This is a genomic window from Shewanella sp. SR44-3, assembly GCF_014163735.1.
Lineage (GTDB): Bacteria > Pseudomonadota > Gammaproteobacteria > Enterobacterales > Shewanellaceae > Shewanella.
On the sequence record NZ_JACJDV010000019.1, the window covers coordinates 1 to 57,671 of the forward strand.

General features: G+C 43.4%; 44 protein-coding genes, 2 tRNA genes and 1 riboswitch (1 of these 47 running past the window's edge). Of the genes, 21 read left to right on the forward strand and 25 right to left on the reverse strand.

The features are described 5' to 3' along the window. Positions 1-243 precede the first annotated feature (243 nt). A complete protein-coding gene (yiaY, locus tag H5073_RS10870) occupies positions 244-1,392 on the reverse strand; it encodes an L-threonine dehydrogenase (protein WP_182679610.1) in 1,149 nt (382 codons plus the stop codon). A gap of 477 nt (positions 1,393-1,869) precedes the next feature. Here yiaY and H5073_RS10875 point away from each other — a divergent pair, with 477 nt between their 5' ends. From H5073_RS10875 to H5073_RS10885, 3 genes are all read left to right on the forward strand, one after another. After that, positions 1,870-5,025, forward strand: coding sequence for a bifunctional diguanylate cyclase/phosphodiesterase (locus tag H5073_RS10875; RefSeq protein ID WP_182679611.1), 3,156 nt, complete (start codon positions 1,870-1,872; stop codon positions 5,023-5,025). Positions 5,026-5,166: 141 nt separating this feature from the next. After that, positions 5,167-6,435, forward strand: coding sequence for a DEAD/DEAH box helicase (locus H5073_RS10880; RefSeq protein ID WP_182679612.1), 1,269 nt, complete (start codon positions 5,167-5,169; stop codon positions 6,433-6,435). Positions 6,436-6,509: 74 nt separating this feature from the next. Continuing rightward, positions 6,510-7,682, forward strand: a complete 1,173-nt coding sequence (locus tag H5073_RS10885) for a GTP-binding protein (RefSeq protein ID WP_182679613.1) — start codon at positions 6,510-6,512, stop codon at positions 7,680-7,682. Positions 7,683-7,688: 6 nt separating this feature from the next. Here H5073_RS10885 and H5073_RS10890 read toward each other — a convergent pair whose 3' ends face one another. Next, positions 7,689-9,419 carry an L-lactate permease gene (locus H5073_RS10890; protein WP_182679614.1) on the reverse strand — a complete coding sequence of 577 codons (1,731 nt, stop codon included), beginning with the start codon at positions 9,417-9,419 and terminating at the stop codon, positions 7,689-7,691. Between the two features lie 191 nt (positions 9,420-9,610). Further along, the gene (gene nadK, locus H5073_RS10895) at positions 9,611-10,489 is read right to left on the reverse strand and encodes an NAD(+) kinase (protein WP_182679615.1); all 879 of its coding nucleotides are present in this window, start codon (positions 10,487-10,489) and stop codon (positions 9,611-9,613) included. A gap of 99 nt (positions 10,490-10,588) precedes the next feature. On the opposite strand from nadK, the gene grpE reads away from it, so the two are divergent. After that, entirely contained in the window at positions 10,589-11,194 is a 606-nt protein-coding gene (gene grpE, locus H5073_RS10900) for a nucleotide exchange factor GrpE (RefSeq protein WP_182679616.1), read from the forward strand. Between the two features lie 117 nt (positions 11,195-11,311). Here grpE and dxs read toward each other — a convergent pair whose 3' ends face one another. Genes dxs through xseB form a run of 3 tightly spaced genes read right to left on the reverse strand, consistent with a single transcriptional unit; the run spans position 11,312 to position 14,315 of the window. Further along, complete coding sequence (gene dxs, locus H5073_RS10905) at positions 11,312-13,177, reverse strand: 1-deoxy-D-xylulose-5-phosphate synthase (RefSeq protein ID WP_182679617.1); 1,866 nt, start codon at positions 13,175-13,177, stop codon at positions 11,312-11,314. A 19-nt stretch (positions 13,178-13,196) separates the two neighbouring features. Continuing rightward, positions 13,197-14,078, reverse strand: a complete 882-nt coding sequence (gene ispA / locus H5073_RS10910) for a (2E,6E)-farnesyl diphosphate synthase (protein ID WP_182679618.1) — start codon at positions 14,076-14,078, stop codon at positions 13,197-13,199. Beyond that, the gene (gene xseB, locus H5073_RS10915) at positions 14,079-14,315 is read right to left on the reverse strand and encodes an exodeoxyribonuclease VII small subunit (RefSeq protein WP_182679619.1); all 237 of its coding nucleotides are present in this window, start codon (positions 14,313-14,315) and stop codon (positions 14,079-14,081) included. 435 nt (positions 14,316-14,750) lie between these two features. Here xseB and pomA point away from each other — a divergent pair, with 435 nt between their 5' ends. The 7 genes from pomA to rlmM all read left to right on the forward strand — a co-directional run bounded on the left by pomA (position 14,751) and on the right by rlmM (position 21,852). Then, on the forward strand, positions 14,751-15,518 hold the full coding sequence (gene pomA, locus H5073_RS10920; RefSeq protein ID WP_182679620.1) for a flagellar motor protein PomA: 768 nt from the start codon (positions 14,751-14,753) through the stop codon (positions 15,516-15,518). Between the two features lie 2 nt (positions 15,519-15,520). Beyond that, entirely contained in the window at positions 15,521-16,477 is a 957-nt protein-coding gene (locus H5073_RS10925) for a flagellar motor protein MotB (RefSeq protein ID WP_182679621.1), read from the forward strand. Between the two features lie 262 nt (positions 16,478-16,739). After that, positions 16,740-18,200, forward strand: a complete 1,461-nt coding sequence (thiI, locus tag H5073_RS10930) for a tRNA uracil 4-sulfurtransferase ThiI (protein WP_182679622.1) — start codon at positions 16,740-16,742, stop codon at positions 18,198-18,200. Positions 18,201-18,373: 173 nt separating this feature from the next. Beyond that, entirely contained in the window at positions 18,374-19,285 is a 912-nt protein-coding gene (locus tag H5073_RS10935) for a transcriptional regulator GcvA (RefSeq protein ID WP_182679623.1), read from the forward strand. A 54-nt stretch (positions 19,286-19,339) separates the two neighbouring features. Continuing rightward, on the forward strand, positions 19,340-20,065 hold the full coding sequence (locus tag H5073_RS10940) for an alpha/beta fold hydrolase (protein WP_182679624.1): 726 nt from the start codon (positions 19,340-19,342) through the stop codon (positions 20,063-20,065). Positions 20,066-20,121: 56 nt separating this feature from the next. Then, complete coding sequence (locus tag H5073_RS10945) at positions 20,122-20,520, forward strand: DUF423 domain-containing protein (protein ID WP_182679625.1); 399 nt, start codon at positions 20,122-20,124, stop codon at positions 20,518-20,520. Positions 20,521-20,748: 228 nt separating this feature from the next. Next, positions 20,749-21,852 carry a 23S rRNA (cytidine(2498)-2'-O)-methyltransferase RlmM gene (rlmM, locus tag H5073_RS10950; RefSeq protein WP_182679626.1) on the forward strand — a complete coding sequence of 368 codons (1,104 nt, stop codon included), beginning with the start codon at positions 20,749-20,751 and terminating at the stop codon, positions 21,850-21,852. Positions 21,853-21,954: 102 nt separating this feature from the next. On the opposite strand, the gene H5073_RS10955 is transcribed toward rlmM, so the two are convergent. Then, the gene (locus H5073_RS10955; protein ID WP_182679627.1) at positions 21,955-22,965 is read right to left on the reverse strand and encodes an isocitrate dehydrogenase; all 1,011 of its coding nucleotides are present in this window, start codon (positions 22,963-22,965) and stop codon (positions 21,955-21,957) included. Positions 22,966-23,230: 265 nt separating this feature from the next. On the opposite strand from H5073_RS10955, the gene H5073_RS10960 reads away from it, so the two are divergent. Continuing rightward, on the forward strand, positions 23,231-26,173 hold the full coding sequence (locus H5073_RS10960) for a prolyl oligopeptidase family serine peptidase (RefSeq protein ID WP_259394880.1): 2,943 nt from the start codon (positions 23,231-23,233) through the stop codon (positions 26,171-26,173). A 379-nt stretch (positions 26,174-26,552) separates the two neighbouring features. On the opposite strand, the gene H5073_RS10965 is transcribed toward H5073_RS10960, so the two are convergent. The 5 genes from H5073_RS10965 to H5073_RS10985 form a co-directional block, all read right to left on the reverse strand. Continuing rightward, positions 26,553-26,981 carry a DUF3192 domain-containing protein gene (locus H5073_RS10965; protein ID WP_182679628.1) on the reverse strand — a complete coding sequence of 143 codons (429 nt, stop codon included), beginning with the start codon at positions 26,979-26,981 and terminating at the stop codon, positions 26,553-26,555. A 53-nt stretch (positions 26,982-27,034) separates the two neighbouring features. After that, positions 27,035-27,793, reverse strand: coding sequence for a flap endonuclease Xni (xni, locus tag H5073_RS10970; protein ID WP_182679629.1), 759 nt, complete (start codon positions 27,791-27,793; stop codon positions 27,035-27,037). A 49-nt stretch (positions 27,794-27,842) separates the two neighbouring features. Continuing rightward, on the reverse strand, positions 27,843-29,198 hold the full coding sequence (gene ppnN / locus H5073_RS10975; protein ID WP_182679630.1) for a nucleotide 5'-monophosphate nucleosidase PpnN: 1,356 nt from the start codon (positions 29,196-29,198) through the stop codon (positions 27,843-27,845). 59 nt (positions 29,199-29,257) lie between these two features. Further along, a complete protein-coding gene (locus H5073_RS10980) occupies positions 29,258-30,814 on the reverse strand; it encodes a GGDEF domain-containing protein (protein ID WP_182679631.1) in 1,557 nt (518 codons plus the stop codon). A 173-nt stretch (positions 30,815-30,987) separates the two neighbouring features. Beyond that, on the reverse strand, positions 30,988-33,198 hold the full coding sequence (locus H5073_RS10985; RefSeq protein ID WP_182679632.1) for a lipopolysaccharide assembly protein LapB: 2,211 nt from the start codon (positions 33,196-33,198) through the stop codon (positions 30,988-30,990). Between the two features lie 142 nt (positions 33,199-33,340). On the opposite strand from H5073_RS10985, the gene H5073_RS10990 reads away from it, so the two are divergent. Continuing rightward, on the forward strand, positions 33,341-35,143 hold the full coding sequence (locus H5073_RS10990) for a M61 family metallopeptidase (RefSeq protein ID WP_182679652.1): 1,803 nt from the start codon (positions 33,341-33,343) through the stop codon (positions 35,141-35,143). A 230-nt stretch (positions 35,144-35,373) separates the two neighbouring features. Further along, positions 35,374-36,345 (forward strand): PstS family phosphate ABC transporter substrate-binding protein, encoded by a 972-nt coding sequence (locus H5073_RS10995; RefSeq protein ID WP_182679633.1) that lies wholly within the window; start codon positions 35,374-35,376, stop codon positions 36,343-36,345. A gap of 1,000 nt (positions 36,346-37,345) precedes the next feature. On the opposite strand, the gene H5073_RS11000 is transcribed toward H5073_RS10995, so the two are convergent. Then, positions 37,346-37,831 carry a glutathione peroxidase gene (locus H5073_RS11000; protein WP_182679634.1) on the reverse strand — a complete coding sequence of 162 codons (486 nt, stop codon included), beginning with the start codon at positions 37,829-37,831 and terminating at the stop codon, positions 37,346-37,348. A gap of 150 nt (positions 37,832-37,981) precedes the next feature. Here H5073_RS11000 and H5073_RS11005 point away from each other — a divergent pair, with 150 nt between their 5' ends. After that, positions 37,982-39,358, forward strand: coding sequence for a magnesium transporter (locus H5073_RS11005; RefSeq protein WP_182679635.1), 1,377 nt, complete (start codon positions 37,982-37,984; stop codon positions 39,356-39,358). A gap of 128 nt (positions 39,359-39,486) precedes the next feature. On the opposite strand, the gene H5073_RS11010 is transcribed toward H5073_RS11005, so the two are convergent. The 4 genes from H5073_RS11010 to H5073_RS11025 form a co-directional block, all read right to left on the reverse strand. Next, positions 39,487-39,648, reverse strand: coding sequence for a small highly charged protein (locus tag H5073_RS11010; RefSeq protein ID WP_182679636.1), 162 nt, complete (start codon positions 39,646-39,648; stop codon positions 39,487-39,489). Positions 39,649-39,974: 326 nt separating this feature from the next. Beyond that, entirely contained in the window at positions 39,975-40,889 is a 915-nt protein-coding gene (rfbD, locus tag H5073_RS11015; RefSeq protein WP_182679637.1) for a dTDP-4-dehydrorhamnose reductase, read from the reverse strand. Then, entirely contained in the window at positions 40,886-41,461 is a 576-nt protein-coding gene (gene rfbC, locus H5073_RS11020; protein ID WP_182679638.1) for a dTDP-4-dehydrorhamnose 3,5-epimerase, read from the reverse strand. The genes rfbD and rfbC overlap by 4 nt, the downstream gene beginning before the upstream one ends. Before the next feature lie 91 nt (positions 41,462-41,552). Next, on the reverse strand, positions 41,553-42,683 hold the full coding sequence (locus tag H5073_RS11025) for a patatin-like phospholipase family protein (protein ID WP_182679639.1): 1,131 nt from the start codon (positions 42,681-42,683) through the stop codon (positions 41,553-41,555). A 294-nt stretch (positions 42,684-42,977) separates the two neighbouring features. Between H5073_RS11025 and H5073_RS11030 the strand changes: the two genes are divergently transcribed. Then, a complete protein-coding gene (locus H5073_RS11030) occupies positions 42,978-44,531 on the forward strand; it encodes a DUF3369 domain-containing protein (RefSeq protein WP_182679640.1) in 1,554 nt (517 codons plus the stop codon). Between the two features lie 7 nt (positions 44,532-44,538). After that, positions 44,539-45,903 carry a sensor histidine kinase gene (locus H5073_RS11035; protein ID WP_182679641.1) on the forward strand — a complete coding sequence of 455 codons (1,365 nt, stop codon included), beginning with the start codon at positions 44,539-44,541 and terminating at the stop codon, positions 45,901-45,903. 159 nt (positions 45,904-46,062) lie between these two features. Here H5073_RS11035 and H5073_RS11040 read toward each other — a convergent pair whose 3' ends face one another. The 5 genes from H5073_RS11040 to H5073_RS11060 all read right to left on the reverse strand — a co-directional run bounded on the left by H5073_RS11040 (position 46,063) and on the right by H5073_RS11060 (position 50,281). Beyond that, complete coding sequence (locus H5073_RS11040; RefSeq protein ID WP_182679642.1) at positions 46,063-47,784, reverse strand: proline--tRNA ligase; 1,722 nt, start codon at positions 47,782-47,784, stop codon at positions 46,063-46,065. 112 nt (positions 47,785-47,896) lie between these two features. Then, positions 47,897-48,511 carry an acyltransferase gene (locus H5073_RS11045; RefSeq protein WP_182679643.1) on the reverse strand — a complete coding sequence of 205 codons (615 nt, stop codon included), beginning with the start codon at positions 48,509-48,511 and terminating at the stop codon, positions 47,897-47,899. After that, positions 48,511-49,296: a tRNA (N6-threonylcarbamoyladenosine(37)-N6)-methyltransferase TrmO gene (gene tsaA / locus H5073_RS11050; protein ID WP_182679653.1), complete on the reverse strand. Its 786-nt coding sequence runs from the start codon at positions 49,294-49,296 to the stop codon at positions 48,511-48,513. The genes H5073_RS11045 and tsaA overlap by 1 nt, the downstream gene beginning before the upstream one ends. Before the next feature lie 27 nt (positions 49,297-49,323). Next, positions 49,324-49,716, reverse strand: coding sequence for an Rcs stress response system protein RcsF (rcsF, locus tag H5073_RS11055; RefSeq protein ID WP_220488041.1), 393 nt, complete (start codon positions 49,714-49,716; stop codon positions 49,324-49,326). 157 nt (positions 49,717-49,873) lie between these two features. Further along, positions 49,874-50,281, reverse strand: coding sequence for an H-NS family nucleoid-associated regulatory protein (locus H5073_RS11060; RefSeq protein ID WP_182679644.1), 408 nt, complete (start codon positions 50,279-50,281; stop codon positions 49,874-49,876). A gap of 683 nt (positions 50,282-50,964) precedes the next feature. On the opposite strand from H5073_RS11060, the gene H5073_RS11065 reads away from it, so the two are divergent. From H5073_RS11065 to H5073_RS11080, 4 genes are all read left to right on the forward strand, one after another. Then, positions 50,965-51,714: an electron transfer flavoprotein subunit beta/FixA family protein gene (locus H5073_RS11065; RefSeq protein ID WP_182679645.1), complete on the forward strand. Its 750-nt coding sequence runs from the start codon at positions 50,965-50,967 to the stop codon at positions 51,712-51,714. 1 nt (position 51,715) lies between these two features. Then, complete coding sequence (locus tag H5073_RS11070; RefSeq protein WP_182679646.1) at positions 51,716-52,639, forward strand: electron transfer flavoprotein subunit alpha/FixB family protein; 924 nt, start codon at positions 51,716-51,718, stop codon at positions 52,637-52,639. A 93-nt stretch (positions 52,640-52,732) separates the two neighbouring features. Then, a riboswitch (Lysine riboswitch) is annotated at positions 52,733-52,930 on the forward strand. Positions 52,931-52,999: 69 nt separating this feature from the next. Next, on the forward strand, positions 53,000-54,568 hold the full coding sequence (locus H5073_RS11075; RefSeq protein ID WP_182679647.1) for a Na+/H+ antiporter NhaC family protein: 1,569 nt from the start codon (positions 53,000-53,002) through the stop codon (positions 54,566-54,568). Between the two features lie 117 nt (positions 54,569-54,685). After that, the gene (locus H5073_RS11080; RefSeq protein ID WP_182679648.1) at positions 54,686-55,267 is read left to right on the forward strand and encodes a thymidine kinase; all 582 of its coding nucleotides are present in this window, start codon (positions 54,686-54,688) and stop codon (positions 55,265-55,267) included. A gap of 148 nt (positions 55,268-55,415) precedes the next feature. On the opposite strand, the gene H5073_RS11085 is transcribed toward H5073_RS11080, so the two are convergent. The 3 genes from H5073_RS11085 to H5073_RS11095 form a co-directional block, all read right to left on the reverse strand. Further along, positions 55,416-57,206, reverse strand: a complete 1,791-nt coding sequence (locus tag H5073_RS11085) for an acyl-CoA dehydrogenase C-terminal domain-containing protein (RefSeq protein WP_182679649.1) — start codon at positions 57,204-57,206, stop codon at positions 55,416-55,418. Positions 57,207-57,447: 241 nt separating this feature from the next. Continuing rightward, positions 57,448-57,523: transfer RNA gene (locus H5073_RS11090), tRNA-Glu, on the reverse strand. A 129-nt stretch (positions 57,524-57,652) separates the two neighbouring features. Then, positions 57,653-57,671 (reverse strand) — tRNA-Glu (locus H5073_RS11095) (it continues 57 nt past the right edge of the window).

Consider the following 57,671-nt stretch of genomic DNA (forward strand, 5'->3'; position numbering starts at 1 on the left):
GTAAACCGAGCCACTGTGCCGCTGTTCTGTATGTTTTCATCACCTGCTCCAAATTTATCATTGAGCAGGTATTTTCAAATAGTCAGATCAATGATGCGAGGTGTGGTTCGCTAGACGGTTACCGTTATTAAATGACTTTGTTCATATAAACTAAAAAGGCCAGCAATCAGCTGGCCTAGTGTTATTTACAGTTATCAGCAGTTATATACTGTTGGTTATTGTCATTTAATGTATCTCACAAGATTAAAGCGCATTAGTGAAAATTTGACAAATTTCCTCATGAGTTGCTTGTTTTGGATTGGTAAAACCACAGGCATCTTTAAGGGCGTTATCGGCTAAGGTTGGGATATCTGCCGCTTTCACGCCAAGCAAGGTTAAATTTGCTGGAATATCCACCGCCACAGATAACGACTTAATTGCAGTGATAGCGGCTTTTGCACCTTGCTCATCTGTCATGGCGCTAACATCAATTCCCATGGCTTTGGCGACATCTTTTAATCTTGGCGCCGCAACTTGAGCATTGTACTGCTGCACATGGGGCAATAATAATGCATTACATACTCCATGAGGCAGGTCGTAAAAACCGCCTAATTGATGAGCCATCGCATGCACGTAACCTAGGCTTGCGTTGTTAAATGCCATACCAGCTAAAAATTGCGCATAGGCCATTTGCTCGCGGGCTTGAATGTTCTTACCATCAGTAACCGCAAGAGCCAAGTTAGCATGAATAAGTTCGATAGCTTTGATGGCACAGGCATCTGTAATGGGCGTTGCGGCAATTGACACATAAGCTTCAATGGCATGTGTTAGCGCATCCATGCCGGTCGCCGCTGTGAGTTGAGCAGGTTTTTCAAGCATCAACTCAGGGTCATTTACTGACAATACTGGAGTGGTGTTTTTATCAACAATGGCCATTTTAATGTGGCGGCTTTCGTCTGTAATAATACAAAAACGCGTCATTTCACTGGCTGTGCCAGCGGTGGTGTTAATTGCGACTAGAGGAAGCTGCGGCTTAGCTGAAACATCTACTCCTTCATAATCTTTAATGCTACCGCCATTGGTGGCAACTAGCGCGATACCTTTAGCGCAGTCATGGGGAGAGCCGCCGCCAAGAGAAATAATAAAATCACACTGATTATTTTTTAAAATGCTTAGGCCCGCTTCCACATTGGCTGTCGTTGGGTTGGGTTGCACCCCATCAAACAAGAATACTTTGATGTCATTCTCAACCAACTTGGTCGCCACTTTTTCAACCAAACCTATGCTAACTAATGGTTTGTCAGTCACGATTAACGCACGTTTAAAGCCTAGGGCTTTGATATCTGCAATGGCATCATCTACGCCGCCTTGACCTAAAATGTTAACACTTGGAATAAAAAATTTAGTCGCCATGGGAACCTCTGAATATTAATAAATTGCTTGATATTAATGTAGCAACTCCGAATAAGGCTTGATGTGACCCAATTCAAAAATCCCCTATAAAGCCTAAATAGTGCTTAAGATTAACTACGATAGTGTCGTATCGATCCCATTTTTGTTATAGGGACTCGGTTTAGGCCAGATTGAAACTAAGCTTCACACTGATGTTGAGTGGTGAGCCATTCTGTTGCCGAGATCTTAATGGTAGGAAACATTTTTAGTCTTGATAAATTTAACTTAAATACAAACTGTTAACTATACTCAAGTGGCCCGCATCTTCGTGGGTTTAAGTATTAATATTTACCCCATCCGCGCCATGTTCTAAAGATCATGAGCCGAACGATGAGATCTATGAACGTATCACTTTATGTGTTGCAGATATGCATCATAAGATCCATCACAGATAATGATATTAATGATGAATGTGACCGTAAGCAGGGACTATGTTTTATGGATAAAGTGCTCTTTTTTTCAGTGCTGGAGCAAACTGCTTGTGTGATGGCCTTGGCTTACCTATTTTGCCTTTTGCCTCGCAATGAACAACAGCAGCACGTATTAATTTATAAAGTCTTAATTGGTGCTATCACAGCCATTGCAAGTATCTTATTGATAGAGCATTGCATTATTAACGGTATTTATTTACCACAGCAGCACTCCTTTATTGACCTTGATGCCATGGCTTTCATCGAAGCTAGATATTCCTCTGACAGTACAGCAATAACAAGACAAATAAATCCGCTTGCCTTTGGTGCCTTGGCATCAATTATGTGCTTAGTCGGCTTGTATTTCAGCTGGCTGCCATTAGCCGTGTCGTTTATACCACTGGCGGTTTATGGCATTTATTTCACTGATTTACCTATGGGGATGTTTTTCCTTGTGTTGTTCTCTAGCAGTGCGTTAGGACTAATAATGCATAGTTACAAGACTGATATCCTGGGTGATATCAAAGCGCTTCACCTTTATGGATTAGGCCTTAGCGTGCAGTTTATTGCGTTAATATTGATTTACCTGCTTTCAGCTGAACTTGAGCTGACTATTTGGCTTAATTTTGCGTTTATTTGCATCATGACATACCCCTTAGCGACGCTGGCAGCAGGGCATTTATTGTCGAAGCAGATATTTTATGAACGAGACAGACAAGCAAAGCTTCAGGATGATTTTCTTTTTAAAAATCAACTTGATATTGGTAATATCGGCATAGCTATTACCTCTAAGTCTGCTTTTTGGCTTAAGGTAAACCCGTATATATGTAAGATGTTTCAATACACAGAAAAAGAACTGATGCAGCTTACTTGGAAAGATTTAACTTATCCTGATGATTTAGATAAAGATCTTAAGTATTTCAATCGCATGATCAAGGGCGAAATTAGTGAGTATGAAATAGATAAACGCTTTGTCGCCAAAGATGGCTCGATTATTTACACACATTTATCTGTGGCATGTCGGCATTATCATGATGATACTTCGCTTATCATTGCCGGTTTTTTGGATATTACTCAGCTTAAGCGTGCGGAGAATGCCTTAAGAAGCTCAAAAGAGCAGCTAGATTTAGTATTAGACAGCAGTGATTTAGGTATTTGGGATTGGGACATTAAGCGTAATACAGTGGCTAGCAACTTACGCAGTGCTCAAATTTTAGGTTGTGGATTAGCAAAGCTAAACAGTACCCCAAGCTTATGGATTAATGCCATTTTTAAAGAGGATAGGAAAAACTTATTAACATCGCTTTTGGAGATCCGTAAAGGGAAATACGTTAACCATAGGATCGAATATAGGCTGCATACCTTGGATGGCAATGTGCGCTGGATTTTAGATATGGGCAAAGTGGTTGATATGGATGAGCAAGGCATGCCATTGAGAATGTGTGGTACTCACACTGACATCACTGAGCTTAAACGCTCCCAAGAAACGTTGGGGATAGCTGCGTCTGTATTTCATCATTCCAGTGAGGCGATGAGCGTCTTTGACCGTCAAGGCGTTATTATCAATAGTAACCCAGCTTTTAATGAGATCACTGGCTTTAGTCAAGATGAAATCAGAGGTCAGCATTTATCTTTACTGCAAAGTGACATTCAATTTAAGCACTCTTACCACAAAATTTTTCCGAGCCTATCCCAAAAAGGACATTGGCAAGGAGAATTGATCTTAAAGCGTAAAAATGGTCAAGAATATACCGCTTGGCTCACCATTAACGCTATCTCTGAGTCAGTGGCTGAAGAAGGCTTAAGCGTAGCCTTGTTTTCTGATATTTCAGATAAAAAGCAAGCAGAGGAGCTGATTTGGTTGCAAGCCAATTATGATACTTTATCCGGATTGCCAAATCGGCGTATGCTGTTAGAACACCTTAAAGTTCAAATCGCAACGAGTGCACGAGATAATTTACATTTTGCATTGTTGTTTTTAGATCTCGATTTTTTCAAAGAAATTAACGATACATTAGGTCATGACGTTGGTGATTTACTGCTTATAAAAGCAGCTGAGCGGATCAAAAATTGTACTCGAGATTCTGATTTGGTTGCGCGCCTTGGTGGTGATGAGTTCACTGTGGTACTCAATAACTTTAATGATCAAAAAGGCATAGAAAGAGTTGCTAATAAAATTTTGAAACAGCTTTCTGAGCCGTTCATTCTCGGCAGTGAAACTGCCTACATCAGTTGTAGCATTGGTATTACCTTGTACCCTGATGATGCAACTACCATTGAAGCGTTGCTAAAAAATGCTGATCAGGCCATGTATTCGGCTAAAGCCCATGGCCGCAATCGCTTTCACTATTTTACCCCGCAAATGCAAGAAATTGCGCTATGGCGAATGAAGTTGATTCAAGATCTTAAAATAGCCATTAAATTAGGGCAGTTTGAGCTCTATTACCAACCTATTATCGACTTCTCTACAGGGGACATGGTCAAGGCTGAAGCACTTATTCGCTGGCATCACCCCCAATTAGGTTTTGTATCACCCGCAGATTTTATTCCCATTGCCGAAGACACGGGCATGATTATCGAAATAGGTAACTGGGTATTTAATCAAGCTTGTCAACAAGCGGCATTATGGCAAGATCGCTACGGTAGGGAACTGCAAATAAGTATCAATAAGTCACCAGTTCAGTTCCGTGATGAGCATACTCATGTTAAACATTGGGAAGGGATCTTAGCGGCATTAAACCTTAGCCCATCTTGCATTTGCGTAGAGATCACTGAAGGCTTATTACTGGAAGCTGAAACTACAGTGGAAGCTAAATTGTTGGCTTACCGTGATGGCGGCATCCAAGTGTCGCTAGATGATTTTGGCACTGGGTATTCATCCCTGTCTTACCTTAAGAAATTTGATATTGATTATCTTAAAATCGATCGTTCCTTTGTCAGCAATCTAGAGGAGGACGATAACGATTTAAGCCTGTGTGAAGCCATCATAGTCATGGCCCATAAATTGGGGATAAAAGTTATCGCCGAAGGCATAGAAACTGAGTTGCAACGAAGTATGCTTGAGCTTGCGGGGTGTGATTATGGTCAAGGATATTTGTTTTCTAAGCCGCTTAAAGCCGAAGACTTTGAGAAATCCTATTTCAAGTTTAAATCTCAATTGGCTCCTAAGAAGAGTACAGCTTAATCTGCTTATAGCAACCAGTTCATTAATACTATGGGGATTATGATAGCTAACCTCTGCTCAGGATAATCAATGCATAATTTGATCGCATAAATTCTTCTAGGGGTTACAATACGGTCTAATTATTGTCAGTTTTGAGTTCCTATGCCTTTTAATGCTCTGGGTTTGTCTGCCCAACTTCAAGATGCCGTCAAAGAATGTGGTTATGAAGCCACCACTCCAGTTCAAGACGCTGTTATTCCTGTCGCACTTCTCGGGCAAGATGTCTTAGCCAGCGCGGAAACAGGCACAGGTAAAACGGCCGCTTTCGCATTGCCTATTTTGATGAATCTATCTCAAGCTGATATTGAAACATTAACGCCAGAGCAAAGACTCAGAGCGCTGGTGATGACGCCCACTCGTGAGCTTGCGATTCAAATCGAGCAAAATTTCATTAACTACAGTCGCCATCTCGAACTTAACAGTTTGGCTGTCTATGGCGGTGCGAGTATTAATCCACAGCGTAAAGCCTTAGCCCAAGGGGTTGATGTGCTGGTGGCAACGCCAGGGCGACTATTTGATATTATCGGCCAGCATGAGCTGGACTTATCCCATGTGACGCATTTGGTGATAGACGAAGCCGATCGCATGTTAGATTTAGGTTTTGTGAAAGATATCGAAAAGGTGCAGCGCCTAGTGTCAAGGCAGCGCCAGACCATGATGTTTTCGGCCACTTTCTCCGATGAAGTTCAAGTGCTTGCACAAAAAATGCTAAACGAGCCGGCGATTTTTCACCTTGCCAGCAGCACGACGGCAAGCACGGTAAGCCAAGAGGTCTACCTAGTAGATAAAAGACGTAAAGCAGAATTACTTTCAGAGCTTATTGGCCGTAATAACTGGCAACAAGTGATGGTGTTTACCAGCACTAAAGAAACCGCCGAGCATTTATTATCTGAGCTCAAGCTTGATGGTCTTAAGGCCGCAGTGTTTCATGGTGATAAGTCTCAAGGTGCACGCAATAAAGCCTTAGAAGATTTTAAGCAAGGTCAGCTAAGGATCCTTATCGCTACCGATCTTGCAGCCAGAGGTTTAGACATTCAGGCATTGCCGTTAGTGATTAACTTTGAACTGCCACCAGAGCCTGAAGATTATGTCCACCGTGTTGGTCGTACTGGACGAGCTGGTATGGCAGGTCACGCTATTTCTTTTGTGAGTCTTAACGAGCAGCAATTACTCACAGATGTAGAGGCCCAAGTAGGGCTCACGCTTGAGAGTAAGGTGTTACCCGGTTATGAAGAAGGTGCGCCGCTACCAGCACGCTATCGCGACCTTGCTGAGGCTAAGCCTAAGAAAGCCTTTAAGCATAAGCGTCCTAAACCTAGCTTGAACAAAGCGCCAACTCGTCATGGCAAGTACGCTAAAGCTAAAAAGTAATCTAACCTGCATCGATAGTGATGATCTGAATTTGGGATTAGCTATCGATGCAAAATATTAGGTGGTTGTCGTCCATGATTATTAAACCTGTTAATACCAATGTCATCACGGGTTTTTTAGGGGTAGGCAAAACCTCATTAATTAAGCAACTACTTGCCACCAAGCCTGCTGATGAAACCTGGGCAATCCTCATTAATGAGTTCGGTGAGATTGGGCTTGATGGCCAACTACTTAGCCAAGGTAAGCAGGCCAGTAAACTTGTGATAAAAGAAGTCGCTGGTGGCTGTTTATGCTGCGCCGGCGGTTTGCCCATTCAGGTGGCGATTAATCAATTGCTCGCTAAAGCCAAACCAGACCGGCTTATCATTGAACCCACAGGACTTGGACACACAGATCAAATCCTCAAATTATTAGCCTCAGAGCATTACCAGCAAGTTATCCGCCTTAATAGCTGCTTATGCTTAGTCGATGCACGCAAATTGGCTAAGCTTGAGTATCGCAGTCACCCGCTATTCATTAAGCAGTTGCAGTGCGCCGATGTGATATTAGCCAGCAAATCTGTCAGTTACAGCCCTGATGATTGGATAGCCCTGCAAGACTTCTTAGCTCAAATTGGCTGTGCTGAGCGTCCGCTGATTAAAGATGAGGCGTTAACTGAAGACTCTCTTTCCCTGCACTCAAATGAGTTATTAGCAAGGGTCATTCACGCGTTACAAAGGCTGACAACAATCAGGCATCAGCGTAAACCTCAGCCCAAGAGTGGACTTAGCTTGGTGACCAAGCCTGCGGTTCATTTGGGACTATTTGATGCCGAAGAACCCTTGAGTGCAGAACTTATTTTTAATCCGCTAGGCTTTTGTAAAAAGCAGCAAGATAATGGCGAATACATAAGCTGTGGCTGGGTGTTTGAGCCTAGGCAAGTTTTTGATTTTGACAAACTATTATCGCTTATCCATGGGCTTAAATTACAGTTTATTCGCTTAAAAGCTGTGATGATAACCCTTGATGGTATTGCCTGCTTTAATCTCATCGATGGCGAGCTCAGCATTCAAGAACAAGACGATGCACTGGACTCACGGCTTGAAATTATTGCAGTGAGTGACAGCAATAATACTCCCTTAAGCCCAGCTCGACTTAGTCAAGCCAGTCTTAGCCAAGTTCATCAGGGGCAAGTCGGCACTTCAATACAACAAAGCCAAGCAGCCATAGAAGCATTACAGACTTCACTGCTCAGCTGTCGTGCTTAAAAACGCTTAGTAGCCTCCCCAAATGGCAGCGACGGTACCTGCAATTAGGGCATAAGCTAATGCAACAGGCATGGTTTTTCGAATAATATCTGCTTCTTTACCCGCCATACCGACCACAGTTGCTGCGGCAACTACATTCATGACGCACATCATATTGCCTGCATTTGAGCCTATGCCCTGTAGCGCGAGGGCAAGTGTCGGGCTCATACCGATACGCTCGGCTACCGAATACTGCAGGCTTGCGAACATCATATTGGAAAAGGTTGCTGATCCAGATAAAAACGCGCCAAAAATGCCCACTATCGGCGAGAACCAAGCCCAAACGCTGCCCATGGTTTGTGCCAATAAATCTGCTAATGCTATGGGCATAGACTGCAAGCTTGCGTGATTCGCCCCTGAGTTTAAAAATATTTTCACCATGGGCACACTGGCCCCTAAGGCAATTAACGTCGGTAGCATGGCAGTCAAAGAATCTGTCACTGCCACCTTAATTGCCTTGGCTTTCATGGAGAACAACACAAAACTCATTAAACACACTAATACGAAAAAAGCTCCCGGTGCATATAAAATAGCAAAGCTAGTGCCAAGTTCTGTGCCTAATATACCTTGCCAACTGATGGTAAAACTTGAAAGCCAGGATTTAAGTGGCATTAAAGTACGTGACAAGACCAAAAGTAGCGCCATGACAATGTAAGGCGACCAAGCGGCGAGTTGTGAAATAGATTGCGTATTGGATTGTGATTGCAAAGCGACTGGCTGCGCTTCCGGTGCAGGTGGCTCTATTTGGGCTGATGGCGACTGAGACACAGATGGGCTTGTCATTACTTTAGGGGATGAGTTCTCAGTGTCGATAGCAAAATCATGCCAAGATGTTTGCGGTAACAACCAGCTCTTTTTAGCCACAGGAATGACTAAAGCCATACCTATAAGCGCGCCAATCACTGAGGGGAACTCAGGCCCTGCTAAGTAATTAATCCCCCAAGCCGGCACAGTAAAGGCAAAACCTGAAAACAGGGCAAATTTCCAAATGCTGAGTCCTTCTTTAAAGCTGCGGTTAGCGCCAAAAAATCCAGTTAATAAACACGATAATAGTAAAGGCATTAAGCTGCCGGTAACCAGATCTATGCTGATGATATGCATGGCGATGTATTGGCCATAATCGGCAAAGCTGCCGCCATGTAAGCTGATTTGCTCCGCAGCCATATTGCCATCAACGCCAGAGAGTCCTTGCTCCATACCAAATAATATTGGCAAACCAATAGCGCCAAACGAAACAGACGTTGAATCTGCGATAAGGGCGACCACGGCGGCAGCAATAGGCGGGACGCCTAATAGCACCAGCAATGGGGCGCCAATGGCTGCGGGGGTGCCAAATCCAGCTGAGCCTTCGATAAAGGAGCCAAATAACCAGCAAATAATAATAACTTGCACCCGGGCATCGCTACTTATTTGAGTAAAACCTGAGCGTATGATATCCATGGCTCCTGAGTGTTTTAAGGTATTAAGTAAAAATACTGCCCCAAAAATGATGCTTAATGGAGTGAGTGCTGCAAGTAAGCCTTCGACCACTGAAGCCCCTAGTATTAGGCCGTCCATGTGCCAAATAAAGTAGGCGGCCAGAGCCGTCATTAGCATAGAGAGTGGCATGGCTTTGGCGGCAGAAAGACGCATGAACACTAAAAACACCAGTACGCTTATGACTGGAGTTAGGCTGGCGAGTATTTGAAAAAAGGACATTTACAACTCAAGTTGATTAACATGTTACAAATGTTAATCAATTGCCTGAAGAATACAATCTTTGAGACCCGTTAGGCTGAGATTTACTACAAAAAAACTTGAGCTGATGTTAAATTGAGCGATTATCGCGGTACTTAAGCTGACTTTATGGCGACCAGACTCATAGTCACAGTTTTAATAACAAGCTGCAGTTAAAATAATTTACTGCCCCAGCCTAATTTGTTTCTCAATACATGAAAATAGTTATGCCCTTTGGGGTGAATGAGCATTAATCGTTGCTCGCTGCGGCGAATGATGATTTCATCACCGGGCAGCACGGATAAATGCACATGGCCATCACAGCTGACTTCCAGATTCTCACCATTATCTGGTGAGACAACTAGCTTTATAGTGCTGCAGGCATCAACCACAATTGGTCGACAAGACAGGGTATGAGGAAACATGGGGACAAGGATAAGTGCTTGTAAATTTGGCGTTAAAATGGCGCCTCCGGCAGATAGTGAATAGGCAGTTGAGCCCGTTGGGGTTGACACTATCATGCCATCAGCGCGTTGGCTGTACATGAATTGCTCATCGATATAGACCTCAAATTGGATCATATGAGCAATTTTACCAGGATGTAGCACAGCTTCATTGACTGCAGTATTACTGGCTTTTAGCATGCCGTGACGGTGTACTTCAGCTTCCAGTAAAAATCTGTGTTCAGTTTCAAACTCGCCGCTGAGCACTTGGGCTAACTGAGTTTCAAAATCATCCGGTGGTAAATCAGTTAAAAAGCCTAAATTGCCACGGTTAACTCCGATAACAGCCACATCATAGCGGGCCAATACTCTGGCAGCACCGAGCATGTTGCCATCACCGCCGACGACTATGGCTAAATCGCAGCGTTCGCCTATTTCCACCAAATCCACAGCCTGAAATTCAATTTCTAGCTCAGCTGAAACTCGCTCTTCAACCAGCACACTGTAACCTTGTGCCGTTAACCACAAGTGTAATTTTTCAATGGTTTGATTGGTGCCTTGATGATGAGGCTTGCCGATCAGGCCAATTGTCTGAAATATTTTGCTCATATTAGGAGTTGTTCTGGCTCTAGGCCTTGAAACGTCAGAATTGATCCCCATAATATGCCCATAGCATTCAGAAACAAAGCATTTTTAGCTGGAGTGAAAATGACCACAGAGCCAACAAACCAAGATCAAGCCCCAATCGATGAAGCCGTAGTCCAAGATGTTATTCAAGACGAGGCAAGTTTAATGGATGAGCTAACCCAGGCAAATTTCCGCGTTGAAGAGTTAGAGCAGCTATTAGCTGAATCTCAAGCTGCATTAGCTGAGCGTAAAGATGTTGAGATGCGCGCCGCTGCAGAAACTCAAAATATCCGTACTCGCGCCGCTAAAGATGTGGAGCAAGCACGCAAGTTTGCTTTAGAGAAATTTGCTAACGAGTTGCTGCCTGTTATCGACAACATGGAGCGTGCGCTACAAGGCACTAACCCTGAAGATGAAGCCACTAAGGCCATTTATGAAGGCGTTGAGCTGACAATGAAAGGTTTCTTAACTTCGGTTGAGAAGTTTGGCGTTAAACAAGTTAATCCTGAAGGTGATGCCTTTAACCCTGAGCATCATCAAGCTATAGGCATGCAGCCAAGCCCAGATTTTCCTGCCAACACGGTAATGATGGTAATGCAAAAGGGTTACCTGTTAAATGATCGCCTATTGCGTCCAGCCATGGTGATGGTGTCTCAAGGCGGGCCAAGCGTCGATATCGAAGCGTAAACTCAAGAACGACTGCTAACTAGCGCGTCGTGACAATATCGGTTTCGGCAATAAAAAAGGACTGAATTTTCAGTCCTTTTTTGTGTCTTCATTTCGGCAAATTAGCCGCAGAAGGTATTAACTCAGATACGCTTGGATCTGTGCGAGAATACCTTTGGCATCTAACCTGAGTTCAGCGATGATTTCATCCGGCGCGCCGTGTTTAATAAATTCATCCGGCAAACCAATTTGCAGCACAGGTTTACAGATTTTAAGCTTATGCAAGGCTTCGATGACTCCAGAGCCTGCACCGCCCATAATGGCATTTTCTTCTACTGTGACAATCACATCATGCTCAAGCGCCAAAGTATGCAATAAATCCACATCCAAAGGTTTGATAAAACGCATGTCGGCGACGCTGGCATCGAGTCGCTCGGCAACCTCTAAGGCAGACGCTAAGGTGGTGCCAAAGTTTAAGATGGCAATTTTCTTACCTTGGCGGCAGATTCGGCCTTTACCTATAGGAAGGGCGCTCATCTGTTCAATTTGCTCCGCTCCAGTGGCAGAGCCTCTAGGGTAGCGCACCGCAGTCGGACCATCTTGATAGCAATAGCCAGTGTAGAGCATCTGACGGCATTCATTTTCATCCGCTGGCGCCATGATGACTAAATTGGGAATGCAGCGCATAAAGCTTAAATCAAACGCCCCTTGATGAGTGGCGCCATCCGCGCCGACAATACCGCCGCGATCGATGGCAAATAGCACAGGTAGACGCTGCAGCGCTACATCGTGAATGAGTTGATCGTAACCCCTTTGCAAGAACGTGGAGTAAATGGCTACGACGCTTTTAAAACCTTCACAGGCAAAGCCAGCTGCTAAAGTAACCGCATGTTGCTCTGCGATGGCGGCATCGAAATATTGCTCAGGAAAACGCTGAGAAAATTCCACCATACCAGAGCCTTCACGCATGGCTGGGGTGATGGCAAGCAGCTTGTCATCTTGGACGGCAACGTCACATAACCATTTACCAAATACCTGAGAAAAGGTCGGTAAGCCTGGCTTAGTTGTGGGCTTTTTAAACTGATCTGGGTCAAATTTTGGCACAGCATGCCAGCCGATAGGATCTTTTTCAGCAGGCTCATAACCGCGACCTTTCTTGGTCATGATATGCAGGATTTGCGGGCCTTTAAGGTTGCGCATATTGCGCATCGTTTCCACTAAGGCATCCACATCATGGCCATCGATTGGGCCAATATAGTTAAATCCTAGTTCTTCAAACAAGGTGCCAGGGACAACCATGCCCTTAAGGTGCTCTTCGGTACGCTTGGCCATTTCTTTAATGGCTGGCATGCCTTTTAAGACTTTTTTACTGCCCTCACGGATGGTGGTATAGAACCTACCTGACATCAATTGGGCTAAATGGTTGTTCAGTGCGCCAACATTTTCTGAAATCGACATCTCATTGTCATTAAGTACCACTAACATGTCTTTATGTAGATCACCGGCATGATTCATGGCTTCAAATACCATGCCGCCAGTCATGGCGCCATCACCAATAACCGCCACCACTTTACGGCCAGCGGCTTCTTTTTCAGCTGCGATAGCCATACCAAGGGCTGCACTGACTGAAGTTCCAGAATGGCCGACACTGAAAGTGTCATATTCACTTTCTTCACGCCATGGAAAAGGATGCAGACCATTTTTTTGTCTTATGGTGTGCATTCTATCCCGTCTGCCAGTCATGATTTTATGGGGGTAAGCCTGGTGGCCCACGTCCCAAATTAAACGATCAAAAGGGGTGTTGTAGACATAGTGTAATGCGACAGTGAGTTCCACGGTTCCTAGGCCAGAGGCAAAGTGGCCACTTGAATTACCCACGGACTGGAGTAAAAATTGGCGTAATTCAGTCGAGACTTGAGAAAGCATATTTTGTGGCAGCTTTCTTAGGTCTTCTGGCGTATTGGCTTTGGCCAATACTGGAAATTTAGATGTGTTGAAACTCATGGCAGGTATGTTAGCTCTTTTATAATCTTCGCGTAATTATGTATCTGGCGAAGTCTGCAATTAACTGGGTATTGTAAGGCAATTCTTCCAGCGCTGATAGTGCCTGTTGGACAAGTTGTGCTGCTTGATCTTGCGCTGCCGCCAAACCTAATAATTTAGGGAAGGTACTTTTATTGGCTTGCTCATCGCTGCCTTGAGGCTTACCTAGCTCTTGGGTTGATACTGTGACATCTAAAATATCATCTTGCACTTGAAACGCTAGCCCCAGTGCCTGGGAAAACTTCACCAGTTGAACACGTTCTGTAGCGCTGGCATTGGCTAAAATAATGGCCAATTCTACTGCGCAGCTGATTAATGCACCGGTTTTTTTGTTATGCAATTGAGTCAACTGAGCAAGGCTAATTGCTTTATCTGTTGCTGCTAAATCTATGGCTTGCCCACCACACATACCTTGGTATCCTGCGGCTTTGGCTAACACTTTTACCATTTGCAATTGTTGCTCAGGGCTGGTGTTTACTTGCTCATCAGTGATGAGTTCAAAGGCTAAAGATTGTAATGCGTCACCAGCAAGAATAGCCTGTGCTTCATTAAATGCGATATGAACAGTCGGTTTACCGCGTCTTAACTCATCATCATCCATGGCGGGTAAATCGTCATGAATAAGGGAGTAGGCATGAATACACTCAATAGCTGCGGCGGCATTATCAAGTCTTTCAAGGGAGACGCTGAGCATTTGACCTAGGCTATACACTAAAAACGGCCTAATACGTTTACCACCCATTAAAGCGCCGTAGGTCATGGCGGCTTTTAATTCTGGTGCACTGTCATCAAGCTCTTCAAGTTTGCGTTTAAGGACCTTGTCGACTCTTTGCTGATATAGTTCAATGGCTTGGGCTAACACTTAATCACCTTCAACATTAAACTGGCTGAGATTTGTGTCGCTTTCATTAAGCAAGATAGACACTTTTTGCTGAGCCTGTTCAAGTTTAGCCTGACTCTGACGCACCAGATTAATGCCACGTTCAAATTGTTTTAATGCGTCATCAAGGGACACGTCACCTTGTTCAAGTTGGGTTACTATTTGTTCAAGTTCGCCAAGCGATGCTTCGAAGCTGAGATTTTCAGGTTTTTTAGCCACGGAATTATCCTCTCTTTTATCGGGTGACAAGGTATATCAGGGCGGCTCACGGGTCAAATGGAGTCGGATTATATTTATGCAATAGTGGCTACAATTGAAGAAAATTGTTGAGAAAAATAAAATCGAACTAAACTTGCTTTAGCTTTGACCGATAACAAAGAGTTCAGACTTAAAAATTCGTCACAAAAATGAAGTATTTCAGAGAGTAAAATGATGAAATACTGGGCGTCATTAATAACTAAGGTTACACTGTTAGTTCAACGCTGTGTTGTCGTTAAGCTGTGCATTGAAGTAGATTAGCAGTATAAGCCAATATAACTGCCATTATAGATAAGCTGAGTTTATTGAGATTTTATGGTGAGTTCGGTCGATTTACATAGCGCATTTTGAGATGTTCAGGATGCAGTACATAGAGACTGCGGTTGAGGAGTAATTGTGGATTTAGGAACACTAATAGGCATTATCGGTGCCTTTGGATTCATTATCGGCGCTATGGCTACCAGTGGTGGCGTTGGCTTATTTATCGACGTTGCCTCGGTACTTATCGTTGTTGCAGGCTCAATTTTTGTGGTGATGATGAAGTTTAACCTTTCACAATTTCTGGGGGCAGTGGGGATCGGTCTTAAAGCGTTTATGTTTAAAATCGATAAACCAGAAGAGCTTATCGAGCAGTCAGTAAACATGGCTGATGCAGCTAGAAAAGGCGGCTTTCTTGCTCTGGAGGAAGCGCAAATTACCAATAGTTTTATGCAAAAAGCGGTTGATATGCTGGTGGATGGTCACGATGGTGACGTAGTACGCGCGGCATTAGAAAAAGATATCTCTCTCACTGAAGAACGCCACAAAATAGGCATTAGTATTTTTAGAGCCTTTGGCGATGTAGCCCCCGCGATGGGCATGATTGGTACCCTTGTGGGCTTGGTGGCCATGTTATCAAACATGGATGACCCTAAATCAATCGGACCTTCAATGGCGGTAGCTTTATTGACAACCCTTTATGGGGCTATGATTGCGAACATGATAGCCATTCCTATGGCTGATAAATTGGCACTGCGCATGGCGGAAGAAATGCGCAACCGTAACTTGATTATGGATGCGGTATTGGCGATTCAAGATGGCCAAAACCCTAGGGTTATTGAAGGTTTCTTAAAGAACTATATTTCTGAGAAAAAACGTAAAGTAGATACAACGGACGGGGAGTAACTATGGCTAAGGCCAAGTGCGAATGCCCACCTCCCGGCGCGCCGATGTGGTTGGCGACTTTCGCTGATCTTATGTCGCTATTGATGTGCTTCTTCGTGTTGCTGTTATCCTTTGCTGAAATGGATGTGATGAAATTTAAGCAAATCGCAGGTTCGATGAAATACGCCTTCGGGGTGCAGAATAAAGTTGAAGTAAAAGATATCCCTAAGGGGACGTCTGTTATTGCCCTTGAGTTCAGGCCTGGACGCCCAGATCCTACTCCTATTGAAATCATTAACCAGCAAACCAATGAGATGACTCAACAGACGATTGAGTATCAAGCGGGTGAAGATGACAGCGCCGGTGGGGTGCAAAAGCAGCAAGGTGAGCAGCGCGGTGGTGAAGCATCGGCAACAGCTCAAGAAACTGCTGAGGCGAAAAAGTCTGAATCGTCTTCATCTCAAGAAAATATTAATGAGCAAGTTAAGAAAATGGCCGAAAATCTTAACGAAGAAATCGTTGATGGTGCCATTGAAATTGAATCCTTGGGGCAGCAAATTATTATTCGCATCCGCGAGAAGGGATCATTTGCATCAGGCTCAGGGTTCTTGCAGCCTAGGTTTAAGCCTGTTATCCGCGCGATTGGCAGCTTACTTAAAGATGTCCCAGGGGTGATTACTGTCGCTGGGCATACTGATGGCATGCACATCAGTAATGAGCTTTATAGTTCTAACTGGGATTTATCTAGTGCTCGCGCCGTGGCGGTAGCCCACGAATTTATGCGGGTTCCAGGTTTTGATGAAACTCGAATGAAAGTGGTGGGTATGGCGTCAAATGATCAATTAGTGGCTAATGACTCTAATGAAAACCGTAGCCGAAATCGCCGAGTGGAAATTACTATTGAGCAAGGTAAACCGCTCCAATCGGATAGTGAAATTATCGCCAATCCGAATACTCAGCCTGGCACAGAGGAAAATTAATTTCTGTTTGAACCCAGTGTTATGTTGGGTTAGTCCTTAAGGGTATAAATTAAAAGCCGCGTTTGTCGCGGTTTTTTTATGGGCGTTTTTCTTTGGTAAAAGCCCCGACTTTGCTATAATCCGCGCCATATTAGTCTGGGGTGATATTTCCAGATGTTTGTTGCTGTTAAATTCGTTGTTTTTCAATTGCTTGCCTGTTGTGTTGGCGTTGTCAGTTGAGATGGAATTGTAATGGCGTAAAATTTTAGTCTGCGGAAGTCCAATGAAGTTTATCGTAAAGTTATACCCAGAAATCATGATGAAGAGTAAGTCGGTACGCTCGCGTTTTACAAAAATGCTTGAGACCAACATACGCAATGTCCTTAAAAAAGTTGATGAAGATGCCAAAGTGCAGCGTCAATGGGACAGGATCATGGTTAGAGTACCTAAAGATAAACCTGAATTGGTGGATACTTTCGCTGAGCGTTTAGGCTGCATTCCGGGTATTGCTCACGTGGTGCAAGTTAACGAATACAGCTTTGATTCAGTTGATCACATTTACCAGCAAGTATTGCCGTTATATCGTGACCAGCTAGCGGGTAAAACCTTCTGCGTGCGCGTTAAGCGTAGCGGTACTCATGACTTTAAATCTATCGAAGTTGAGCGTTATGTTGGTGGCGGCTTAAATCAAAACACCGATGCTGTTGGGGTTAAGCTTAAAAATCCAGATTTAACCATCAACCTTGAAATCGACCATGAGAAACTCTACATGGTGGTGCGTCGCATCGAAGGCCTAGGCGGCTTTCCAATGGCAACTCAAGAGGATGTGCTATCACTTATTTCAGGTGGATTTGATTCTGGTGTATCTAGCTTCCAGTTTATTAAAAAAGGTGCCCGCACCCATTATTGCTTCTTTAACCTTGGCGGCGCTCAGCATGAAATTGGCGTTAAGCAGGTGGCGTATCACTTGTGGAAAACCTATGGCGAGTCTCACAAGGTCAAGTTTATCTCTGTGCCTTTTGAAGGTGTAGTAGAAGAAATTCTTGAACGTATCGACAATGGCCAAATGGGGGTGATTCTAAAGCGAGTGATGATGCGCGCTGCGACCTTGCTGGCGGATAAATACGGCATTCAAGCATTGGTTACAGGTGAGAGCCTAGGTCAGGTATCGAGCCAGACATTGACTAATTTAAACGTGATTGATAGATGCACAGATTTGTTAATCTTGCGTCCTTTAATCGCCATGGACAAGCAAGATATCATCAATCAAAGCCGCATTATCGGCACTGAAGATTTTGCTAAATCTATTCCTGAATATTGCGGTGTGATTTCTCAAAAGCCAACGGTGAAAGCGGTATTGGCCAAGATTGAAGCTGAAGAGCTTAAATTCTCAGAAAACTTAATTGAAAATATTGTTGCCCAAGCTAAAGTGATTGATATTAAAGATATCGCCATCGAAATGGATAACCAAATTGCCACAGCCGAAGCCGAAACGGTTGTCGCTGTAGACTCACAAGAAGTGGTTATCGATATTCGTGCTCAGGAAGAAGAAGAGAAAAAACCACTGATTATTCCGGGCCAAGAAGTGAAGAAAATTCCATTCTTTAAGTTATCGACTCAGTTTGCTGATTTAGATAAGTCGATAACCTATTTATTGTATTGTGAGCGCGGCGTGATGAGTAAACTTCAGGCGCTTTATTTGATTGAGCAAGGTTACACCAACGTGAAAGTGTATCGCCCTTAATTGCTGACTGCAGATGATTGAATAAAAAACCGCATTTATGCGGTTTTTTTATGTCTGTCTTGAGGCAATAGCTGCTTTACAAATTAGTCTAGATAGGGATAATCATTAGAAAAACTTATGACAACAGTCACAAGCACAATACCTATCACAATAATAATGATAAGCGAGTTCCCATGTCGAGACGACTGCCGCCCCTTAACGCTGTAAAAGCGTTTGAAGCCGCTGCGCGCCACTTAAGCTTTACCCGCGCCGCAGAAGATCTTTTTGTTACTCAAGCAGCCGTAAGTCATCAAATTAAAGCTTTAGAAGATTACCTAGGGTTAAAGCTGTTTCGCCGTAAAAATCGCTCTTTACTATTAACGGAAGAGGGTCAGAGCTATTTCCTTGATATTAAAGATATATTTACCCAGTTGAGTGAGTCTACCGATAGATTGCTAGCCCGCAGCGCTATCGGCTCTTTAACTGTCAGCATGTCACCGAGCTTTGCTATTCAATGGTTGGTGCCACGATTGGCCAAATTCAGTGAGAAAAACCCTGATATTGATGTGCGCATTAAGGCGGTGGACAGTGATACTGGCTCACTTACCGATGATGTGGATGTGGCGATTTACTATGGACAGGGCAATTGGCCGAATTTAAAAGCCGATAAACTCCGTAATGAAGTCTTGATCCCCGTGTGTTCTCCTTCACTGCTTAATGGCAGCAAACCACTTGAGAAACCCAGCGATCTTAAATATCACACCTTACTGCATGATTCTAACCGTCAAGATTGGCAGGCCTGGTTTAGGCAATGCGAAGTCACGGACATTAATGTGAATCAAGGGCCTATTTTTAGCCACTCGTCATTAGTGTTGCAAGCGGCGGCGCATGGGCAAGGTGTTGCCTTAGGTTACAGCGTATTAGCACGACCGGACATCAAAGCGGGGCGACTTATCTGCCCCTTTCCTGATGTCTTAGTCAGTAAAGATGCTTATTTTCTGGTGTGTCAGCAGGCCCATGCTGAACTGGGTAAAATCGCCGCTTTTAGGGCGTGGATGTTAGACATGTTCGCCGAAGAGTCGAGAAGTGAATTACTCACGCCTTAATCTCCTGAATGATCACTTTTTTGATGTTGCCAATAGCAGATGAAGGATAGATAAATGAGCGAGATAACATCGCCTGAAGCCAGTGCTTTAGCCATTGATTATGTTGTAGAGGGCAGCATCAGTGACAGACTGGTGATTTTTGCCCATGGCGCTGGGGCGAATATGCACTCAAACTTTATGCAGCAGATGAGCCACGACTTAGTTAATGCCGGCTGCCAAGTATTACGATTTAACTTTTTATACATGCAGGCCAATATGCAAGATGGCAAGCGCAGGCCCCCTGATAGAGCCGCTAAATTATTGGCACATTTTGAGTCAGTGCTCGAGTGGGTTGAAGATAAAATCACCCAAGGGGAATTAGCACCTAAGCATATCTATCTAATGGGTAAATCCATGGGCGGGCGCATGGCGGCGACGCTGATGTCCGATAATGTGTCTTCGGCATCTACTTGTACTCGGGCGCGAAATTTAACTATTGATGGCATTATTTGTCTAGGTTATCCATTTATTCCCGTCAGTGGCGGCGAGCCACGCCTTGATGCCATTAACAATTGCCAAGTGCCAGTGTTAGTCATTCAAGGTGAGCGGGATAAATTTGGTACTCAAGTGCAAATACCGACCTGGGCATTGTCCGAGGGTATTCGCTGGCATTGGCTTGTGGATGGCGATCACAGCTTTGTGCCACGTAAAGCCTCAGGTGTCACCCTTGAGCACAATATGGCTCAAGCGCTACAAGCAAGCTTAGGGTTTATGGATCAGCTTAAGCACCTTTCATCATAGTGATAAATTAGACTAATAAAGAAGAGTTGCAACATCAGGGCTGATTAAGGAATACCATGAATCGAACTTGGCTTATGCTTGGCAGTGTTAGCGCATTTACCGCAGTGCTATTGGGGGCTTTCGCCGCCCACGGCTTAAAAAAACTTATCTCAGTAGATATGATAAGCATTTTTAGTACTGGGGTGGATTATCAGTTTTACCACAGCTTTGGGCTGTTTATTTGTGCCATCTATGCCAAAGAATGCCTGCAGCCAAAAGCACTGGATTACTTAAGTGCGGCCGCAGGATTGTTTATGGCAGGTATTGTACTTTTTAGTGGCTCGCTTTATCTCTATGCACTCACAATGCAGAAATGGCTAGGGCCAGTAACCCCCCTTGGCGGAGGGTGTTTCTTGTTGGGTTGGGCTTGTCTTGGCTTATGTTTTTGGCGCAATAAAAACAATAGTGAAATTTAAGGCCGTCAACGCAGCATAAAGTAGGTTAAAACCGCCGTGAGGGAGTGCCAATGGCCCACGGCTTCAGTGTTGCATCAATTCAAAAGGTGGTCGACATTCAGCCATCGATGCACCTTGAATTGAAGCGCCCTAGGTGCTCTGAAACTCGTATCTTGAGGTTACTTGGGTATATAATGCAGCCAAGAAAAAATCTTGGCCGCTTGGGCCATCTGATGAGTTAAGGTTGTGATGAAAAACCTCTTTTTATTTTGCCGCGCAGGTTATGAAAAAGAATGTGCCGCAGAAATTCAGCAGCGTGCTGCAGAAATGAATGTTGGTGGTTTTGTAAAAACCAGTAACAATGATGCTTATGTTATTTATCAATGTTTTGAAGAGGATGGCGCAGATACGTTAGCAAAAATGCTGCCGTTGAAAAGCTTGATTTTCACAAGACAAATGTTTGCTGCCGGTGAGTTACACAGTGATTTACCTGAGCAAGACAGAGTCGGGCCGATAGTGGCAGGCTTACTTGAAGCAGACGTAACGAACTGCGGTGAACTCAGAGTTGAAACTCCTGATACCAATGAAGCGAAAGAACTGTCAGCGTTTTGCCGCAAGTTTACTGTGCCATTGCGTCAAGGCATGAAAAAAGCGGGCTTGTTGCTTGGTAAAGAAAACGGTCGCCGGCCAATCATCCATGTGTGTTTTATTGGCCCAGGTAAAGCCTATGTGGGTTATTCATTGAGCAATAATAGCTCGCCTCATTTTATGGGGATCCCACGTTTACGCATGGCTGCGGATGCGCCGAGTCGCTCAAGCCTAAAACTCGACGAAGCCTTTGGGGTGTTTTTAACCAAAGAAGAGCAAGAAATGCGTTGCCGCAGTGGCTTAAATGCTGTCGACTTAGGCGCTTGTCCTGGTGGCTGGACTTATCAATTAGTGCGCCGCGGTATGATGGTGGCCGCAGTTGATAATGGCCCTATGGATGAAAAATTAATGGAAACTGGCCAAGTAAAACATTACCGCGCCGATGGTTTCCGTTTTGAACCGCCACGCAAAAACATCTATTGGCTAGTCTGTGACATGGTTGAGAAGCCATCTCGTGTGGCTGAGTTAATGGAAGCATGGGCGATAAATGGCTGGTTTAAAGAAGCCATTTTCAACCTTAAATTGCCAATGAAGAGTCGCTATAAAGAAGTTCGGGTGATTTTAGATACCATGGGCGAAATCTTTAAAGAGAATGAAATCGACTACCGCCTTCAGTGTAAACACCTTTATCACGATAGAGATGAAGTCACGGTTCATTTATGGATTTTCCCTGAAAAAGGGGTCAGCTACGCCGAAATGGGCTAGCCAGTCATCATTTTTGAAACGACTCAGATCTAAATAAAAGCCTTATCATTTGATAGGGCTTTTTAGTGTTCGCGCTTAATCAGTTTGTACTAAGTTAGCTTATTAGACTAAACGATCTAATACTGCTTGAGTGAAGTCTGTGGTGCCATGTGTACCGCCTAAATCGCGAGTTGTACGGTCACCTTCTTCAATCACAGCTGATACTGCGCTGCGGATCATTTCCGCTTTATCGGCCATGCCCAAATACTCAAGCATTTGAATAGACGCTAGAATAACCGATGTTGGGTTAGCTAAGTTTTTACCTGCGATGTCTGGCGCACTGCCATGTACGGCTTCAAAAATCGCTGCATCACGCCCAATATTAGCCCCAGGAGCCATGCCTAAGCCGCCCACAAGGCCTGCACATAAATCAGACAAGATGTCACCAAATAAGTTGGTGGTTACTATCACGTCGAAGTTCTCAGGGTTCATCACAAGCTTCATGCAAGTGGCGTCAACGATCATTTCTTCGGTGGTGATATCTGGGTAGCGAAGGCTCACTTCACGGGCCACTTTCAAGAATAAACCAGAGGTTGACTTCATGATGTTAGCTTTGTGAACTATGGTCACTTTCTTGCGGTTTTCTTTACGAGCTAACTCATAAGCGAAAGTCGTGATCTGCTCTGCACCTTGACGGGTGATGATGCTGGTCGCTTCTGCAGTTTCACCATCTTCAGACACTTTCTGACCTAGGCCTGAATACATGCCTTCGGTGTTTTCACGTACTGTGATGATGTCGATATTTTCATAGCGAGCTTGGGTGCCTTTAAATGACAACACAGGGCGCACGTTGGCGTATAAACCAAACTTTTTCCGTAAGCTTACGTTGATTGAAGTAAAGCCTTCACCGACAGGCGTAGTTAACGGGCCTTTTAGGGTGATGCGGTTTTTTTCAATCAAATCTAAGGTACGTTGTGGTACTAGCTCACCGTGCTTTTCTAAGGCGACAAGACCCGCATCAGCAAACTCATATTCGAAGTTACAGCCTGCTTTATCGAGGACTTTTAATGCTGAATCTATGATGCTTGGACCAATCCCATCACCTGGGATCACGGTTATTGTACGCTTTGACATGATTTGTCCTTCCACAATGTGGTTACTACGATTATCAGCCCCAAAAGCTTAGGCTTGCAGGGCGCTTAAATAATGTTACTTAGCCGAGTATTTTAACTAATTTGGATATTGATAGACAGAAATTAGTGAGAGTTGTCACGTTTTTTTGTGCAATTTGACCTATTTCACTGCTGGAGTGGATTAAGACGTGTATTCCCTTTTTGACCTTAAGGGCGTTCGAGTGTAATTTGCACTGCTAAGTGCAAAAAAATAATAAGGAAATCCATTGAGTCCCTATCCCAGTTTTACGCCGCTTTGGCCAAAATTACTCATCTTAGGTTTGTTATGCTCTCCAAGTGTCTTAGCCCAGCAGGAGACTGCCAAAGGGTCCATGCATCAAGCTGAAAAAGCTGATACTAGGCCGCTGACTTTAGATGACATCATGCATTATCAAACCCTGCAATTACCTAAATTGTCTGATAGTGGTCAAGTCTTGGCCGTGGAAGCTAAGCCCGACAGAGGCGATAGTCAGGTCTTGGTTAAATGGTTAGATAAAGCAGAAGGATTAAAGGTTAATGGCAGCAAGCCGCAGGTGAGCGCCGATGGCCGTTTTGTACTGATAAGCCAAGGTCCAAGCTTACTTGAGCGTGAAACCTTAAAAAAAGATAAGTTAGCTACCCGCGCTGTATTGCTAAACAGTGAAACAGGCATAGAGCAGGCGTTTGATGATGTAAAGCAAACCTTGTTTAGCCCTCAGGGTGATTACGCCTTGATTTGGTTTGAAGAAGATAAAACAGAATCAGATGATAAAGCCGCTCTTGATGTGAAAACCGCTGCTGGCGAGAAAGTAGGGCCTCAATCGAATGTTAAGCCTAAAGCCAAGGCAGGCAAAGTATCAAAAGCTGACAAAGAGTTACCACAAAGCGAGCTGCTGATTATTCGTTTAAAGGACAATGTTCAGCAGAGGTTTAGCCAAGTCAGTGCATTTTCTATGCCTGAAGATGCCAAAGGGGTATTGATTGCTCATCAAGCTATGTTAGCCGCGACAGAGGGCGGTGCAGATGCGGTCGGCGCTAGTGACGCTATGAGCCGCGATGCTAAGGTGCAAGAGTTACTGTTAGTTGATTTCAGAACCTTTGAAACAAGGTCTTTATTTAGCAGTAAAAACCACAATTTTGGCGCGCTGGCACTCACAGATGATCTTAGTTTTGCCGCCTTCACTTTAGGAGAGAGTCATCAACTCAAGTCGGTACGTGAATATCAGCTTCATAGCATTGATCTTGCAAACGGTAAAAGCACTCAAGCTCCCATCACTAAAAATTGGCTTTACAATCAGCATTCAAGTTTAGTCTTCTCTAACGATAACCAGCGCTTATTTGTTGGTAGAGTGCCAAGCATTAAAGCGTTAGCCCAAAGGCCAACGCTTGATAGTCAAGAAAAGTTATTCGATAAAGCCCTGATCCAAGGTAAAAGTCAGCTTAATGTTTGGCACGGGGATGACCCAAAGATTAAACCCCACGAAATCCATGATTATGCCAAATCACTGAAAAAAACTTACCTCGCAGTATGGCATATGGGCAGTAACCATTTACGTCAAATCGCCACTGAGCAGTTACCTGATGTAAAAGCGGGTCAGCAGAGCCGTTATTTACTGGCAAGTTCTGATTTGCCTTATCAAAAGATGATCACTTGGGCGGGGTTTTTTCGTGACTGGTCAGTGGTTGAGCTTAATAGCGGTAAAGCCACTCAAATATTGCTGCAGCATCCAAGCGACTCTCCAGTGAGTCTATCCCCAGATGGCAAACAAGTGGTGTATTACAAACAAGGCCAAATTTGGCTGTATAGCCTAGTCAGCGGTCGGCACATTAATTTATCCGCTAATATAACCAGCCCTTTTAGCGATGAAGATCATGATTATCCATCAGCGGCACCTGGGTATGGGTTTGGTCCTTGGCTTGAAGATAGCTCAGCTGTGTTAGTTTATGATAAATATGATGTTTGGCAATTTAGTAGCCAAGGCTCCAAGGCCATTAATCTAACTGCGGGACAAGGCCGCAAGCAGCAATTACAACTTAGGGTTCATGGGTTAGTTCGCAATAAAGCTGAGCCTACCGTGGTGAATAAAGGTGAGTCATTACTGCTTAAAGGTTACAACGAGCGCACTAAAGCTGATGGCTTTTATCAGCTTAATGTTGGGCAAGAAGGTCTTAATACTTTAGTGGAGAGCGCGCATAAGATTAACGTCTTGGCCCGCAGTAAAGCCTCTGAAACCTTTATCTTTAGTAAAGAAAGCTACGATCTGTATCCTGATCTTTATAGTGCAGAAATAACAGCACCAAGTGCAGCCACTCAGCAGACGTTTTTTGGCAAGCAGCAAGCTGGGTTTGCGTGGGGGAAAGCTGAATTAGTGCAATGGACTAACGATTCAGGTAGCCGCTCAGATGGGGTGTTAATTAAGCCAAGTGACTATCAACAAGGTAAAGCTTATCCAGTACTGGTGTATTTTTACCGTTTTATGAGTGACAGACTGCATGATTATCCCGATATGGCCATCAACCATAGGCCTAACTTTGCTTGGTATGCTGACAATGGCTATGCAATTTTCTTACCCGATATTCGCTTTGAAGAGCAGTATCCCGGTCAATCATCAGTGAAAGCGTTAACCTCTGGGGTGCAGCATCTTATCGATATCGGTATTGCCAAAGCGGATGCCATAGGGCTTCAAGGTCATTCATGGGGCGGCTATCAAACGGCGTTTGCTGTGACGCAAACACCATTGTTTAAAGCAGCAGTCGCTGGGGCACCAGTGTCTAACATGACCAGTGCTTACAGTGGTATTCGCCATGGCAGTGGTCTCGCTAGGCAATTTCAGTACGAAACTGGGCAAAGCCGCATGGGTCAAAGTCTGCTGGATATCCCTATGCGTTATATGGAAAACTCACCGGTATTTTATGTTAACCGAGTGCAGACTCCCTTGATGATCATGTTTGGTGATAAGGATGATGCTGTGCCTTGGGAGCAAGGGGTTGAGTTGTATTTAGCTATGCGCCGCGCTGGCAAAGACGTGGTGTTTTTACAATATGAAGATGAGCCACACCACTTGAAAAAGTATCCTAACAAACTCGATTACAGCATCAAGATGATGCAGTATTTTGATCATTACCTTAAAGGAATACCCGCACCAAAGTGGCTTGATCAAGGTGAAGCCTATCAAGAATTCCGTGACTAGTTAACCTCAGCTCGGGATAATAAATGCATATCAAACAGCTCTTTGCACCGCTAACTGTGTTGAATTCACTTGCAATAGACTAGCTATTGACGCGCAAATTCGCCTTGTTTTCAGCGCAAAGTTCAAGTTTGAATGTAAGATATTGAATTTTTGATAATTCACTATCGTTTATCCATCTCTTAACCCGAGTTGAGGTTAGTTAATGTGATGGGTATAAAACATCAATGAGCTGGACTTAAACAAAAATAAAAAGCCCATTAACAGAGGGTTAATGGGCTTTTTTATTAGCGTCATATCAATGAACTCTAGTTGACACTACTGGGCTTAAATTACTTTGGTTTACAACTGCTATTTGCGATGAGGGCGCTAAGCCGTTGCATTAATGCTCTGAGGCGACTTTTACTGCGGCTAAGCTAACATTAGCATTGAGATATTGCTGATAAGTATCAGGTCCCCAAGCGATGAGTTTTTCATCGTCAAACAACAAGGGGGTGCATTCTTCCTTGGTGGTAATACCATCGCCTTTAATATGATGAGTGCGGTAATACATGATTTGCAGCGCTGTACCTGTAACGGTTTTAGCCTCTACAAAATCAGCTTCACCCATAAGTGTCACAATTTCATCTAGGCTTTGGCCCAACTTGATGTGGCTGAGCTGTTGCAAATTAAAGGCTTGTCTATCATCCCAATCTTTTTCACCGGGAAGTGGGTCGTAGCTGCTAAACATCACAGCAACAAATACTAAATAGGCAGAGAATCCGCCTAATAACACTAAGGTTAGCAGGGAGGGTTTGTTTTTCTTCGTCATGTTTCTGGGCCATTCCTGTTCTTGGCAATAGGGCTAGTTTAGCGAAAATTTAACTATTTTTTAACCCTAAATTGTTTCAAATTAATTTCTAATGGCATGTGCCGTTGCAGCTGCCCCAGTTTGTAGCTGACTCTGGCCATTTCTCGTCCTTCGGCAAGCTTTTGTGCTTGCTTAGCGCCCAAATTATCCAATGAGTTATAAATATTGGCTAAGGTTCTGAACTTATTGAGTAAATCGGCAGCTGACTTTGGGCCAATACCTGCAATTCCTGGAATTTTATTGCCGCTGTCGCCCGCAAGAGCGATAAAGTCTAAAAATTGGTATTGTTCGATAGCGAGTTTTTTCTCATGCTCACTAATGTCGAAGAATGTCTGCTTGAAATGATCCCAAATGGTTATCTTATTTTGTAGCAGCTGGCTGAAGCCTTTGTCTGTGGAGACAATTATCGCCGCGCCGCCGTTTTCTACCAGCTTAGTGGCAAGGGTTGCGATAACATCGTCGGCTTCTGAGGCGGCTTCTAATGAATTAATCCCCGCCTCACTGAGCCCTTTGCGGATCTCAACCAAGCCCTTGCTTAACGCCTCAGGCATGGGCTTGCGACCTTTTTTGTAATCACTATAGAGTTTCTTACGCCACGACTCTTCATCGCCATCCCAAACCACGATGACGTGGGAGGGTTGATGAATCTTGAGCATTTTTGTGCAAGCGAGCAGTGTTCTTTGTTGGACACTGCTAATGTCATTCTCGTCTGGTAACACCGCGTGAATGCGGCGCACCAAATTGAGTCCGTCTATGATAAGTAATGTATTCATGTTCAGGCTTGGTTAATGGGTTAATAAAAAGTGAAAACACCCTGTATAGCTACTTAATAATCTGATAGCAAGGGACATAATCGCTGCCAGGAAGTTTCATCCGCTGCTGCTTCACGAAGGCGCCGAGGAGTTTATCCATCATTTCCATTAAGTGAGGGTCTCCCTTGATTTGAAAGGGCCCAAGCTGTTTGATGAGTTTGATGGTTTCACTTTTGACATTACCTGCCACTATCCCAGAAAAAGCCTTGCGTAAATTGGCGGCAAGTTCGGCTTTATTTTGCTGAAAGTACAAGCTTAAGTTTGCCATGACCTCATGGGTTGGCTCAAAAGGTAATTGAAACTCGGGTTCGATTTTTAATGACCATTGGTATTGATAGGCATCGCCACAGGCTTTACGGTAACTTTTCACTTCTGCCATGCCTTGTTTCATAATTTGAGCGACTTTAACTGGGTCATCCACAATAATTTGATATTTGCTTTGAGCCTCTTCACCTAAGGTTGCACCGACAAAGGCATCAATCTCGGCAAAGTAGTCAGCACTTTCGGCAGGGCCGGTAAGCACTAGAGGAAAGGGGATGTCGGTGTTGGCTTGATTGAGTAAAATCCCTAGGAAATACAATAACTCTTCAGCAGTACCTGCACCGCCTGGGAAAATCACAATCCCGTGGCCAAGGCGTACAAAAGCCTCTAAGCGTTTTTCAATGTCCGGGAGGATCACTAGCTCATTAACGATCTGATTCGGTGGCTCGGCGGCGATAATACTGGGCTCGGTTAGGCCGATATAGCGGGCATTGATTGCTCTTTGCTTCGCATGACCAATGGCGGCGCCTTTCATCGGCCCTTCCATGGCACCAGGACCGCAGCCAGTACAAATATCTAGATCTCGCAGGCCCAGCTGGTAACCCACTTCACGGGTATATTGGTACTCTATTTCATTAATGCTGTGACCGCCCCAGCAAACGATGACATTGGGATCTTTCATTGGTGAAATGGCGCGGGCATTTCGCAGAATGTCAAACACTACGTTGGTGATGTGGCTGGCATTGGTAAGGTTGATGTGTTTGAGATTTTCGTATTTGTTACTGATGTAAATGATGTCACGCAGCACTGAAAATAAATGTTCTTGAATGCCGGCTATGATCTGTCCATCGACAAAGGCTTGCTCCGGTGGATTGATAAGCTCAATTTTTACGCCACGTTCACGCTGCAGTACATTGATATTAAAAGTGTCGTATTGAGAAAATAAATCTTCAGCGTTATCGCTTTTAAGGCCTGAGGCTAGCACGGCTAAAGAACAGCTGCGATAAAGCTGGTAGAGATCACTCTTGGCGCCTTGCTTAAGGCGGTCGACTTCCAATTGCGACAGTTGGTCTAGACTTCCACGGGGACTGATTCTTACGATCATCGGCAACTCCTTAGCATAAACAGAGTTGCATTATAGGTAAGTAATCACACCTTGATGTGCTAGATATCTATGATGACTCTGTCTCGGCCATTATTTTTGGCTTTATAGAGGGAGGCATCGGCACGCTCAAATGTTTCAGCGATCAGTTCATTTTCTAGAACTTGCGCGGCCCCTATAGACAATGTAACTGTAATTCTCTGATTTTTAAACTTAAACGGAATGTTTTTTATTTTTTCACGCACTCGATTCAATAATTGAGAGATATGTAGCTCAGTGACATCAGGCAGTAACAGCACAAATTCTTCACCACCGTAGCGGGCGACAAATTCACTTTCACGTAGGGAGTTCTTCAGTGCCATGGCAATGACTTGCAGGGTTTTATCTCCTGTACTGTGGCCGAAGTTGTCATTGATCGATTTAAAATGATCTATGTCTATCATGGCTATCCACAGCGGAGTATTAAAGCGTTTATGCTGACGGTATTCTTGCTCCATTTTATCTTCAAGTGCGGCGCGGTTGGCCAATTGAGTTAAGGGATCAAGCAAGTTGAGTTTTTGGTGCTCAAATAACTGTTCTTTGTAGCTATTAGCTTCGTTGGTGATATTGGCAAGCTCTTTACGCATGGCCTCGATGGATTTACGCAGTACAGTTTGCTCGCGCTCTTCAAGAGATTCTTTTCGAGACAAGGCATCCCGCAATGAACTGAGCTGTACTGTCAGTTGAGTTTTAAGTTCAGTGAGATCTGAGGTTTCAATGAGAATACCATCGGCATTATCAACTCTGAGGTATATCTCTTGATTTAGCTGGGCCTTTATTTGCTGGCTGCGCTGATTATGATTATGAGTGTGACTCACCACATCTCTGACAACAGATAGCGCATCGTTGAGGGCGTATAAAAAATCTTCAGAGGCAGTCTTCTCTCTGGCGATATTATCCAGTAGTAGGCAGAGCACTGTTTGGTAAGACTCAAGTAAGGTGCTAAGGCTTATGTCGCTGAGGAGCACTTCTTTGAGCACTAAGACTTGGTCTCTTTGCTCTTTTCTAAATTCAACTTCTGAAATCTTTTGTGCAAGTTCTTTGGCTAACTGAACATGCTGAGGCAAAATTTGGTAATTGTCAGCGCCGCTAAGGTTTTCGGCTAGCATTGACTCATAAAATCCAATCAGTTGCTCAACTTTAGGGATATAGTCCCAAATGGTGTGAAAAGGTTTGTCTAAATCTTGTTTGGCGTAACCGATTTCTTTTTTGAGTTTATCTGGTGCTGAGCTGACACGCTGAATTTGCCTAATCACGCGGATAAGACTTTGTCGGCTATCTTCAAGCTTTACTTTTGTGTGGTTATAGCTGTTTTTTAGTAGCCTTTCGATATCCATCAACTCAGGCAAGGCATCATCAATCTGTTCGAAATTATTCAAATTATGGCGCAGCTTGGCGAGTTTATTGTCCAACTCTAAATGTTGGCCTTTACAGGCGAGGCTTAAGTGGTTAATGAATTGGACTAAGGTTTTGAGTTTGCTGTTTCTATCATCGGTGATTTCAGCTAATGCAGATTTAGTGGATAGCAGTTTTTGCTTTAACAAGGTAATTTGAGATACCGGAGTGGTTACATCTTGCATTTTAATGCTTTCCTACATGACTCACTGGCTTAAGGACAATCCAATGTCCAGCATCAGATGAAAGTCGTATAATATAACATTTCATTAGAGCTGAGAATCCAGTAATTTGAACTATGTTATTCACATCATTAAAAATGACATTGCATGTTGATTTTTTGAGCGCTGCACTCTAGCTAGTGTTTTGGCCAATTTATCTCATTGGTTGGATAATTACTGTCGACGCGGATCATGCCTCTGAGTGTGGCTTGAGTCAGATTCAAGTAGAGAGGTTTAAAGAAGGTTGCCGCAGGGGCAAAATTTAAGGCTCGTAAACTTAAATAACTGTCTTTCTTTCCTACGCTCAATGCCGCAGCAAGGGCAAATTGAGCGGTTTCAAATTCTACTTCTGGGCTTATATGAACATCGGGATTGGGATGAAGTGGTAAATTCACATGACCTAAACTATAGCTATTGTCATAACAAGGCACAGTATTAAAGCTTAAATTGTTACGTTGATTTAGAGCTAACTCTGTGAGACAACTCTTTAATTTTTCAGCTATTTCAATAACATTAGTGTTAGTGTCGAAATAAAACCCCAACAAACCACTATGGATAATATACACGCTGGCATTCATTTGAGATTCGAAGTATTCAATATACATTTGCATTAGGCTATTTGCTTGAGATTGACCTAGGAATAATTCACAGTTGGCTAAAGATTCAATACGAGCTAGTACTAAAGTTTGTTGTGTCTGAGAGTTATGCTGCTGTTCGAGCCCTTTGTGGTTCTGTGCCAAGTGTTTAATCAGCCCTTGATAACCCTTAAGTTGAGTCGTGGGCTCTAAGGCCAGGCTATGTCGTTGTAGCTTAACCTTGTGCCTTAAATTGCGATTGTATCGATACAGGGAATAGAGTAGTGGTAATAATAGTGCGATGGCGATAATAAGCGCAAAAACTCCCATATGAGAGTTTTGTTTTTGTTGAATAAATTCACTGTTCTTGGCTTGTAATAAGTTGAGTTCAAATTTAAGTTTTTGCTCAGTTAAGCTTAAGTTTTCCATATCATTTTGCAAAGGCTGCTTACTGTTTTTATTTAGCTCTAATAGCGTCTTAAGCACGTTAATGGTGGATGGTAAATCACCTAATGCGCCATAAGCTTGCGTTAGATAATCTAATGCTTCAATTTGCTCTTCAGCTAAGTTTTTATTTTTAGCGATAGTGAGTGCTGCATTGGCGTGTAAAACTGCATTCTGCCAGTCTTTTTCTTCAACGGTTAATTGAGCAAACAGCAGCTCATTGTAAACAAGGTAATGTAAGGTTTTTTTCTGTTTAAATAAATCATTAGCCATTTGCAGGTATTTTACCGCTGCAGTCTGATTACCTAAGTGTTTATAAGCTTCACCAATATTATGGAAATTTAGCGCCTCACCGATGGAGTTACCTGCTTTTTCATCCACTTGCTGGGCATTGAAATAGTAGTCAATGGCTTTATTCCATTCTTCTTGAGCTGCATAGGTCATTGCAATAACAGTTAACGCTTGTGAAACATAGGGCTTTTGGTCTAATTTTTGAAAGCTGCTGGCGGCAGCATGGGCATGCTTTAGGGCGTCATCCCATTGCTCAAGATCGCGATATGTTCGGGCGAGCTGGTACTGAGCATGGGCTTTTATGCCTGGATAATTCAAACGATTCGCTATAGTGAAAGCTTCGCTATAATGCTGTAAAGATTTGGCTAACTCTTTTTGTTTATTGTAATAAAGACCCAGAGCCGATTCCGTCTGAGCGATAAAATAGTCATTTCTTAATTGATAGGCGATAGCACGGTAGCGGTTGAGGTGCGACAGGGCAGGTACTTCTTGCAGTAGCATATAGTGTAATTCACTGAGGTGCTCATGCAGGGTGTATTTAAATAATATCGAGGCCATATCTTGCTCGTCGGCAATTTTTGCCAAAGCCTGATTATAAATATTTACGGAATTTGTAAAGTCTTGTTTATCTCGAGCCATCAATCTTGCTTTGAGCATTAATACCACAGACTCCTCTAAAGGTGTGCTGGCAATGGACTCAAGTTGAGTTATCAGTAAGGTCGCATCGGCAATTTTGGTATTACTCTTTAGGCTTCTCTCAAGGTTTAAACGCGCTAAGACTTCCAATGTGCGGTGTAATTGTGCGGGTTCAAACCCAAGTTCGTCTGCCAAGACCTTAAATTCCATGGGGCCATTAAATACCAGAGGTGAACCACTGGCTTTATAGAGCTCTTGATATAATTGATTGGGCTGCTCACGAAAGTTGATTTCGAGTTCTTCATTGTTTTGAATTAACGCAAACACAGGGCTACTGAAAAGGGCAAGTAATGCCAGCATGATGAAGGGGGATGCGCTTGCTAAGAGTCGATTAAATGTCATTTGTAAGTTTTTGTTAGTTAAGTGTTAGATAATGGCTGGAGCTTGTTATACTCGCCACAAAAAAAGAAAGCAAATTTACCAGAAGGAAATTAGAGTGACATTATCCACTTTCGCTAAGTCTTGCCTTTATTCAAGCCTATCGATGAGCGCCTTGTTTGGCATGGCGCACGCCGATGTTCATTACAAGATTGATTTACGTACACCTGAGCACCATAGCGCCAATGTCGAAGTACAGTTTCCTCAAACTGACAGCCAGACACTTAAGGTTAATCTCCCCATGTGGCGTACTGGCAAATATCAAATGTTGCCCCTTGCCGATGGGATCCGAAACTTTACTGCACTCGATGATGAAGGTAAGGCGCTAAAATGGCAACGATTAGCCAGTGGCGAATGGCAGGTTAAGTTAGAAAAACCAGGCCCTGTGACGGTAAGTTATCAACTTTATGCCAACGATTTAGGCTTAAGAGTCCGAGACATTAATGCCTCCCACGCCTTTTTAGACGCCAGTGGGGTATTTATGTATAGCCCGAGCTCTCAAGCACAAGCTATTAGCGTGAGTTTGCAGGTACCAAAAGGCTGGGAAAGTTACTCTGGGATGAAGAAAGGGCCATCGCCCCATAAGCAAGTGCACGTATTTAATGCAGATAACTATCACGTGTTGGTGGATTCCCCCATTGAGACTGGGATCAATACTAGTTATGACTTTAATGCTGATGGCCGCGAATATCAGGCGGTGTTCTGGGGCGAAGGTAATTATGACAGCCAAAAAATCGTTGCAGATTTGACAAAAATCAGTGCACAGGCCCATACCATCTGGTCAGGTTTTCCTTTTGAGCGCTATGTATACATGATCCACGCCACCAGCGGTGAGAAGGGCGCAACCGAGCACCTTAACTCTACCGTGATTCAATTACCGCGATTTAACTTTCGTGAACGAGAAGATTACCTGCGTTTTATTAGCACAGCGTCCCATGAATTTATTCACACTTGGAATGTTAAAGCTTATAGACCACAAGGCTTAGTGCCTTACGATTATCAAGCCGAAAACCTTACCAGCCTATTGTGGATAGCGGAAGGCTCAACCAGCTACTTTCAAAATCAGTTTCTGCTAAGTGCAGGCATTATGACTGCTAAAGAGTTTTTGCAAGACTTGGCAAAACGCATTGATGCAAACCTTAACAACCCAGGTAAAGAGTTGCAGTCAGTGGCTGAAGCAAGCCTTGGGCAGTGGACCAGCACTGGCGGTGATTATGCCATGAATCACAGCGTAAACATTTACTCTGAAGGCTACTTTGCTTCACTCTCACTAGACTTTAGCCTGCTTGAAGACAGTGGGCTTAAACATAGCTATCGTGATGTACACCGCAAGCTTTATGAAGATTTTAGACTGCCTAAGGCTTATGGCGTTAATGATGTTAAAGCCATTTTAACCTCACTTAGCGGTAAAGATTATCAACAGTGGTGGCACAAACACGTCGATAGTCCGGTGAGTTTAGATTTCGATACTTTGTTAAATAAAGCTGGCCTTAAATTGCAGTACGGTAAAAAGCCTAAAACCACAGTAGATGCCGGCATGAGTTTAACAGGTGTTCACGGTGATTTGACGTTAGCCCATGTGCGTAAAGGTGGTCCAGCGTGGAATGCGGGATTAACGTCAGGGGATGAAATTATTGCCATCAATGGCTTAAAAGTCACCAGTGAAGGCTTTAACAAGCGCCTTGAAGATTTTAAATCAGGGGATGTGCTGCGCATCAGCGTATTTAAACAGCAGCAGTTACAGCAGGTTAAACTGACTTTAGCCGAGCAGCCTAAAGGGGATGTGATGCTTGTGAGCGTAGCTAACCCCAGCGCAGCACAACAAGCCTTCTATAAGGCTTGGCTTGGGATGGATTGGCCTTTTGATGAAAAAGGTGAGTTACTCAGTAATGATGACGCTGCAGAGTAATATTGACCTTAACCTCGAAGCGCTGCTACGACTGTGAGTGGAGTAAAGCCATCTTAGGGTGGCTTTACTTTTTTCTACGGATCTTTTCAGGGCTTGAGTTCATTTGAATTGGGCCCGTTTACCTCATGTAATATAAGTGTCATCTATTGGTAATAGACTTGTCACGCTAGCCAATGATACTGAGCTGGTTAATTCAACCTAAGTACGCTTTTTAAATCTGGAGCACAAGAATGAAATTGAAACAGCTTGTTAGCGCAATGACCTTAACTGCAGTCAGTGTATTCTCTGCAGCTTCTATGGCATCAATTGATAGCGCCTTACCAACTTATGAGAAAACCAGCGGTGTGTCAGGTAATTTATCTTCAGTAGGTTCTGACACCTTAGCAAACATGATGACCTTATGGGCAGAAGAATTTAAGCACATTTATCCTAATGTAAATATTCAAATTCAAGCCGCGGGTTCTTCAACTGCGCCGCCAGCGTTAACCGAAGGGACTTCTCAGTTTGGACCAATGAGCCGTAAAATGAAGCCAAATGAAGTTGAAGCGTTTGAAAAGCATTATGGCTATCAACCTACAGCTATTCGTGTTGCTATTGATGCTTTGGCTGTGTTTGTTCATAAAGATAATCCAATAAAAGGGTTAAGCATCGCTGAAATTGATAGCATTTTCTCTTCGACTAATAAGTGTGGTGGCGATGAAGCCAATCGTTGGGGGCAACTAGGGTTAGACGGTAACTGGAAAGATAAAGACATTCAGCTATATGGTCGTAATTCAGTGTCAGGCACTTATGGTTACTTTAAAGAAAAAGCCCTTTGTAAAGGTGACTTTAGAGCTAACGTCAATGAGCAGCCAGGGTCTGCTTCAGTAGTGCAATCTGTGTCGCAATCACTTAATGCTATTGGTTATTCTGGCATTGGTTACAAGACTGCTGGCGTACGTGCATTAGCAATATCTAAAAAAGGTGGTGAGCTAATCGCGGCCACTCCTGAGAATGCGGCTAGCGGTACTTATCCACTATCACGTTATTTATACGTGTATATCAATAAGCACCCCAATAAAGAGTTATCACCAATGGATCGTGAATTCATCCGTTACGTGTTATCTAAGCAAGGTCAGCAAGTGGTTGAGAAAGATGGTTATGTACCATTACCACGCAGCGTAGTGGCCAAAGATTTAGAAAAAGCAGGGATCCGCCTGTAACAACAACTCTTATTTGATGAAAGGCCTCTTCGGAGGCCTTTTTTGTATTTCAATATAGTAAAAACACCAACGAATAGATAAAAAAAAGCAACCTGATTAAGGTTGCTACGGTTGCAAAAGCAATTCGTGTGATAGTGAAACACCTATCTAAAAGGGAGGATGATGAACAAAAATGTGTAAAACAAATTTGGTACATAATATGAGACTCAAGATGCCGAGATAAGTTCATTAAAAATGTGATTTATTTTTTTGATTGTAGTTTGCGTTGACTTAAGTTGGTTATCGGCACTGAAAAACAGTCAAAAAAAAGCAACCTGATTAAGGTTGCTACGTTTGCAAAAGCAATTCGTGTGATAGTGAAATACCTATCTAAAAGGGAGATGATGAACAAAAATGTGTAAAACAAATTTGGTACATAATATGAGACTCAAGAGGGAGGGATAAGTTCATTACAGTAGCGATTAAATTGCATATATTTTAAATATTAATTAGCAAGATTTTAGTTCATTGATTTTATTTGTCATTTTAAATTCGCGAGATATTTCGTTGATGAGACATTGATAGGATTAACCTGATTTCTGGTTTGGTTTGAGAGTGTTTTTTGGGCATAAAAAAAGGCAATCAATGGATTGCCTATCGATCTACGTTGAGATCAAGGGGACCGCGCTAGAAGTCCCAGGGAGATGATGAAGAAAGTGAAAAATGACTTTCAATAAATTGGAGTCTTCTAGAGGGTAAAAGTTCATTTTCAAGAAGAAATAATCTGTCAATTATTACATTTTATTATCAAGTGATCACTTAAGTCATTGCGAGTAAAGGGGTTATAGTTTTTTTTAGAGGGCGTTCGAAATTCTGTGTCAGGTTAAGTTTAAATTTCGAGCACGCTGTCTAAACGTCCTTCAAAATAAATCGCTAACTGAGATAGACAAAGGCTCCAATTGTGAATGGGCATTGGTAGTGTTCATAATTCTCCCTATTACACTTGTTTTGCGCATCTTACTTAGCTCAATAGTGCAGCTATTTTGGGCGCCAAGCTTTCAGGCTTAGTTGTCGGCGCAAAACGTTCGAGCACATTGCCATTGCCATCTACCAGAAATTTGGTGAAATTCCATTTGATGGCTTCTGTGCCTAATAACCCCTTGGCTGAATGCTTTAAGTACTGATACAAAGGGGCGGCATCGGCACCATTAACATCAACTTTGCTAAACAATGGAAAGGTGACACCAAAGTTCAATTCACAGAACTGGCTTATTTTGGCTTCATTTTCTTTCTCTTGGGCACCAAACTGATTACAAGGGAAACCAAGCACTGTAAATCCTTTAGCCGAATACGCCTGATAAAGTTCTTCCAATGCTTTGTATTGCGGAGTAAAACCACATTGGCTAGCGGTATTAACAATTAACAGCACTTTGCCTTTAAAGTTGCCCATGCTTAACGGATTGCCTTGGATGTCTGTCACGGTGAAATCATAGATAGAATTTTGCATTTCAAGCTCCAAAAAATAGGTTGCACCGACTATAGTCAAAACTGATGTTTTTCACAATTAAATTGTGCACAACTTTTTATATGTATTTGCTTATAAATACAAAAATCAATATAGTTTGTCCATATTTAGATAGGCAAAAGGGGCTGTTGCGTGAACGAAATTGAGACCGAAGTTGAAAATGGTGCTCAAACTCAGGCTGAAGTAAGTCTTGTTGTTCAACAACTTACAGAGGCTGAAGGTGAAGCTCAAGCCGAAGTATTTAGCGACATTCTTGATGAAGCCGAACCAGGTACAATATCATTATTATTAGAATCGTTACCGCTAGATGAGCGTTACGATCGTTGGCTACAGATAGCCATAGAAGAAAGGGCTGAAGTATTAAGCCTGATGCGTGCCGATCCACGTTTGGGGATCTTGAAAAAGATGCCTAGTGAAGAGATTGATCTGTTATTTAGTCAGTTAAGTCCTGAAGACTTAATTGATTGGAGTGATTCATTACCCGATAGCATGATAGACAGAGCGCTCGCCCAGATGGGTGAGCGTCAACGTCGTCACTTTGAGCTTTATAATCAATATACGGAAAATGAAATTGGTCGTTATGCCGATCATCAAATGCTAGTGCTTAGCCACTTATCTTCGGTAGCACAAGGGCAACGATTTTTTAGACGTATCGATTTAGATTGTAACGATCATCTTTTCTTAGTGGATGAAGAAGATAAGTATTTAGGGACAGTTAGGCGCCATGATCTATTTAAACAAGATCCTGATACTCTGCTTGAGTCATTAATTTGGGAAGATGGCCGCTCTATTGCTGCCGATTCATCCTTGATTGAGGCCGCAGAAGCTGTAGAGCACAGCCGCGAGCTTGAATTCCCTGTGGTCGATAGCGAAGGTATATTGATAGGGCGGGTGACACTGCGCACAGCAACGGCCTTAGTGCGTGAACATTACGAAGCTCAGTTGATGGCAACTGCGGGTATGGATGAAGACGACGATCTCTTCGCGCCCATTATGATAGGCGCAAGGCGCCGTGCCGTGTGGTTAGGCATAAATTTACTCACAGCGTTTTTAGCTTCAGCGACCATAGGTTTATTTGAAAATGTACTTTCAGAAGTGGTGGCCTTGGCGGTATTAATGCCTATTGTGGCTTCTATGGGCGGTATCGCTGGTAGCCAGTCGTTGACCTTGATGATCCGCGGCATGGCTATGGGGCAGATTTCGGCTGGTAACGTAATGTCACTTCTGAAAAACGAACTGGGTATTGGTGCAGTTAACGGAGTGCTGTGGGCTATTACTGTAGGTATTGTTGCTGGCTGGTGGTTTGATGACAGGACTATGGGGCTGATCATAGGCTCAGCTATCTTAATTAATATGGCTGTGGCAGCTTTAGCTGGTGTAACTATTCCCATGATATTACAGAAGTTTAATCAAGATGCGGCATTGTCTGGTTCAGTTATTTTAACGACTGTCACGGATGTTGTAGGCTTCTTTACCTTCTTGGGCTTAGCAACGATTTTGTATCTCTAAGCATGCTTATCGAGCAGAAGATAAATGTTAAAGGATCGCATTGCGGTCCTTTTTTATGGATTTTTGAAACAAAAAAGCAAGTTGCGAGCAACTTGCTTTTATAAATTTGATTCAGCTAAAACCAGGTGTTATTTCCACTTAGCGGGAGTGAAATCCATGATGGCATTGTCATCAACAAAGCGGCGCTTGTTATCGCGGCGGCGTTGTTTAACACGTTTAGTTTTTTGCTTTTCTTTGATGGTGTCGCTCCATGGCGTTTCATCGTCATCAAATTCGAATGTGTGAGACATGATCTAAGTCCTGATATAGCACCAATTCTCTTAACCTGTGGCTCTCTATAGCGGGTCAACTCTTGAGTTAGCGGCATAACATTTCAAGTCTTGAATAACACTATTTTGAAATGCCTGCTTGGCTATCAACGAATTTACCTGTGCTAATGTTGAGCATTGAGTTAATGCCATTGGCATAACAATACCTTTGTTGGTACTACTACATTTTTACCGAATGATAAGTCTAATCGAAAGCGAAATTTTTCTTCATTGTTGGTGAATTATTTTGATTGAAGTGAGCTGATACTGCTGCGCTGTCACTTGCTGTAGCAGATATTCTAGATAATTTATAAGATAAGGCTGTTGTTTCGATGATTTATACTTTGTTGGTAGCTAAGTAAATAGTGCCTTAACTGGATTTCCCAGGGCGTAGCTGGGTAAATAGCGCTTGAATTTTGGCATTCAAGTGCGCTGTAGGCTGGCCTTGTAATCTTAGAGGGGTATTGCTCAGAGGATATGGGCAACAGACTAATGGGCTGCTTTAGGATCCCAAGGGTCAATGCTTGGCGCTGAATTTCAACGGCAAACTCGAACCAAGAGCACACTCCCATGTCGCTCCAATGGTAAATAGATGACAAGGTCTTCATTTGGCACAGAGCCCAAATGAACTGAGCTAAGCCAACGACGTAGGTTGGACTTCCGCGCTGATCTGCAACGATTTTAAGCTCATCTTTGGTCTGCATTAAATTAAGCATTGTTGTGACAAAGTGTGGACCTTGCCCGCCATAGAGCCAAGAGGTGCGTACTATGCACGAATTGGGATTATGCAAACTAAGTACCCCTCGCTCTCCTTCAAGCTTTGAATGACCATAATGATTAGTGGGGCTCGGGGTATCGCTGCACAAGTAAGGGCTATTTTTCCTACCATCGAAGACATAATCACTGGAAAGATGAATGAGCCTAGCTGCTTGCTGTTTAGCGAGTAGAGCAAGCTGAGCAACGGCAGCGCCATTAATATCAGAGGCGAGTGTCGTTGCTTGTTCGGCTAATTCAACCTGAGTAAAGCCCGCAGTATTAATGATAATGCTAGGGTTTATGGTACGTAGCACTTGCATTAATAACGCCTTGTTAGTGATATCTAACTCCTGCTTGCCTAAAGCAATAATCTTGAGATGAGCGGGTTTCGTGTATAACAGAGCTTGAGCAAGTTGCCCTTTAGCGCCAAGGATTAATACTGTGGGTGATGTTTTTACAGCGCTCATTTGATTTTCTGCATCATTGGGGATGAGGGGGCTGTTTGACTGAAAAACTGTGGATTATCTTTAATCGATAAAATGGGTTCTCCCTTAAGAGGCCAATCTATAGCTAACTGTGGGTCGTTCCAGGCGATAACCTGTTCATCATCACTTTGGTAGTAATCACTGCATTTATAGACGATATCAGCGATGTCAGAGAGCACATAAAAGCCGTGAGCAAATCCTGGCGGGATCCACATTTGCAAGCGGTTTTCAGCAGAGATAATATGGCCAACCCAATGACCCAAAGTCGCTGATTGTGGCCTGATATCTACAGCGACATCAAAGATTTCCCCATGGGAAACTCGCACTAATTTACCTTGGGGCTGCTTGCTTTGGAAATGAAGCCCCCGAAGAACATGGCGTTGAGAGCGAGAGACATTATCTTGCACTAATTGAGTGGGCATCATGCCATTAGCAGTAAGGCATGCATCAAACTCATTTTGCCTGAAGGTTTCCATAAAAAAACCACGCTCATCACAGTGAAGCGTGGGTTTAAAGAGTAAAACTTCAGGAATAGCAGTTGGTTGGCAATTCATGTGTTAGCAGGGCTGTCTAAGATGATGAATAGACAAATTATACCTGAAGCGGTTCCTTGAGTCCTGCTGGGATTAGCGCTTTCGCTGTTAGCTATTTTACTGAAATATTAAAGAAGCTTTTTATCTCATCAATTTGCGCCATCGCATCGCTATAACCTAGATTGATAAGGGCGCTGGTGTAGCTTTTTTCAAAAAGTAGATAAGACACAATACTGGAGTCTGATTCCCTTTCAAGCCCTAAAAGCCTTAGCAAGGTTCTGATCGCATAAGGCATATCCTGATAAAACCGTGAGGCAATCAGGCTTAAATCTTCACTGGGTTTAATCACTAATGTCTCGATTGGCCGTAAACTCAGGTCCCGTCGATTCTCTTCTGGGATCAAGCTCAAGGTGGTATTGATGCGCTTTAGCCGTTCTAAGTCACTGTTTAAAGTGTCAGAAAAGATAGTATCCAGCAAGTGACCGGCTATGGTGGCTGTTTTGGGATGGTATTTTAACTCATTATTATTGGCTTTATGGGGGCTGTCTAAGTTAATTACAAAAATTTTATCAGCGCCTAAGTGAATAGGACTGGAAAGCGGTGATAATTGATGCACTGAACCATCACCAAAATAGGCTTGATTAAGTTTTATTGATGGAAACACCATAGGAATGGCGGCGCTTGCCAATAAATGCTCAGTGTTAAGTCTTGATCTTAACCCCGCTCTGCGTGCTCTATGCCAGTCATCAAGACTGTCTTTAGCTTGAAAAAAACTGTAAGAGCGAGAGTCGTTATAGCAAGAGGCGTCAACACTAATTGCTGTTAACGCATTATTAGCAATATTCCTATCAATTCTTTTAAAATCAATTAATTCATTAAGAAGATGCCGAAGTGGATTATTGTCTAGTAAGCTGCCTGCATCGGTGTTAACTCTGCCATCTTGTAAGCCTTTAATGGCCATTTTGCCCAAATGAGCCAACACACCGCCCACGGAAGATTTATAGACTTTTGGGGTTTCAAAATTACGCCATACCCACTCAAGTTTACGTACCCCAAGATGAAAGCAAGATGCATGGGTGGCAAGGGAGGTTGCATTAATCGCCCCAGCAGATGTGCCGCTGATAATCTTAAACGGTACGCCATGGTTGCGTGGATAAAACTGAGCTAAGGCTTTGAGTACCCCAATTTGGTATGCAGCGCGAGAGCCACCACCACCTAGGACGAGCGCTATAGAATCTGACAATGAAAATCCTCACTTCATGGCGTCTTGTATAACACGTGTAGCATTGGCGCAATCATTTAGGAGTTATTAACCTGATTTTTGCTGCGCGCTTTATGCATAACGGTTTGTAATTTTTATCTGACGACACTGTTGATGTTTTTATCTGTGTTACTTGGATAATAAGCTATATTTTCAATATCAAACAATATTATTGGTAAAGATAAATGCCATCAACAATTAATTCTATAGGCTAGAATGATTTACAGGCAGAGCCTAGACCTTGTTTTGGCATTTGGGTAGCGTAAGGAACACTGAGTGGCATTATTTAAAAAATCATCAGCAACTGAGCCTAAAAAAGATGGCAAGACCAATGGCTGCAACCAGTATTGGAAAGTCGTTATTATCGACGATGAACCCGGTATTCATGATGTCACCAAGTTCGCCTTGAGCCATTTTTCACTTGAGGGAAAAACGCTTAAGTTTTATTCCTGCTACAGCGCCGCAGAAGGTTTTGCCTTGATGCGTGATGAGCCCGATATTGCTCTTGCATTTGTCGATGTGGTGATGGAAAACGACCAAGCAGGCTTAGATTTAGTTCATAAAATCCGTAATGAATTGAATAATCATAGTACTAGGATCATTTTGCGTACCGGTCAACCGGGGAGTGCGCCTGAAGAGCAAGTGATCCGTGAATATGACATTAACGATTATAAAGCTAAAACAGAGCTCACCGCCGCTAAACTAAAGTCCTGCGTTTACACTTCGCTGCGCTCTTACCGAGATATTAAAATCATTGAGCAAAGTCAGAAGGGCATGGAGCGAGTGATTTCGGCATCAAGTTCTGTATTACAAAGCAGCACCTTACATAACTTCGGCAGCGCAGTGTTAGAGCAGACCTTGCAGTTGTTGAATTTAGACACTTCAGCACTGTATTTAACCAGTTATCATCAAGATTTGTATCTTGATACTCAAATGACCTTATTGGCCGCTACGGGTGATATGGTCAGTTATCAAGAAATTGAAAATGTAGAGTCACTGCCTGGTGATGTAAAAGAATACATTATTGAAGCCATAGCCCTTAAAACATCGATACTGAATGACAATATTTATGTAGGCTTTTATCAATTTGGTAAAGACGTTACCAGTATTTTATATCTTGAACACAATACTGCATTAACGCCGTTACAGGTGCGTATTTTAGAGCTGTTTGCCGCCAATGTGAGTATTACCTTTGAGAATTTAGCAGGCAAAGAGAATGTGCAGCAGACCCAAAAAGAGCTGATTTTAATTATTGGTGACGCCATAGAGCAGCGCAGCAAAGAGACAGGTGCACACGTACGCCGCGTAGCGATTATGAGTGAAATGTTTGCCGAGCATTTGCAGCTGGCAGAAAGCTTTATTGAGACCATTCGCTATGCTGCTCCTTTGCATGATGTAGGCAAAATTGGGATCCCTGAGAGCATTTTACATAAGCCGGGTAAGCTCGATGAGGTTGAGTGGGAAATCATGAAAACTCATGCCGAAAAAGGCTATAAATTGCTAGCAGAGTCCAATCGTATTATCGCAAAAATGGGCGCCAGAATTGCCTATACTCACCATGAGCGTTGGGATGGTACCGGCTATCCAAGAGGCTTAGTGGGCGATGAAACCCCGATAGAGGGGCGGATTATGGCCATAGTTGACGTGGTCGATGCCTTACTATCAAAGCGCTGCTACAAAGCAGCTTGGCCTGTGGAAAAAGTAAAGGATTACATCATAGAGCAGTCGGGTAAGCAGTTTGATCCTAAGCTCTGTATTGCATGTTTAGCATTAATGGACAGATTTGCGGCAATCCAAAGGGATTTGCCCGATGAAAAATCGGCTGAGTGATATTTTCATGAATAAAGAATTAAAAAATCTATTGTTTGAGATCAGTAAGTCACCCGTGATCGATGACGGTGAATTAGGTTCATCATCTGAGCTTATCATTAATTATATCCATAAAGGTTTGCAGGTGAGCCGTGTGGGGATCTGGTTATTGAACGAGGATAAGCAGCTACTTAAGAGTTATTTACTCAAAGAAGAACATAATATTATCAGCAACATATCCTTTGAACGCTCTGTTTTCCCTGTGTTTTTCAGCGCCTTGGATAAGGAACGTAATTTAGTTATTCACCGGGATGAAGCGGATTACATCAATTCAGAGTTTTTAGACTCCTACTTAATTCCCAATGATATTATCACCATTTTAGCAAGCCCTATTCGTCACCATGGCGAGATGGTCGGAGTATTGATTTGTGAGCGAAAAGGTTCACTAAAGCCCTGGGTCCATGATGATGAGGTGTTTGTGAGTGCACTTGCAGACTGTTTTGGCCGTGCGATGGGGGCCAAAGAGACCCTTACATTCCAGCAGAAACTGGCTCAGGTCAATATCGATCTTGAAGGTCAAGTTGCTCAGCGTACCCAAGCGTTAAATGAAGCTTTAGGTCACTTAAAGGCTACCCAATCGACATTAGTCGAAAGCGAGAAAATGGCGGCGCTGGGTAATTTAGTTGCAGGGGTTTCTCATGAAGTGAATACTCCTCTTGGTATCGCGGTAACATCAGTAAGTCATTGTATTGATGAGCTTAACTTGATTAACAAACGCTTTAAAGATAATGAATTGGCAGAGGAAGATTTTGTGTCTTTTCTAGATACACTTTCAGATGGTTTACATTTGATTGATCGTAACCTCTCAAGGGCTGCAGAATTAGTGCATAATTTTAAGCGTACCGCAGCTGACCAACTCACTTTGGAAAAAGAGCGTTTTAATTTATCCCAATATTTAGGTCAAATTTCAAGTCCCTTAAGGCCGCTGACTCGTAAGCATAATATTCAATTAGATATACAAATCAGTGAAGATATTTTTGTGGAGTCCTACCCCGGCGCCATAGCGCAGATTTTCACTAATCTGGTGTCCAATTGTTTTCGCCATGCGTATCCCGAAGATTTTAGTGGTAACAAGCAAATTGTTCTTGGGGCAGAGCGTTGCGCTGATGAGATAAAAATGTTTTATAAGGATAATGGCAAGGGATTAACTCCAGAAGTAAAAGAGAAAATATTTGAGCCCTTTTTTACCACAGCAAGAAACGCCGGAGGCACTGGGCTTGGTATGTCAATAGTGTTTAACTTAGTCACTCAAACCTTAGGCGGGCGGTTAGCGCTTAACTCTGATGTTGGTAAAGGCTTAGAAATTGATATATTTATTAAAGCGACAGAATAACGTTTTCAGTAAGAATGATGATTGTGACATTAGAAATGACATTAAAAAGATATTAAAAAGCCGCTTAACTTTGAGCATGACTCGATAGGTTAAGCGGCTTTTATGTTAATGGCTGAACAAACGTTGACCAGCCTTTATCGCAGTATTAGTCTGTAGCTTTTAGCCTACTGCTTTTAATGACGATTTAAGAAAATCGACAATTTGATCTAACGGAATATCTTGTTTCTCACCTGTGCGGCGGTTTTTATATTCAAATACGCCAGCATCAATATTGCGATCGCCAATGACGACTACATGGGGTAAGCCAATGAGTTCCATATCGGCAAACATTACGCCTGGGCGCTCTTTACGGTCATCGAGTAACACTTCGATGCCGGCGTCATTTAAGTCTTGATAAAGCTTTTCTGCAATGTCAGCCACGCGATGAGATTTGTGCATGTTCATCGGTAATATGCCCACAGTGAATGGTGCTAAAGCTTCAGGGAGCATTATGCCTCTATCATCATGGTTTTGCTCTATCGCTGCCGCAACTATACGGCTAACGCCGACACCATAACAACCCATTAACATCACTTGTGACTTGCCGTTCTCATCCAATACCGTAGCATTCATGGCTTCTGAGTAATTAGTGCCAAGCTGGAATATATGACCGACTTCAATACCGCGAGCCATAGCATAAGTCCCTAAACCATCAGGGGTGGCTTCGCCTTCGACAACATTACGGATGTCTGCAGCCGTTGCCAGCGGTAAGTCACGCTCCCAGTTGATACCAACAAAATGTTTATCATCTTGGTTAGCACCGGCGGCAAAGTCGCTCATAACGCTAACGCTATGGTCAATAAACACGGGAATGTTCAAGCCAACAGGGCCGATTGAACCTGGACCTGCACCAATGGCTGCACGTATTTGGGCATCAGATGCAAACTCAAGCGGTGAGGCCACTAAGTCAATCTTGTCAGCTTTAACTTCGTTAAGCTCGTGGTCGCCGCGAATAACTAAAGCGATCAGTGGCTGCTCTTCAGTCGACCCTTTAACGATTAGGGTCTTAACCGTGCTAGTGATGGCTAAATTGAACTGTTCAACTAACTCAGCGATAGTCTTAGCATTAGGGGTGTCGATAGTGCTCATCACTTGAGATGGCGCTAGGCGAGTCTGAGTCGGTATAGCGGCTTCTGCTTTCTCAATGTTGGCGGCATAATCGCTACCGGTTGAGTAGGCAATTAAGTCTTCACCGCTGTTAGCAAGCACGTGGAATTCGTGAGAAAGACTGCCACCGATTGAGCCTGTGTCAGCAAGTACGGGACGGAATGCCAGTCCCATACGAGTGAAAATATTGTTATAGGCCGTGAACATTGCCTGATAAGTCTCATCCATGGTGCCTTGGTCTAAATGGAACGAGTAGGCATCTTTCATTAAGAATTCACGGGCACGCATTACGCCAAAACGTGGGCGCACTTCATCGCGAAACTTAGTTTGGATTTGATACAGGCTTAAAGGCAGCTGCTTATATGAGCTGACTTCTTTACGCACAAGATCTGTGATCACTTCTTCATGGGTTGGGCCAAGAACAAAATCACGATTGTGTCTGTCTTGGAAGCGCAGCAGTTCAGGACCAAATTTTTCCCAGCGACCGGTTTCAACCCATAAGTCAGCCGGTTGAACTAGGGGCATCAGAATTTCAATGGCGCCAGCCTTGTTCATTTCTTCACGCACTATGGCCTCAACTTTACGTAATACACGTAAGCCAGAGGGCAACCAGCTGTAAAGACCTGAAGCGTTACGACGGATCATACCCGCGCGCAGCATTAACTGATGACTTATCACCTCTGCATTTGCAGGTGTTTCTTTTAGTGTTGAAAGCAGGTACTTGCTAACTCGCATTCCCGATGTCCAATTAGTAGCTATGAATGAGCGTCATTTTAGCAGCTAGTAGGCTGATGTCACCTGATAATTAAAGGGATTGCACACAAACTTGGGAAGGGGTGATGGGGGGTTATGTTTTATCGCGTCTGTCACCAATGATTCGGGCAGGATTGCCGGCAACGATGGCAAAGTCGGCCACATCTTTAGTGACAATCGCCCCCATGCCAATCACGGCGTGATGGCCTATTGTCACGCCATCGACTATGCCAGCTTGGGCACCAATCCACACATCTTCACCTATGACAATTCCCTTAGAGGAAACCGCTTGTTGATAGATGGGCGCATCCATGGCCATGCCGTGATTGAAGGCGTAAATGGTGACATTATTAGCAATACGGGTTTTATTGCCAATAATAATGCCTGCACGGCCACCATCGAGACTGCAACCGTGATTGATCGCGACTTCATCCCCAAGAGTAATAGGACCATGAATAAAGACATCGGCAGCAATCATGCACAAGTTACCGATATGGATGTCGCGTCCGGGCTCTGCAAACAGTTTGGCTTCTGGGGCGATAAAGCATCGCTCGCCTATGTGAATCGTTTCCAGCTGTTTAAGTCTTGCTTGCACTTTATCTTGCCAAGGCTTAGCCCATACTAAATGTTTTTCTTTTAAGGAAAAGTACAGCCAAGGCATCCATGACAGTCGCTGTTTGTGTTGGCTTTGATAATCCAGCGCCTCCATTAAGCCTCCTTGAGCTTTGCAAAATTTGCAGACTTAAGCTCTATAACTTCAATGTTGGCGTCAACAAGGTGCCAGAAAATGTCTAAATCATAGAGAGCGACTTGGTATAATTTTCTGTCTAGCTTAGCTTTTTTGTAAGCAGGGCGTGGATCTTGGGATAGCACCCCTTGGATGAGTTGTTTAAGATCGCCATACTGAGTTTGGGAGCCATAATAATCGACTTGTGTGGCTGCTAAGGATGAAAAACTCACATCAATGAGCTCTGGTGCCTCTTGGGCAATGCCGCCACTGGCATCAATAATGGCATCAGAGAAGGGGATATAGGGCTTAATATCAATGATAGGGGTGCCGTCGAGTAAATCCATGCCGGATATTTCTAAGCACACTTTGCCTTTGCGCTGTACCACGCCATGAAGGCGCACCACAGATTGACCTATACCATTGGGTCTGAAGGTTGAGCGAGTGGCAAACACCCCGAGCTTTTCATTGCCGCCTAAACGTGGCGGCCTGACCGTGGTTTTCCAGCCTTGGCTTAAGTTTTCATGAAAACAAAATAACAGCCAAAGATGTGAGTATTGTTCTATGCCACGTACCGCATCTAGGTGATTAACGTCAGAGGTTAATTCAATATAACCTCTGGCATCGACCAACCCCGGTTGCCTTGGAATACCAAATTTTTGCTTATAAGGACTGCGGCAAATCGCAATAGCATTAATGGTATTGCTAAATATTGACTCTTGGGTTGCAGTTTTAGCGTTACTTGGCACTGAATTAATATCCGACATAAGCTTAAATTGGGTATCCAAATACTGTTATTGCTGATTTATTTTAATTGCTTGCGCCACACATAAGGCGCGGCTTACGCAATCTTGTTCTGCAATTTCAATAAGCTGACAACGTTGAATTATGATGCCGTTAGCGCCTAGATCGGCGGCGGCACGCCTTGCTAGGGTTTTAGCTTCGATAATTGAGGCTGGAGCATCGGTTGCCTTAAATTGACAGGTTTCACCACTGACTAATGTTAAGCGTTTAAAAGGAGCATTGGGTAAAGTTTTTCCATCAAATACCGCAACTTGGCTGGGCTTAAAATAATCGTCAATGGCCTTAGGGTCTAAGTTACTTTTAAATGCATAGTCGCCTGCACAGGCAGTGAGTAACAAAGAAACCGCTGCGCAACTTAAATTGCGTATAGAGAATAAAGACATAAACCTAACCTAAAAATGAGGAGTGAGACGTTAGTTTAACCTGTCTTAAAAGTCTGAGAAAGTTTTAGTGATATGAGAGGCTGAAATAAAAAGCCTGCATAAATGCAGGCTTTAAAGTCAAATGTGCGTAGCGCCACTAAAATGGTGGCTAGAAAACTTATTCCATGCCTGGGATTAAGAAGTTTTCCATTTTTTTGCCTTGTTCTAGCTGAGTTTTAAATACTGTCGGCATACGACCTTGGCCTGTCCACTGGATCAGTTCGCCATCAACTGTTATCTGGTATTTAGCTGGACGTGGCGCACGCTTTTTAGCGGGGGCTTTAGTGATTGCAACATCGCCCAAGTCATTAATCGATAAACCATTGTTTTCGATTTGCGCTAAAATTTCAGCAATTTTAGCATTACGTTCAGCATTAGCTGCCGTTTCTGCTTGTTCTTCTGCTTCACGTTCAATAATGACTTTCTCTAGCTTAACGGCTAAATCACGTAAGTCAGTTAGGGCTAGTTCTTTCACTGCAGCTTTAAAACGGCGTCCGTGAGTTAGAATACTTAAAAAATCGCTCATGTCTGTGTTCATCCTAATCTGAAGGTAATGGGTCTTGTTGGCATTATAGTCGCTAATTTAGCTCAAGGACGTTAACTGTTTGCTTAAGCTAATAAGTAATATCGTCAAAGTATCTCACGAAATCAGCTAATCAACTTAGTTTTACTTCAACATGAATATTTATCAAATTAGGCACGAGAACCATGAGTTAAGAAGTAAATATTTATCTTAAGGCTAAATGTCGGATGAAAGTCAACCTTGTTATTAACCTAAATTATAGATAAAAACATATCTTATGGTGTTTAATGTGTATCTCAAATTTCTTGAGGAGAGTGCCTAACTCTAATCTTCATATTCTAAGTGTTAGCTTAAATTTTCATGAGCTCTATAAATAGTAATGAGAATTACAAGCGAATATGCCACGGCTAAACTTAATGATAGAAACTAATATATTTATAATCAAACCAAATTACATCTTAATTAGGAATTAAATAAAAATAATTACCCAAAAGTTATAAAAAAGGACAATTAATATAATTTTCATCACACTTTTGGGTGACTTTTGTGAATGCAAGGCTTAAAAAATGCAAACGCTTGTTTAACATTGGTTGACGTTAACGTCAACAGGACGTAAAGTTGGCCTGTCTCGCATTGGGTCCACCAATGCTCAATCCACATACATTGAAGGTGTAGAAGGAAGCCCTATGAAAGTATTGGTGCCAGTAAAACGCGTAGTCGATGCCAATGTGAAAGTCAGGGTTAAAGCTGACAACACAAATGTTGATACGGCCAATTTGAAAATGGCCTTAAACCCTTTCTGTGAAATTGCTGTCGAAGAAGCGGTTCGCCTTAAAGAAGCAGGTAGTGCTACTGAGGTTGTTGTTGTCAGTATCGGTACTAAAGCCGTACAAGAACAGCTAAGGACGGCGATGGCTCTTGGGGCTGACAGAGCCATTCACATTGAAACTGACGAAGAGTTAGTCCCGTTATCTATTGCAAAACTGCTTCTTGCTATCCAGCAAAAAGAGCAAGCAGGGTTAGTGATTTTTGGTAAGCAATCTATTGATGGTGATAATAACCAAACCGGACAAATGCTAGCTGCCCTTGCAGGTATGCCACAGGCAACCTTTGCTTCTGAATTGAAAATCGACGCTAATAACGCCACTGTTACTCGTGAAGTTGATGGTGGTTTACAGACCTTGACCATGCCATTACCTGCGGTAGTGACGGTCGATTTACGCTTAAATGAGCCACGCTATGCTTCTTTACCTAATATTATGAAGGCAAAGCGCAAGCCGCTGGATGTGATTACGATGGCCGATTTAGGTGTGAGCTTAAAAGAACACCAGAAAGTGCTTAAAGTGACACCGCCGTCTGAGCGTAAAGCCGGGATCATGGTTGCCTCTGTAGAAGAGTTGATCGAGAAATTAAAAACTGAAGCGAAGGTGATTTAACATGGCCATTCTAGTCCTAGCTGAACATGATAATACTCATTTAAAATTAGACACTGCCAAAGTTGTCAGTGCGGCCAAAGCAATAGGCACTGAAATTCACCTTTTGGTAGCAGGCTTTGAATGTGCTGAAGTGGTTACCTTTGCTAAAGCCTTAGATGGCGTTAGTAAGGTATTGGTCGCTGATGCAGCGGTTTACCAAGCGCAACTGGCTGAAAACCTGGCGGCTTTAGTGTTAACCTTGGCTGATGATTACGAGCATATTCTCAGCGCAGCTTCAAGTGTGGGTAAAGATACTTTGCCACGGATTGCGGCGTTATTGGATGTTTCACAAATCTCTGAAGTTGTTGCTGTCGTAAGTAATGATACTTTTGTGCGTCCAATCTACGCGGGTAACGCATTAGCCACAGTGCAGAGTTTAGATAGCAAGAAAGTGATGACAGTGCGCTCCAGTGCATTTGATGTCGCCGCATCTAGCGGTAATGCTGACGTAGTAACTTTAACTCAGGTGATTGAAGCTAAAACGGCTTTTGTATCACAGGAGCTCACCGTCTCGGCGCGTCCTGAGCTCGGCAGCGCTGGCATTATTGTTTCTGGTGGTCGCGGTATGGGCAGTAGTGAGAACTTTGCTCTACTTGAGACCTTAGCCGATAAGTTAGGCGCGGCTGTTGGCGCTTCACGTGCAGCTGTAGATGCAGGCTTTGTGCCTAACGATTTACAGGTCGGGCAGACAGGTAAAATTGTTGCCCCAGATCTATATATCGCTGTGGGTATTTCTGGCGCTATTCAGCATCTTGCGGGTATGAAAGACTCCAAAGTGATTGTTGCAATCAATAAAGATCCAGAAGCGCCAATCTTCCAAGTGGCAGATTATGGCTTAGAAGCTGATTTATTCGAGGCTGTTCCTGCACTGAGTAACTTGCTTTAATTTGTGAACTAAATCACACTAAGCGGCTGTGAGTTAGCATACTCACAGCCGCTTATGTTTATATGTGCCCGCGTTGAGTTAACTCAATGCACCCTTAGAGGTAGAGGTGCGCTAATTATAAGTAGTGATCAGTAGGGTGATGCCTAAGATCGTTCACGAAAGGAGTTAGTGCCGAAGTAGTGGGATCCATCTTGGTCAACTGCTGGTGTTGCTGTTGAATAAGCACAATACTGCCATGGTGTTTTTTATCAGGAAGATAGAAAATTTATACCGTGGAGCGCTACTGATAGGACAGGTGTTTAATGTTGTTCCTGCCACCGGTTCAGTTGCCTCCATACGTTTGTATTAAAGAAAATTACAATGAACCTAATAACTTACTCCGATTCGGCGCTTTCTTTACTGCCGCCTTTAGTAGCCATCATCTTGGCTATTTTAACTCGTCATGTACTTTTATCTCTTGGTCTTGGGATCTTGGCTGGTGCCTTACTGCTTAATGATTTTGCTCTGCTTGCAAGTGGTGAATTTGTCGCACAAAGCGTCAGCGGCTTAGTGTGGAGTGATGGCGCACTCAACAGCTGGAATTTATATATCATAGGTTTCTTGATTGTGCTTGGTATGATCACCGCCTTGATAACCGTCAGCGGCTCAGCACGAGCATTTGCAGAGTGGGCGAGGCTACGCATTCGCAGTAAGCGTGATGCAAAACTGCTGACAATATTTTTAGGCTGTGTCGTATTTATTGACGATTATTTTAATAGTTTAGTGGTTGGCGCCATTTCACGTCCCATTACAGACAGATACCATGTGTCGCGAGCCAAACTTGCCTATATTTTGGATTCTACGGCAGCGCCTGTGTGTGTGTTATCGCCGATTTCTAGCTGGGGAGCATACATTATAGCCCTTATCGGCGGCATTTTAACGGCTCATGGTTTTGCAGGCTCTGGGCATTTAAGCTTGTTTGTGCAGATGATCCCGATGAATTTCTACGCCATTTTTGCTTTGTTGCTGCTGCTGTGTGTGACTATGTTTGGCTTGGATGTTGGTCCAATGCGTAAACATGAGATGAATGCTAAAAAAGGCGAGCTGTTTGATGAATCTAAAGGCACGCCTCCAGGCGCGAGTGCTGATTTACCTGAAGCTGATACTGGCAGCGTATTAGGTTTATTCTTACCCATTTTAATGTTGGTCCTAGGGACTTGTTATTTTATGGTTGCAAGTGGCGCCAGCGCGCTTGAAGCTGCCAATCTAGAATTTAGTTTATTGGGTGCCTTTGAGAAAACCGATGTTAGCTCATCGCTATTTTTTGGTGCACTCATTGGTTTTGCTGTGACGTTAATATTAAGCCTAGTGCAGAAAATAGAGCTTAAGATGATTGTTACTGGCTTGACCTTAGGCGCACGCTCTATGTTGCCAGCCATTTATATTTTATTGTTTGCTTGGACTATTGCCGCCGTTATTGGGCAACTAGAAACCGGTAAATACATGGCAAGCCTAGCCACAAGTGGCGATATTCCATTTGCACTGTTACCTGCGGTGTTATTTATTCTAGCGGGGATAACGGCATTCTCAACCGGCACAAGTTGGGGCACGTTCGGTATTATGTTACCGATTGCAGCTGATATGGCCATGGGCAGTGACAGCACTATGATGTTGCCTATGTTATCAGCAGTCTTGGCTGGCGCTGTGTTTGGCGATCATTGTTCGCCGATTTCAGATACCACTATTTTATCTTCAACGGGTGCGAGTTGCCATCATATCGACCATGTGGTGACTCAACTGCCTTATGCGCTTATTGCAGCCATGATAAGCCTTATTGGTTACTTGGTTTTAGGCTTCAGTCAGTCATTGCTTTATAGTCTAGCGGCGGCAAGCGGGCTATTTGTAATAAGTGTATTTATTCTCAAAATAAAAGCTAATCGCTATTTCTGATCTGAAATAGACGTGATTAACAATGCCGTCAACCTAAAAGTTACGGCATTTTTATTATGGATATAGGTATAATCATCCCCATAGTGGCTGTTTTCACCTCATTAAAGGACATGTATTTTGGCGCAACTTTATTTTTATTATTCAGCGATGAATGCGGGTAAGTCGACTTCATTATTACAATCATCATATAACTACCGCGAGCGCGGAATGAATACCTTAGTGATGACAGCATCGATTGATAACCGCTACGGCATAGGCAAGGTTGCGTCTAGAATAGGGTTGCAAACTGAAGCCCAAGTGTTTGGTGAAGGCGATAACTTAATTGAATTAGTTGAGTCAACTCACCTGAAAACTAAACTGCATTGCGTATTAGTCGATGAAAGCCAGTTTTTAAGTAAAGAGCAAGTGAGACAATTAACCCATGTAGTGGATAATTTGGATATTCCAGTGTTGTGTTATGGCCTTCGCAGTGACTTTCAAGGTGAATTATTTACCGGCAGCCAGTATTTATTAGCTTGGGCTGACAAGTTAGTTGAGCTTAAAACCATCTGCCATTGTGGCCGCAAGGCGAATATGGTGGTACGTCTTGATGGCGAAGGCAAACCAATGCGAGAAGGTGAGCAAGTTGCCATTGGCGGCAATGAGAGTTACGAATCAGTGTGCCGTAAGCATTTTCGTGAGTTTTTGTGGGATTGTTAGTCTGTGGGATTAATATCTAATTAGATTAATCGCCTGCAAGATTAAGAATTAACAATAAAAAACAGCTTCAATTGAAGCTGTTTTTTATTGTGGCTTACACAAAGCAGGTTGTGATTTACTGGAGTAACTCACAACTTAAATGTGCTACTTAGAAATATTGATCATTAAACTGTGTTATTTGAGTGCTTGAGGCCTCTATTTGCAGCCTTAGACTTTTAGCTTGGCTACCCCAATAGCTCATAAAGAAGCTTGCAGTTTGCAGTTTAGCTTGATAAAAATCTGCATCTTCTGGCTCAGCTGCTAACGCTGTTATCGCAGTGTCAGCCATTCGGGTCCACATCCAAGCAAGGGTGGTTATCCCCAACAGTTTCATATAGGGCATAGACGCTGCTCCTAGGCTATCTGGCGATGTGTTGGCAAGGCTTACGATATGAGCCGTGGCTTTTTCAAGTTCAGTGGCGGCACTCATTAAACCTGTAATATAAGGGGTAAGTTGAGGTTTATCTTGGCGACGCTGAACAAAATCTTTCACCAAACCTTGCCATAAGCCTAAGGCTTGGCCTTTATCACTTAAGAGTTTTCTGCCCACCAAATCCAGCGCCTGTACTCCATTAGTGCCTTCGTAGATCATTGCAATGCGGATGTCTCTGACAAATTGCTCCATGCCCCATTCATTAATGTAACCGTGGCCGCCAAACACTTGTTGTGCATCGACGCAGGCATTAAACCCTTCTTGGGTCACAAACCCCTTTACTATGGGGGTAAATAAAGCTGCCAATGCCGAAGCTTGTTTAGCTTTAACCGGGTCGTTATGGCGCTCGGCTTCATCGAGCCATAAAGCTTGCTGGCCCATAAGCGCGCGTGCACCTTCATTAAATGATTTTTGCGACAATAACATACGGCGAATGTCGCCATGGACCAAAATGCTATCAGCGGCTTGCTGTGGCTGTTTAGCACCGCTTAGTGCCCGACCTTGAATACGATCTTTAGCATAGGCGAGGGCATTTTGATAGGCAATATCTGATACACCAAGCCCCTGGATACCTACCCCAAGCCGTGCTTGATTCATCATGGTAAACATAGCCTTAAGCCCTTGATGAGCATCGCCAATCAGTTCACCAATCGCACCATCAAAGTGCATGACACAGGTTGAATTACCGTGGATCCCCATCTTATGTTCAAGACCTGTGGCACTGAGGCTATTAAGTGCCCCTAAACTGCCATCGGCATTCACTAGATATTTAGGCACTGCGAACAAAGAAATGCCTTTAACGCCAGCAGGGGCATCGGGCAAGCGTGCCAACACTAGATGAACAATGTTGTCGGCAAGGTCGTGATCGCCTGAGGAGATGAATATTTTTTCGCCGCTGATGGAAAATGTTGTTTCACTCACAGGAACGGCTTTGGTTCGCAGTAAGGCCAAGTCGGTTCCAGCATGGGATTCCGTTAAGTTCATGGTGCCAGTCCATTCCCCACTGACAAGCTTTGGCAAGTATTTCTGCTTTAAGGCTTCATTCCCGTGGGCATGAATGGCGCTGTAGGCACCATGAGTTAAGCCAGGATACATGGCAAATGCCATATTGGTAGCCGTTTTCATTTCGGTGGCAAAGGTACCAACCACTTCGGGCAGTCCTTGACCACCAAATTCAGGTGTGCAGGTTAAGGTTGCCCAGCCGTTATCGACATACTGGCGATAGGCTGAGATAAATCCTTCTGGAGTGGTGACTTTGCCATCTTTAAGACTGCAACCTTGCAAGTCGCCACTTGCATTAATTGGCAGCATAACATCAGTGGCAAAATCGGCAACACCTTGTAAGATAGCGTCAATAAGCTCAGGGTCAAAATCATCGAAGCCTTTCAACTCATCTTGCTGATAAATATTGAGTAGTTCAGAAAGAATGAATTGATAATCTCTAAGTGGCGCTTGATAGATAGGCATAGTTCGGTTCCTTGGATTAAGAGTTCCTTGTTGTTTGCCATTAATCTAGCGAATGTTGAGCAAAAACTCAGCATTTATTTTTTAAAACGTTTGTTTAGGATCACATAAATACCGAACAATATGGTTATTTAACCTCATCTCTTAACCCGATTTGAGGTTAAATAAGAATATTCAGATTAGAATGTGGCAAAATAGTGAGCTAAATGAAAGGCATAAAAAAACCACCTTGCGGTGGTTAATTTGGTATCCCATAGGGGATTCGAACCCCTGTTACCGCCGTGAAAGGGCGGTGTCCTAGGCCTCTAGACGAATGGGACACTAGTCATGCTTTATACTCTGCACTGAGAGTGAATACTCGTTAATGTCTGTAGGCTAAACATCAACGCTATTTTAGATTTTCAAACGTTATCGAAAATATTTCGAATCACGTTCAACCATCAAAAATATGGTATCCCATAGGGGATT

Excerpts from the sequence above, each read along its gene's own strand:
- H5073_RS10890 (WP_182679614.1), bottom strand. The coding sequence starts at position 9,419 with ATGTCCTTTTTTCAAATACTCGCCAGCCTAACTCCAGTCATAAGCGTA.
- H5073_RS10875 (WP_182679611.1), top strand. The coding sequence starts at position 1,870 with ATGGATAAAGTGCTCTTTTTTTCAGTGCTGGAGCAAACTGCTTGTGTG.
- H5073_RS11070 (WP_182679646.1), top strand. The coding sequence starts at position 51,716 with ATGGCCATTCTAGTCCTAGCTGAACATGATAATACTCATTTAAAATTA.
- H5073_RS10885 (WP_182679613.1), top strand. The coding sequence starts at position 6,510 with ATGATTATTAAACCTGTTAATACCAATGTCATCACGGGTTTTTTAGGG.
- rfbC (WP_182679638.1), bottom strand. The coding sequence starts at position 41,461 with ATGAATTGCCAACCAACTGCTATTCCTGAAGTTTTACTCTTTAAACCC.
- H5073_RS11010 (WP_182679636.1), bottom strand. The coding sequence starts at position 39,648 with ATGTCTCACACATTCGAATTTGATGACGATGAAACGCCATGGAGCGAC.
- yiaY (WP_182679610.1), bottom strand. The coding sequence starts at position 1,392 with ATGGCGACTAAATTTTTTATTCCAAGTGTTAACATTTTAGGTCAAGGC.
- H5073_RS10935 (WP_182679623.1), top strand. The coding sequence starts at position 18,374 with ATGTCGAGACGACTGCCGCCCCTTAACGCTGTAAAAGCGTTTGAAGCC.
- tsaA (WP_182679653.1), bottom strand. The coding sequence starts at position 49,296 with ATGTCGGATATTAATTCAGTGCCAAGTAACGCTAAAACTGCAACCCAA.
- H5073_RS10965 (WP_182679628.1), bottom strand. The coding sequence starts at position 26,981 with ATGACGAAGAAAAACAAACCCTCCCTGCTAACCTTAGTGTTATTAGGC.
- ppnN (WP_182679630.1), bottom strand. The coding sequence starts at position 29,198 with ATGATCGTAAGAATCAGTCCCCGTGGAAGTCTAGACCAACTGTCGCAA.
- dxs (WP_182679617.1), bottom strand. The coding sequence starts at position 13,177 with ATGAGTTTCAACACATCTAAATTTCCAGTATTGGCCAAAGCCAATACG.
- H5073_RS10940 (WP_182679624.1), top strand. The coding sequence starts at position 19,340 with ATGAGCGAGATAACATCGCCTGAAGCCAGTGCTTTAGCCATTGATTAT.
- xni (WP_182679629.1), bottom strand. The coding sequence starts at position 27,793 with ATGAATACATTACTTATCATAGACGGACTCAATTTGGTGCGCCGCATT.
- rfbD (WP_182679637.1), bottom strand. The coding sequence starts at position 40,889 with ATGAGCGCTGTAAAAACATCACCCACAGTATTAATCCTTGGCGCTAAA.
- rlmM (WP_182679626.1), top strand. The coding sequence starts at position 20,749 with ATGAAAAACCTCTTTTTATTTTGCCGCGCAGGTTATGAAAAAGAATGT.
- H5073_RS11075 (WP_182679647.1), top strand. The coding sequence starts at position 53,000 with ATGAACCTAATAACTTACTCCGATTCGGCGCTTTCTTTACTGCCGCCT.
- H5073_RS11060 (WP_182679644.1), bottom strand. The coding sequence starts at position 50,281 with ATGAGCGATTTTTTAAGTATTCTAACTCACGGACGCCGTTTTAAAGCT.
- H5073_RS11045 (WP_182679643.1), bottom strand. The coding sequence starts at position 48,511 with ATGGAGGCGCTGGATTATCAAAGCCAACACAAACAGCGACTGTCATGG.
- H5073_RS10925 (WP_182679621.1), top strand. The coding sequence starts at position 15,521 with ATGGCTAAGGCCAAGTGCGAATGCCCACCTCCCGGCGCGCCGATGTGG.
- H5073_RS10980 (WP_182679631.1), bottom strand. The coding sequence starts at position 30,814 with ATGCAAGATGTAACCACTCCGGTATCTCAAATTACCTTGTTAAAGCAA.
- H5073_RS10945 (WP_182679625.1), top strand. The coding sequence starts at position 20,122 with ATGAATCGAACTTGGCTTATGCTTGGCAGTGTTAGCGCATTTACCGCA.
- H5073_RS11065 (WP_182679645.1), top strand. The coding sequence starts at position 50,965 with ATGAAAGTATTGGTGCCAGTAAAACGCGTAGTCGATGCCAATGTGAAA.
- H5073_RS10985 (WP_182679632.1), bottom strand. The coding sequence starts at position 33,198 with ATGACATTTAATCGACTCTTAGCAAGCGCATCCCCCTTCATCATGCTG.
- H5073_RS10995 (WP_182679633.1), top strand. The coding sequence starts at position 35,374 with ATGAAATTGAAACAGCTTGTTAGCGCAATGACCTTAACTGCAGTCAGT.
- H5073_RS11085 (WP_182679649.1), bottom strand. The coding sequence starts at position 57,206 with ATGCCTATCTATCAAGCGCCACTTAGAGATTATCAATTCATTCTTTCT.
- thiI (WP_182679622.1), top strand. The coding sequence starts at position 16,740 with ATGAAGTTTATCGTAAAGTTATACCCAGAAATCATGATGAAGAGTAAG.
- nadK (WP_182679615.1), bottom strand. The coding sequence starts at position 10,489 with ATGAGCAAAATATTTCAGACAATTGGCCTGATCGGCAAGCCTCATCAT.
- rcsF (WP_220488041.1), bottom strand. The coding sequence starts at position 49,716 with ATGTCTTTATTCTCTATACGCAATTTAAGTTGCGCAGCGGTTTCTTTG.
- H5073_RS10990 (WP_182679652.1), top strand. The coding sequence starts at position 33,341 with ATGAGCGCCTTGTTTGGCATGGCGCACGCCGATGTTCATTACAAGATT.
- H5073_RS10880 (WP_182679612.1), top strand. The coding sequence starts at position 5,167 with ATGCCTTTTAATGCTCTGGGTTTGTCTGCCCAACTTCAAGATGCCGTC.
- H5073_RS11000 (WP_182679634.1), bottom strand. The coding sequence starts at position 37,831 with ATGCAAAATTCTATCTATGATTTCACCGTGACAGACATCCAAGGCAAT.
- H5073_RS10955 (WP_182679627.1), bottom strand. The coding sequence starts at position 22,965 with ATGTCAAAGCGTACAATAACCGTGATCCCAGGTGATGGGATTGGTCCA.
- H5073_RS11040 (WP_182679642.1), bottom strand. The coding sequence starts at position 47,784 with ATGCGAGTTAGCAAGTACCTGCTTTCAACACTAAAAGAAACACCTGCA.
- grpE (WP_182679616.1), top strand. The coding sequence starts at position 10,589 with ATGACCACAGAGCCAACAAACCAAGATCAAGCCCCAATCGATGAAGCC.
- H5073_RS11035 (WP_182679641.1), top strand. The coding sequence starts at position 44,539 with ATGAATAAAGAATTAAAAAATCTATTGTTTGAGATCAGTAAGTCACCC.